46 protein-coding genes and 1 pseudogene (1 of these 47 running past the window's edge) are annotated in these 57,671 nt (G+C 56.7%); 43 read left to right on the top strand and 4 right to left on the bottom strand.

Translation table 11 applies throughout. The annotated features are described in order from the left end of the window. The 42 genes from Q8N04_10995 to Q8N04_10790 all read left to right on the top strand — a co-directional run. On the top strand, nt 1-978 hold the 3' portion of the coding sequence (locus tag Q8N04_10995; GenBank protein ID MDP3091198.1) for a DUF4910 domain-containing protein. 336 nt of this gene lie to the left of the window's left edge; 978 of the gene's 1,314 nt are visible here — the last part of the coding sequence; its start codon lies off the left edge, out of view; its stop codon occupies nt 976-978. Nucleotides 979-1,176: 198 nt separating this feature from the next. Then, nucleotides 1,177-2,151 carry an ATP-grasp fold amidoligase family protein gene (locus Q8N04_10990; GenBank protein ID MDP3091197.1) on the top strand — a complete coding sequence of 325 codons (975 nt, stop codon included), beginning with the start codon at nt 1,177-1,179 and terminating at the stop codon, nt 2,149-2,151. Between the two features lie 164 nt (nt 2,152-2,315). Then, the gene (locus Q8N04_10985) at nt 2,316-3,242 is read left to right on the top strand and encodes an NAD-dependent epimerase/dehydratase family protein (GenBank protein MDP3091196.1); all 927 of its coding nucleotides are present in this window, start codon (nt 2,316-2,318) and stop codon (nt 3,240-3,242) included. 14 nt (nt 3,243-3,256) lie between these two features. Beyond that, on the top strand, nt 3,257-4,246 hold the full coding sequence (locus tag Q8N04_10980; GenBank protein ID MDP3091195.1) for a hypothetical protein: 990 nt from the start codon (nt 3,257-3,259) through the stop codon (nt 4,244-4,246). After that, nucleotides 4,243-5,742, top strand: a complete 1,500-nt coding sequence (locus tag Q8N04_10975; GenBank protein ID MDP3091194.1) for a hypothetical protein — start codon at nt 4,243-4,245, stop codon at nt 5,740-5,742. Before Q8N04_10980 ends, Q8N04_10975 begins: the two co-directional genes overlap by 4 nt. A 14-nt stretch (nt 5,743-5,756) precedes the next feature. Further along, nucleotides 5,757-6,974 (top strand): glycosyltransferase, encoded by a 1,218-nt coding sequence (locus tag Q8N04_10970; GenBank protein MDP3091193.1) that lies wholly within the window; start codon nt 5,757-5,759, stop codon nt 6,972-6,974. Between the two features lie 236 nt (nt 6,975-7,210). Further along, nucleotides 7,211-8,158 carry a hypothetical protein gene (locus tag Q8N04_10965; protein MDP3091192.1) on the top strand — a complete coding sequence of 316 codons (948 nt, stop codon included), beginning with the start codon at nt 7,211-7,213 and terminating at the stop codon, nt 8,156-8,158. Beyond that, nucleotides 8,155-9,462, top strand: a complete 1,308-nt coding sequence (locus Q8N04_10960) for a glycosyltransferase (GenBank protein ID MDP3091191.1) — start codon at nt 8,155-8,157, stop codon at nt 9,460-9,462. The genes Q8N04_10965 and Q8N04_10960 overlap by 4 nt, the downstream gene beginning before the upstream one ends. 121 nt (nt 9,463-9,583) lie before the next feature. Next, on the top strand, nt 9,584-10,123 hold the full coding sequence (locus Q8N04_10955) for a serine acetyltransferase (protein MDP3091190.1): 540 nt from the start codon (nt 9,584-9,586) through the stop codon (nt 10,121-10,123). 63 nt (nt 10,124-10,186) lie between these two features. Further along, nucleotides 10,187-12,181, top strand: a complete 1,995-nt coding sequence (locus Q8N04_10950; protein ID MDP3091189.1) for an HAD-IIIC family phosphatase — start codon at nt 10,187-10,189, stop codon at nt 12,179-12,181. Then, nucleotides 12,168-12,398, top strand: a complete 231-nt coding sequence (locus Q8N04_10945) for an acyl carrier protein (GenBank protein ID MDP3091188.1) — start codon at nt 12,168-12,170, stop codon at nt 12,396-12,398. Before Q8N04_10950 ends, Q8N04_10945 begins: the two co-directional genes overlap by 14 nt. A 128-nt stretch (nt 12,399-12,526) precedes the next feature. Next, a complete protein-coding gene (locus Q8N04_10940) occupies nt 12,527-13,540 on the top strand; it encodes a glycosyltransferase family A protein (GenBank protein ID MDP3091187.1) in 1,014 nt (337 codons plus the stop codon). A gap of 127 nt (nt 13,541-13,667) precedes the next feature. Beyond that, nucleotides 13,668-15,638, top strand: coding sequence for an asparagine synthase (glutamine-hydrolyzing) (asnB, locus tag Q8N04_10935; GenBank protein ID MDP3091186.1), 1,971 nt, complete (start codon nt 13,668-13,670; stop codon nt 15,636-15,638). A 34-nt stretch (nt 15,639-15,672) separates the two neighbouring features. Next, nucleotides 15,673-16,929, top strand: coding sequence for a glycosyltransferase family 4 protein (locus Q8N04_10930; GenBank protein ID MDP3091185.1), 1,257 nt, complete (start codon nt 15,673-15,675; stop codon nt 16,927-16,929). A gap of 416 nt (nt 16,930-17,345) precedes the next feature. Next, entirely contained in the window at nt 17,346-18,416 is a 1,071-nt protein-coding gene (locus tag Q8N04_10925; GenBank protein MDP3091184.1) for an NAD-dependent epimerase/dehydratase family protein, read from the top strand. A gap of 168 nt (nt 18,417-18,584) precedes the next feature. Next, a complete protein-coding gene (locus Q8N04_10920) occupies nt 18,585-19,835 on the top strand; it encodes a glycosyltransferase family 4 protein (protein ID MDP3091183.1) in 1,251 nt (416 codons plus the stop codon). 168 nt (nt 19,836-20,003) lie between these two features. Next, the gene (locus Q8N04_10915; protein ID MDP3091182.1) at nt 20,004-21,461 is read left to right on the top strand and encodes an SGNH/GDSL hydrolase family protein; all 1,458 of its coding nucleotides are present in this window, start codon (nt 20,004-20,006) and stop codon (nt 21,459-21,461) included. Nucleotides 21,462-21,575: 114 nt separating this feature from the next. Continuing rightward, nucleotides 21,576-22,859, top strand: coding sequence for a glycosyltransferase (locus tag Q8N04_10910; protein MDP3091181.1), 1,284 nt, complete (start codon nt 21,576-21,578; stop codon nt 22,857-22,859). A 19-nt stretch (nt 22,860-22,878) separates the two neighbouring features. Next, on the top strand, nt 22,879-24,198 hold the full coding sequence (locus Q8N04_10905) for a glycosyltransferase family 4 protein (protein ID MDP3091180.1): 1,320 nt from the start codon (nt 22,879-22,881) through the stop codon (nt 24,196-24,198). After that, nucleotides 24,195-25,337, top strand: coding sequence for a glycosyltransferase family 4 protein (locus Q8N04_10900; GenBank protein ID MDP3091179.1), 1,143 nt, complete (start codon nt 24,195-24,197; stop codon nt 25,335-25,337). Before Q8N04_10905 ends, Q8N04_10900 begins: the two co-directional genes overlap by 4 nt. Before the next feature lie 65 nt (nt 25,338-25,402). Further along, a complete protein-coding gene (locus Q8N04_10895) occupies nt 25,403-27,250 on the top strand; it encodes a carbamoyltransferase (protein MDP3091178.1) in 1,848 nt (615 codons plus the stop codon). 526 nt (nt 27,251-27,776) lie between these two features. After that, a complete protein-coding gene (locus Q8N04_10890) occupies nt 27,777-28,883 on the top strand; it encodes an SGNH/GDSL hydrolase family protein (GenBank protein MDP3091177.1) in 1,107 nt (368 codons plus the stop codon). 378 nt (nt 28,884-29,261) lie between these two features. Next, on the top strand, nt 29,262-30,266 hold the full coding sequence (locus Q8N04_10885) for an SDR family oxidoreductase (protein ID MDP3091176.1): 1,005 nt from the start codon (nt 29,262-29,264) through the stop codon (nt 30,264-30,266). Between the two features lie 56 nt (nt 30,267-30,322). Continuing rightward, a complete protein-coding gene (locus tag Q8N04_10880) occupies nt 30,323-31,642 on the top strand; it encodes a nucleotide sugar dehydrogenase (GenBank protein ID MDP3091175.1) in 1,320 nt (439 codons plus the stop codon). Nucleotides 31,643-31,681: 39 nt separating this feature from the next. Next, nucleotides 31,682-32,917, top strand: coding sequence for a glycosyltransferase (locus Q8N04_10875; protein ID MDP3091174.1), 1,236 nt, complete (start codon nt 31,682-31,684; stop codon nt 32,915-32,917). Between the two features lie 162 nt (nt 32,918-33,079). After that, the gene (locus Q8N04_10870) at nt 33,080-34,114 is read left to right on the top strand and encodes a FemAB family PEP-CTERM system-associated protein (protein ID MDP3091173.1); all 1,035 of its coding nucleotides are present in this window, start codon (nt 33,080-33,082) and stop codon (nt 34,112-34,114) included. After that, complete coding sequence (locus Q8N04_10865; GenBank protein MDP3091172.1) at nt 34,111-35,385, top strand: DegT/DnrJ/EryC1/StrS family aminotransferase; 1,275 nt, start codon at nt 34,111-34,113, stop codon at nt 35,383-35,385. Before Q8N04_10870 ends, Q8N04_10865 begins: the two co-directional genes overlap by 4 nt. Before the next feature lie 14 nt (nt 35,386-35,399). Further along, entirely contained in the window at nt 35,400-36,548 is a 1,149-nt protein-coding gene (locus Q8N04_10860; GenBank protein ID MDP3091171.1) for a glycosyltransferase family 2 protein, read from the top strand. 31 nt (nt 36,549-36,579) lie between these two features. Continuing rightward, nucleotides 36,580-36,978, top strand: coding sequence for an SxtJ family membrane protein (locus Q8N04_10855; GenBank protein MDP3091170.1), 399 nt, complete (start codon nt 36,580-36,582; stop codon nt 36,976-36,978). A 27-nt stretch (nt 36,979-37,005) separates the two neighbouring features. Then, nucleotides 37,006-37,158, top strand: a complete 153-nt coding sequence (locus tag Q8N04_10850; protein ID MDP3091169.1) for a DUF5989 family protein — start codon at nt 37,006-37,008, stop codon at nt 37,156-37,158. 273 nt (nt 37,159-37,431) lie between these two features. Next, nucleotides 37,432-38,481, top strand: coding sequence for a polysaccharide deacetylase family protein (locus Q8N04_10845; protein MDP3091168.1), 1,050 nt, complete (start codon nt 37,432-37,434; stop codon nt 38,479-38,481). 42 nt (nt 38,482-38,523) lie between these two features. Beyond that, entirely contained in the window at nt 38,524-39,738 is a 1,215-nt protein-coding gene (locus Q8N04_10840; GenBank protein ID MDP3091167.1) for an ATP-grasp domain-containing protein, read from the top strand. A gap of 2 nt (nt 39,739-39,740) precedes the next feature. Further along, a complete protein-coding gene (locus tag Q8N04_10835; GenBank protein MDP3091166.1) occupies nt 39,741-40,385 on the top strand; it encodes a low molecular weight protein-tyrosine-phosphatase in 645 nt (214 codons plus the stop codon). Further along, a complete protein-coding gene (locus Q8N04_10830; protein ID MDP3091165.1) occupies nt 40,382-41,494 on the top strand; it encodes a glycosyltransferase in 1,113 nt (370 codons plus the stop codon). Before Q8N04_10835 ends, Q8N04_10830 begins: the two co-directional genes overlap by 4 nt. Before the next feature lie 109 nt (nt 41,495-41,603). After that, complete coding sequence (locus Q8N04_10825) at nt 41,604-42,929, top strand: O-antigen ligase family protein (protein MDP3091164.1); 1,326 nt, start codon at nt 41,604-41,606, stop codon at nt 42,927-42,929. A 181-nt stretch (nt 42,930-43,110) separates the two neighbouring features. Next, nucleotides 43,111-44,187, top strand: a complete 1,077-nt coding sequence (locus tag Q8N04_10820; GenBank protein MDP3091163.1) for a glycosyltransferase — start codon at nt 43,111-43,113, stop codon at nt 44,185-44,187. 75 nt (nt 44,188-44,262) lie between these two features. Beyond that, a complete protein-coding gene (locus Q8N04_10815; GenBank protein ID MDP3091162.1) occupies nt 44,263-44,622 on the top strand; it encodes a four helix bundle protein in 360 nt (119 codons plus the stop codon). 40 nt (nt 44,623-44,662) lie between these two features. Then, nucleotides 44,663-46,723: a Gfo/Idh/MocA family oxidoreductase gene (locus tag Q8N04_10810; GenBank protein ID MDP3091161.1), complete on the top strand. Its 2,061-nt coding sequence runs from the start codon at nt 44,663-44,665 to the stop codon at nt 46,721-46,723. A gap of 57 nt (nt 46,724-46,780) precedes the next feature. After that, nucleotides 46,781-47,560: an FkbM family methyltransferase gene (locus Q8N04_10805; GenBank protein ID MDP3091160.1), complete on the top strand. Its 780-nt coding sequence runs from the start codon at nt 46,781-46,783 to the stop codon at nt 47,558-47,560. 18 nt (nt 47,561-47,578) lie between these two features. Continuing rightward, nucleotides 47,579-48,811, top strand: coding sequence for a glycosyltransferase family 4 protein (locus Q8N04_10800; GenBank protein MDP3091159.1), 1,233 nt, complete (start codon nt 47,579-47,581; stop codon nt 48,809-48,811). Nucleotides 48,812-48,839: 28 nt separating this feature from the next. Further along, complete coding sequence (gene asnB / locus Q8N04_10795; protein MDP3091158.1) at nt 48,840-50,756, top strand: asparagine synthase (glutamine-hydrolyzing); 1,917 nt, start codon at nt 48,840-48,842, stop codon at nt 50,754-50,756. 59 nt (nt 50,757-50,815) lie between these two features. Continuing rightward, nucleotides 50,816-51,874 carry an acyltransferase gene (locus tag Q8N04_10790; protein ID MDP3091157.1) on the top strand — a complete coding sequence of 353 codons (1,059 nt, stop codon included), beginning with the start codon at nt 50,816-50,818 and terminating at the stop codon, nt 51,872-51,874. Between the two features lie 93 nt (nt 51,875-51,967). Here the strand turns inward: Q8N04_10790 and Q8N04_10785 are convergent, their stop codons facing one another. From Q8N04_10785 to Q8N04_10775, 3 genes are all read right to left on the bottom strand, one after another. Continuing rightward, the gene (locus Q8N04_10785) at nt 51,968-52,894 is read right to left on the bottom strand and encodes a hypothetical protein (protein MDP3091156.1); all 927 of its coding nucleotides are present in this window, start codon (nt 52,892-52,894) and stop codon (nt 51,968-51,970) included. Nucleotides 52,895-53,039: 145 nt separating this feature from the next. Then, entirely contained in the window at nt 53,040-53,999 is a 960-nt protein-coding gene (locus Q8N04_10780) for a hypothetical protein (protein MDP3091155.1), read from the bottom strand. Nucleotides 54,000-54,998: 999 nt separating this feature from the next. Continuing rightward, nucleotides 54,999-55,844 carry a fibronectin type III domain-containing protein gene (locus tag Q8N04_10775; protein ID MDP3091154.1) on the bottom strand — a complete coding sequence of 282 codons (846 nt, stop codon included), beginning with the start codon at nt 55,842-55,844 and terminating at the stop codon, nt 54,999-55,001. 22 nt (nt 55,845-55,866) lie between these two features. Between Q8N04_10775 and Q8N04_10770 the strand changes: the two genes are divergently transcribed. Next, entirely contained in the window at nt 55,867-56,253 is a 387-nt protein-coding gene (locus tag Q8N04_10770; GenBank protein ID MDP3091153.1) for a hypothetical protein, read from the top strand. A gap of 1,277 nt (nt 56,254-57,530) precedes the next feature. Here Q8N04_10770 and Q8N04_10765 read toward each other — a convergent pair. After that, nucleotides 57,531-57,671: pseudogene (locus Q8N04_10765) on the bottom strand (IS630 family transposase).

Raw genomic sequence — 57,671 nt, 5'->3', positions numbered from 1 at the left:
TTGAAGCCGCACCTCCATACACTTCCCGGCCATCCCGACTGGATTCCCTACCGGACGTCATACTACAAGGAGAGCTGGGGGTTCTGTCTCAGTCACAATCAGCTGCTCGGCCTGACGGACGAAGAGTACGACGTTTGCATCGATGCGGCGCTGGCCGAGGGGCATCTCACATACGGAGAAGTACTGTTGCCTGGGCGGAGTCAGGATGAAGTGCTTATTTCCACCCATGTGTGCCATCCCTCGCTGTGCAACGATAATTTGTCCGGAATTGCCGTAGCCACATGGTTGACCGACTGGCTTCGCGCGCAACCGCGGCGGTATTCCTATCGGGTCCTGTTTATTCCGGCAACCATCGGCTCTATCACCTGGTTGAGCCGGCATCAGGATGAGGCGGCGCGCATCAAACACGGGCTGGTGTTGACAGGGATCGGAGATGCCGGGCCCTGTACGTATAAGAAGAGTCGCCGGGGCGACACGGAAATCGACCGGGCGATAGTGCATGCGCTCACCCATTCCGGGCTATCCCACACTGTCGACGAGTTCATTCCCTACGGGTATGATGAGCGACAATACTGCTCGCCTGGGTTCAATCTCCCAGTGGGCTGTCTCAGCAGGACGCCCCATAGCCGATATCCCGAATATCATACGTCTGCCGACAATCTGGAATTCGTCAGACCGCAGACCCTCGCCGAATCGCTGGGTGTGTGTCAGGCTGCGGTAGAGATCCTCGAAGGCAACAAGACCTACCTCAACCGGAATCCGCGCTGCGAACCGCAGTTGGGGAAGCGCGGACTGTATCGTGCGATTGGAGGGCAGGCCGGAGAGAAATCAATGGAGATGGCCATGCTCTGGGTGCTCAATCTCTCCGACGGCCACCACACACTTCTCGATATAGCCGAACGGTCGCATATGTCGTTCGACCGAATAGCTCAAGCGGCGAAGACGTTAGAAGATCATCGATTGCTGGCCGAAGCCTAGAAGGGTGTCGCCATCGCTATTCCGCCGGGGTTGAGGCCTGTCAGCGCAGATCTTCCTCGAGGCAGGCGTTGCGAGCCATTGGGTTGGTGATCTTGCAGGGGCCTCCGCGAAACGGGATCGAAGAGTCGATTATTTCCGAGCGACCCCAGCCAATGCCGATGGGGGACCTGCCAGCGAGTCGTCGGTGGGAAAAAGGGAATGATGGACGCGTTCATAGAACGAGTAAAATCCGCTGTGCGGGGAACGGTCCCCGCCGGCCTTCGGATGGCGGTCTATCAGGGCCGCCAACAGATTCGCCACTGGCCGCATGACGTCGGCCAGTGGCTCTCGGCCTGTCTCCCGGATGCCTATGTGCAAGCCTCGCAATTCAAGCAAGCCCACGGCCGCCGCTTAAACCTCGCCGCGCCCGCCACGTTCAATGAAAAAATCCATTGGTTGATCCGGTATTGCCGCGATCCCGTCATGACGCAGCTCGCGGACAAGTATGCCGTGCGTGACTATGTGGCCGCCCGTCTGGGAGCGTCCTTCCTGAACGACCTCTATGGGGTTTGGGATGATCCAAACGCGATTCCATTCGACACGTTGCCGGAGTCCTATGTGCTGAAGGTAAACCATGGATCGGGACAGAATATCTTTTGTCGGGAGACATCGCGCCTGAACAAGCCCAGGATCAGAGCCCAATTGGCCCAATGGCTGCGGCGTAGCGAGTACTGGCGCTCACGGGAATGGGCCTATAAGGATATTCCTCCACGCATTCTTTGCGAGCGATTGCTCAGCGATGAGCAGGGAAATGTGCCGGCCGACTTTAAGTTCTTTTGTTTTAACGGGGAGCCACGAGTCATCCAGGTCGATACCGACCGCTTTACGAAGCACCAGCGGGATCTGTTTGATATTGAGTGGCGCCCCTTACCATTCAGCTTGGAGTATCCCTCAAGCGGACAAGCGATTCCCCGGCCCGCCACGCTCGATGTGATGTTGTCGGCAGCCAGAACGTTGTCGCAGGGCTTTCCGTTTGTCCGCGTCGATTTCTATGCCATGGGAGAGAGGGTGATTTTCGGAGAAATGACCTGGTATCCCGAGGGAGGACTCGGGCGTTTCCGGCCCGAGTCCGCTGATCGGGAGCTGGGAAACAATCTGATTTTGCCTGCGCGTGAGCAGGGGCGAGTATCATGAGAATCCGGCACCGTTTTGAGTCCCGGCACGGCAGCTGGCGTATCCCCGGCGGATGCCGGGGAACGGGAACCCGTCGGCGCAGTGGTGCGATGAATAGGGGACAGACGCCAGGGATCTGAATCTGAACAGCTGTTTCCTATCACTTGAGCAGGTCTTGATTGAAAATGGTAAATGCGTTCTGGCCACAACAAAAAGTGCTGGTGACCGGCGGGAGCGGGTTTCTCGGAAGCCATCTCTGTCGCCGTTTGGTGGAATGCGGGGCGGAGGTGCATGCCACCTCGCGTATCGAGCGGGCGCCGCATGAATCCGAGCCGCGCTGGCGGCAGGCAGATCTGGCGGATATCGACGTTGCCCGCCGGCTTGTCTCTGAGGTACGGCCGGACATCGTCTATCATCTCGCCGGATCGGTGACGGCGGTGCCGGGCAAAGAATTCGTCCTCCCGACCTTCCACAGCCTCCTGACGAGTACTGTTAACCTGCTGGCTGCCGTCACGGAAATAGGTTGTCGTCGTCTGATCTTGTGCGGATCGTTCATGGAGCCGGATGACAGCCAGGGGCTGGTCACCCCCGCTTCTCCCTATGCCGCGGCCAAGTGGGCGGCGAGCGGGTACGGCCGCATGTTTCAGGCCTTGTACGGGACTCCGACCGTGATCCTCCGCACGTATATGACGTATGGACCGGGGCAGGATCGTAAGAAGCTGATCCCTGCGACCATCGGGTCGCTGTTAAAGGGAGTGCCGCCGCAGCTCGCCAGCGGCCTCTGGCAAGCCGACTGGATTTATGTGGACGATGTGCTCGAAGGATTTCTGGCCGCCGCGCACACCCCCGGCCTTGAAGGGCGCACGCTCGAATTGGGGTCCGGAACATGTGTGTCTGTCCGTACCATCGTCGAAGAGCTGGTCGCGATCATGCAGCCGTCCGTAAAGCCGGTGTTCGGAGCCCTGCCGGATCGGCCCCTGGAGCCGGTGCGTGTTGCCAGCACGATCGAGTCGGAACAGAGGCTTGGGTGGCGGCCGTCGACATCCCTCAATGCCGGCCTGCGACGGACCGTCGAGTGGTACAGCGCCCGTGAGAATGGCATCAACCTGTAGGGAGCCTTGCGGATATGGGCATCAGGGGTTTTCTCAAGCAGTCGCTGTCGAATCTGGCGCACGCCGCCAACTCAACGACGAGCGATGAGTGGTATCATCTGTGGTCGATCGGCATCTATGCCGGCGCATCGCCTGCGGCGCTGGCGCCGGCCCCCGGCGTCAAGAATCCCGTTCTCACACGTGACGATGTGACCGATGTGTGCGCGTTGATGGTGGCCGATCCGTTCATGATCCACGTCGCCGGTACCTGGTACATGTTCTTCGAACTGTATAACCGGCGCAGCCATGGAGAGATCGGCTGTGCAACCAGTCCGGACGGATTCACGTGGACGTATCAGCGGGTCGTGCTGGCCGAGCCGTATCACCTCTCCTATCCCTACGTGTTCGAATGGCAGGGGGAGTACTATATGGTGCCGGAATCGGTGCGGGCTCATGAAGTCCGGTTGTACCGGGCGCGCCGGTTTCCGGATCTATGGGACTGTATCGGAACCGTGCTGAGAGGGCATGGGTACGCCGACTGCTCGTTTCTGCGTGACGACGAACGGTGGTGGATGTGGGCGGAGTCGAGCCAGGGGCGGTGCGACACCTTGCGGCTGTTTTCCGCGACCGACTTATTGGGGCCGTGGGAGGAGCATCCGCGCAGCCCCATCGTCGAGTGGAATCCCCATATCGCGCGGCCGGCCGGCCGTATGGTGAGGGTCGACGGTCGTCCGGTCCGGTTTGCGCAAAATTGTTTTCCGGACTATGGAACGGAAGTGCGCGCGTTTGAGATCACGGAATTGAGCCGGACCACATATGCAGAACGGCCGCTGGGGCAGGGCGCCATTCTGGGTCCGGGTGGAGCCGGATGGAATCAGCAGGGGATGCATCATGTCGATGCGCATCGACTGGACAATGGGCAATGGATTGCCGCGGTCGACGGGTGGACGAAAACCGCGAGTTTGCTTGATAATATACACCCGTCGAAAATGTGGCTTGGGAAACAGGCAAAGGAGCATCAATGACGCATCTGGCACGCGCGGCCGACTGGATTCTGTCCGGGATCGGGACCGGCCTGATTCTGTTCGTCGCCTATCTCGGAGCCACCCACGGGTGGGCTCCGCACTACGTCGGGTTGGCCGTCATCGGGTTGGGTTTGGTTGCAACCCGTTGGCTGAATCCTGCCGCGAAGATCAACCTTGCGCTGGTGGTTCTGTGTTCTCTCTTTTCGTTGTATGCGGGCGAGCTACTTCTAGCCGTGACGGCCTCGGCCCGCGAGAATTTCGAGCGGAATCGCTGGCTCACGTTCCCCAATGACGCCACTCCGGAATCGACTCAAGCGCGACTGAAAGAGAATTCCATCGCGCAGCCCTCGTTCGACCGCCGGGACAAGCTGCAGGTGATTGCAGATCTCGAACGCGAGGGGCGTGCCGCGTATCCGGCAGTCGTGCCCCATGCCGTTCTGACCTGGGACAATCCCGATGCGATGAAGACGCTTCGAGCCTTGTCCCTCGACGGCGAGGAAACCTTGCCCCTCGGCGGTGTCGCCGACGTGCTCACCGTGTTTTGTAACGAGAGCGGAGAGTACGTGACGTACCACAGCGGCGAGCGTGGATTTCACAATCCACCGGGTGTGTGGAATGATGACCGGCCTGCGGTCGTCGCGGTAGGAGATTCGTTCACGCACGGCGCCTGCGTGCCGACGGAGGACAGTTTCGTGGGGGTGATCCGGGCTCGCCATCCGCGGACCATTAATCTCGGCATGGACAGCAACGGCCCGCTTATGATGCTGGCGTCGTTGAAGGAGTACGGGGCTCGCGTCCGGTCGAAAACGGTCTTGTGGTTCTATTATGAAGGGAACGATCTGAAGGATCTGGAGCATGAACGGCATAGCCCGCTTCTCAGGCGATATCTGACGGGAGGATACACCCAGTCGCTGTGGGATCGGCAGGACAAGCTCGATCAGGCGTTGAAGGCCTACATCGAGCAAACCCGGCAGGGGCTGGGCGCGAAAATCGGACTGGAAGAGACGATCAAATTGCATCATGTCCGGCAGATAGTCACGCGCTGGCGCGCGGGACGGCAGGAGGTCGATGCCAGACGCGCGAGCGAGCTGTATTTCTCCGCAGAGGTACCGGATGAAAAGATGCAGCAGTTTCGCGACGTGTTGGTCGAGGCGATGGCCACCGTTCACGGGTGGGGCGGGGAGCTGTACTTTGTGTATCTGCCGCAGTGGGAGCGCTATGCCAAGCCGGAGGCTGCCAACAAGAATCGAGAGCGGGTGCTTCGGCTGGTCACCGATCTGAAGCTGCCGCTGATCGATCTCCATCCGGTCTTCGCCGGTCATCCGGATCCGGTCGGATTGTTTCCGTTCCGGCGCTCGAACCACTACAACGTCGCCGGGCATCGCCTGGTTGGGGAGGCCGTTCTTCGCGCTTTGCAAGGGACTGAAGTGGGTGCTCAGACGATCCCTCCTCGATCATCAGCCGATGTTGCTTTACCTCACATAGTACCGCTCTAGACGAAGAGGTCAGTATGTTTCCCACCCTAAGGCGCCGTCTCACTAAGTTTAAGGCCTATCGACTCGCGAGAGCGATCTATTGGCGGCTGCCGCAGATCGTCAAGGAGGCGGAACAGGGGGATAGCGAGGTCACGTCTCTCCTCCCTGAGGGGGCGCCTCGAGGGACGGTGCTGCTGTCGCACATCCGGGGCGAATTTTTACTCGACCCCGACGGGCCTATTCCCAACACGCATACGAACTTCTGGACGGCTCTCGATATGGCCAAGACATTTTTGGAGCTGGGCTATCGCGTGGATGTCATCAGCTTCGGGAATCACGATTTCCTTCCGAAGACGGGCTATGACGTCATCATCGACACGCGATACAATCTTCAGCGGCTTGCCCCGCTGCTCGGCCGGGATTGCCTGAAGATCCTGCACATCGACACGGCCCACATGCTGTTTCAGAACGCCGCGGAGGCCAGTCGGTTGCTGGATGTGCAGCGGCGGAGAGGGGTCACGCTTCAACCGATCAGATATGAGCGGCCCAATCTCGCTATTGAACATGCCGATTGCGCCACGGTCTGCGCGAATGACTTCACGATCGGGACCTATCGCTACGCGGGCAAGCCGATCTATCGAATCCCGATCCCTGCCGCGCGGCTCTGTCCCTGGCCGGCCGGGAAAGACTTTTCAGCCAGCCGGCGGCACTTCCTCTGGTTTGCCAGTCATGGGATGGTCCACAAGGGGCTGGACCTCGTGCTGGAGGCGTTTGCCGGGATGCCCGAGTATCATCTGACGATCTGCGGTCCGGTCGAACGTGAGCCGGACTTCGTGGCGGCGTACCGTAAGGAGCTGTTCGAGACCCCGAATATTCACCTGCGCGGATGGATCGATATCGACAGCCGGGAGTTCCTTGATCTTGCGGATCGCTGTATCGCGCATGTGTTCACGTCCTGCTCGGAAGGCGGCGCCGCGTGCGTGATCGAGACCATGCATGCGGGGCTCATTCCGATCGTCAACTACGAATCCAGTGTCGATGTGCACGATTTCGGTGGACTCCTCAAGGGCGTATCGGTAGAGGATATTCAAGACGGTGTCCGGATGATCGCCGAGATGCCGGCGTCGATGCTGGAGGAGCGGGCGCGCCGCGCCTGGGAGCATGCCAGGGCGCATCATACCCGTGAACACTTTTCGCGGGTCTACCGGCAGACTATTCGAGAGATCTTACGGGAGCATGGTCGCCCTTGTTAGGCACGGGTTGTGACAGCGTCGTGCTATCTGAGTCTCCAAGAGAGTGAGACGGAGGGCTGTGCGTGGGGGCCGAATGGGTTCGCCGTATCGGTTTTTCGGTCAACGTGCAGGTCTGTCCCGCGTTGTTGCGAACACAGAGTAACGTGTCGGCTGATTCCAGTGGCCGGGAATGTATTTCCATGAAATGATGCTGGACTATGGGTTGCGGGAATGGGGTTGCGGGAATGGAGGTTACAGTGCTGCGGAGAAGCCTCTCAGGGGTATGGCAGCGGTTGCGGGACTTCTATTGCCGCCAGGCTCAAGCTCCTGTTGCCGGCGCGCAGAGGTGGTCGATCGGCATGCTGGCCGGGCCGTCTCCCCTGGATCTCGATCAGGCGGGGATGACCCACCCGGCGCTCACGGCGCAGGACGTTGGGGATTGCCGGGCCGCCTCCGTCAGGGCTCCCTTTATGCTGGAAGTCGCCGGACGCTGGCACATGTTATTTGAAGTGCTCAATCGCGACTCGAAAAAAGGGGAGATCGGGTGGGCGACCAGCGATGACGCCAAGCATTGGACCTATCGCCGGATTGTGCTCGCCAAATCGTACCCTCTGTCGTACCCCTACCTGTTCGAGTGGAACGGCGGTTACTACATGCTTCCCCAGACCATTGAGGCGGGGATGCTGCGCCTCTACAAGGCGTTTGAGTTCCCTGTTCGCTGGGCGCTGGCCGGAATTCTGCTGCGAGGGAAGTTTGCAACCCCTTCGATCGTCCGCCATGGGGGCCAGTGGTGGCTCTTTACGGTGTCCGATGCAGGGGAAACGGGCGAGGCCCTTCGGCTCTACTGGGCGGACGAGTTGCTGGGGTCATGGGGAGAACATCCGCAGAGCCCAATCGGCCTCGCGCATCCCTCTGCCATGAGACTGGCGGGAAGGATCGTGGCGCATGAAGGCCGTTTGGTACGCTTTGCGCAAGTCCGCGAGCCGGGCCATGGACCCGTCGTCCGGGCCTTCTTAATTACGGAGTTGACCCCGACGCGGTACAGCGAGATCCCTTGTAGTCCGGACCCCCTTCGTTCTTCGGAGGGTAGAGGTTGGAACCGATCAAGTCTGTCTCACGTTGATGCCCATTGCATGGGCGATGGGCAATGGATGGCCTGTGTGGACGGGGTGCATAGCCTCGGAGAGGCGGTGAAGGAGTCATGACGTTCTTTCAGTCTCCAATGAACAGAGCGAGTCTGATCTCTGCGGTGAAATCCTCCCGGCTCTATATCCTGGGGAGTGTCATCAAGGCTGCGGCACTGCAGGCCCGGGAGAATCTGGGCCAGGAGATTCTCAATCGAGCCCTGGTGTCTCTCGAACCGAAGGGGCCACCGAAAGGTTATGTGTTGCTCTCCCACGTGGTCAAGGCCTTTTTGTTGCCTCCGGGGCAGCCGATCCCGAGGGATCACCATCACTATTGGGTAGCGCTTCAGATGGCCCAGACGTTTTTAGACCTCGGGTATGGCGTCGATGTCATCAACTTTCACAACAAGACCTTTTGGCCCAGGCGCGACTATGCGCTGATGGTCGATACCCGTTGGAATCTTGAGCGCCTGGCCCCCGTGCTGAATGCCGACTGTATCAAAGTGTTGCATATCGACACGGCGCATCCGCTCTTCCAGAACGCGGCGGAGGCCCGGCGCTTGCTCGAATTGCAGCAGCGCCGGGGTGTGACGCTGAAGCCCTGGAGATTCGAGCAGCCGCATCTCGGGATCGAACATGCAGACTATGCGACGATGAACGGAAACCGGTTCAGCATTGAGACGTTTCGATATGCGGGGAAACGGATCTTTCCTGTGCCGGTCGCGGCGCCGGTGCTGTATCCGTGGCCTGACAGCAAGGATTGGGCGGGCTGTCGCAATCACTTTCTCTGGATCAACAGCGGAGGGCTTGTCCTCAAGGGGTTGGACTTGATTCTGGAAGCCTTCGCCGGGATGCCGGACTGTCATCTGACGGTGTGCGGGCCGATCAAGCATGAAAAGGCCTTCGAGCAGGCCTACTACAAAGAGTTGTACGAGACGCCCAATATTCATACCGAGGGATGGACGGATCTCAGTAGCGCCCGGTTTATGACTTTGGCGGAGCGCTGCGTGGGAATCCTTTCCGCGTCCGCATCGGAAGCCAGAAGCGGGTCCGTGATCGGCGGGATGCATGCGGGATTGATTCCAATCGTCAATTATGAAAGTGGCGTTGATGTGGCTGGCTTTGGAGTGTTGTTGCCGAACTCCTCGGTGCGCGCGATCCAGGCGGCCGTGCGGAGAATCGCGGATTCTCCCGGCGACAGGCTGCAGGCGATGGCCCGGGGCGCCTGGGACTCGGCTCGGACCCACCATACTCGCGAACGGTGGACGGAGGTCTATCGGTCTGCGATCGACACGATCTTCCGGTTGCACGCCGACAAGACCGGGGCCTCCCCCCTCGTGCAAGCACCAGTCACCCCTACGCATCATATTCGGAGCGTGAAGTAGATTCCCGAGCGCAGGGTTGGGACTTCCGGAGAGGCCGCGTGGTGCCGGGTTGGCCTTTTCAGTCGGAGTGTAGGCAGGTGAGGACCAGCAGCGCATCGCGCTCTGGCAGGTAAGCAGGGGCATGATGAAACAATACGATCTTCTGAAAGACTTGTGCCGGCAGATCCATGAGGATTGGATCGCCAATCAGAAAGACTGGACTGAGCCGGGGTTTCGAGCCATTGCCGTGCACCGGCTGGGATTTTGGGGGTGGGAACGAAGCGAGGGGCTGCTGCGTTCGAGCGTGCTGTTGCTCTATCGAGTGCTCTGGCGGTATGTGAGAAATCACTACGGAATCGAGATTCCCCGCAGCATGGTCATCGGACGCCGGTTTCGGATTGCGCATCAAAGCGGAATCGTGCTTCATCCCCATGGCCACATCGGAGATGACTGCATCATCCGTCAAAACGTCACGATCGGCGCGGTGACCTGGGAACGGTTTCAGGACGGGCCCAAGATCGGGCACCGGGTCGATATCGGCGCCGGGGCTGTCATTCTTGGCAAGGTCACCATCGGAGATGGCGCCAAGATCGGCCCCAATACCGTGATTACGACGAATGTTCCGGCCGGGGCGACGGTATTTGTGGAGGCGCCCCGCATGATCCAGATGAGGAAATGCTAGGTCAGGGAGGATCCTCGTAGTACTCTCCCTCAGTGAGGAGGCCGCACGTCTGCGGCGCATATCATGTCTGACCATTCACACGACCGAATACGCGATGCGACCGCGCTTATGGCCCGCGCCGATGAATTGCGGAAGTCCGGCAAGACCGGGGAGGCCATTCCTCTCTACCTCGAAGCGCTCTCCGATCCGCCTCAGGCCGGGCTCTGTTTGAAACTCGCGCGGAGTTACGAGGAGCTGGGCAATATTCCCGAGGCCTGCCGCTGGGCGCTGACGGTGGTCGATGCCGAAGACGATTTCACCTCCTGGCAGACGGCCGGCAGGCTGGTGCAGCGCTATGCGAACCTATCCGGGCCGAAGCTCCGTTCCGCCAAGGTGGCGCTCCTCGGAAGTTATACGACCGCTCAGCTAGGCCAGATGCTGAGTTTGGCGGCAAGCCGACGGGGGATTCGCCTTGAGGTACAGGAAAGCCAGTACGGGCAATATGAGCAGGAGATCATCGATCCGAACAGCCGCCTCTATGCGTTCGATCCGGACTTCGTGGTGCTGGCTGTGCACGAGGGAGATCTGCGGCTCCCGGAGTACAGCGCTGCGCCGCAGGAATCGATTCGCGCGGAAGTGGCGCGCTGGACCGCGCTCTGGCGAACCGTGAGGGAACGTTCCCGGGCGAGGGTCGTTCAGCACAATTTTGCGCTGCCGTGCGACGTGCCGGCGGGCCATCTTGCGGCGCGCCTTCCGGGGTCCCGCTATATGATGGCGCAGGCCGTCAATGCCGGGCTTGGCGAAGCAGCGGGCAATGCGGTATCGATCGTCGACTGCGAGCGGCTCGCATCGTTCGTGGGAAAAGCGCGGTGGTTTGATCCCCGCTTCTGGCATCTGGCGAAACAAGCCGTCGCGCTGCAAGCGGTCCCGGTGCTCGCCCGCCATACGGCGGCGGTCATCGGGGCCGATCTGGGATTGAGCCGGAAATGTCTCGTCCTGGATCTCGACAATACGCTGTGGGGCGGCGTGATCGCCGAAGAAGGGCTGGCCGGCATCAAGTTGGGGAACGGGGTCGACGGCGAAGCGTTTGTCGCCTTTCAGGAGTACATCCTCAAGTTGAAGCACAAGGGTGTGATCCTGGCGGTCTGCTCGAAAAACAATCGCGCCGATGCGCTGCAGCCGTTCGAGCACCATCCGGAGATGCGCTTAAAACGTGACGATATCGCGGTCTTTGTTGCCAACTGGGAACCAAAGCCGCAGAATATCCGCAGAATCGCACAAGAGCTTGGGATAGGGTTGGATGCGCTGGTATTCGTGGATGATAACCCGGTCGAACGTGAAGCGATGAGGCAGTTTGTCCCCGAGGTGGAGGTGGTTCCGCTTCCTGACGACGCCTCGTACTACGTCAGAGCGCTGTCGCAGTGCCTGTCGTTTGAAACCGGTTCGTATACGCAGGAGGATGCCGCGCGGGCCGAACAATACCGGGCCCGGGCGCAAATCCGGGAGCTTGAAGCGACGGCGGGATCCATCGAGGAGTTTTATCACAGCCTGCATATGCAGGCGATCGTGGCCCCCTTCGATGCATTGCATTTGCCCAGAATCGCCCAGCTGATCGGCAAGACCAATCAGTTTAATCTCACCACGAAGCGCCACGGGATGCCGCAGCTGGAGAGTTTTGTCAGCGATCACACGTGCGTGCATCTGTATTTGCGGCTGCGGGATCGCTTCGCCGACCATGGACTGGTGGCGCTGGTTATTGCGCTGCAGGAGGGGACGGTGCTGGACATTGATACCTGGCTGATGAGTTGTCGAGTGATCGGGCGTACCGTCGAGGCGACGATCATGGAGCATGTGTGCCGGCGGGCCGAAGCGCTGGGCTGCACGTCGTTGCGGGGAGCCTATGTGCCCAGCGAGAAGAATGCGATGGCGGAAGATGCCTATGCCAAGCTGGGATTCGATCTGGTGAGCCGGGCCGATGGGCGAGCGACGTGGAGCTACGATTTACCTGCCAGGGGGCCTATCGTCAATCAGTTCATCAAGACCGTGGATACGTGGGAGGTGGCGGATGGAGGTGCATGAACAGCTCGAAGGACTGTTTCGCGAGGTCTTCGACGACGAGAAGCTGGCGCTGACCGATGAGACGACCGCGCGCGACATTCCGAAATGGGATTCGCTGGCGCATATCAATCTCATGTTCAGCATCGAGCAGGCTTTTGGGGTGCGGTTTAAGGGAAATGAACTGGCGGAGATGAAGAATATCGGTGAGCTGAAAGCGTTTCTCCTTAAAGGGCGGTAACGAGTCGATTGCAGCCCGGGTGTGAATCGGTGACTCGCCGGCGGCTGCCCGGTGGACTGGCTGCAGCAGTGTGGAGATGTCTTGTCGGTTGATGTGGGGGAGAGCGTGTAAGTGACGGGAGTAATGGCATGATTCCGCTGGTAACCATCGGCATACCGATCTACAAGCGACTGGAGTTTATCCCTCAGGCTCTCCGCGTCGTTCTTGCCCAGGACTACCCCGAGATCGAGTGCATCGTGTCCGACAACGGCATGAACGGGAGCACGGTGGCCGACCTTGTCGCCCGTCATTATCCGCGGCCGTGCCGGTTCCGCCGGAACCCGGAAACGGTGATCGTCAGTGAGCATTTCAATCAGATTGTTCAGGAAGCCACAGGCAAGTATTTCATCCTGTTCCAAGACGATGACGACATGAGTCCGAATTTCGTGTCCGACCTTGTCGCGCTCCTTGAGCGGCATCCCTCCGCGGCTGTCGCCATCTCCAAACAGGAGGCGGTCGATCCTGGCGGCCGAGTGTTACGCAAATCGGTGGAAGTGGTGCCCGAGATCCTGTCCGGCGAGGACTTTGTCACGGCCTGGTGCCAAGGCTTGTACAAGTTTGAGACCTTTGCGACGATTCTGTCCCGCACTGACGAGATCAAGGCGCGCGGCGGCTATCCGTTTTTTCCGACCGGGAACGGAATCGACGACGCGTTACTCTTGAAGTTATGCCTGGGGCGGGCGGTCGCTTTCAGCACAGGATGCACATTTCGAAAGCGGACCTATGAGACAAGCATGGGATTTTCGTGCAATTACCGGGCTCTGGTTCAGGGAAGCCGGCGATTTTTGAACTTTCTCGATTCCGATTCCGTCCTTCTTCAGTACGCACGCAGCCACCCGGATCAATATCGTGAGGTAAAACGGCTCATTGTGAAGATGATCTGGCAGACTAACTTCGACCGATGGAACACGATGTACCGGGAACGGGAATCGCCCGCCGAATGGGCGCGCTCGGCCTTTGCGATGCCGTTCATTCCAGATTATTACAGACGCGTGCTGGCGACGCTGGGTTACGCGATGAAGGCATCCGCGTTGGACAGGGGAAAGCGCTTGTTCCCGTGGGTGCATCGCATCTATCGTTCGCTCAAACACACCATGAGCTAGGCGCGAGGGCTCGGTCGTTTCGAATCGGGATCGGCGGCCTGTGCTCCGTTCCGGTATTCTGAGTGTCGTGCGGGTTTCCGGTACGGCATGACCACGATGCCCAGGGTTTGAGAGGGGAAGATCACGTATGTGCGGTATTGTCGGTGTCGCGGGTTCGCACCAGGCGGTATGGCTTCAGGAGATGAACGGCATGATCGTTCATCGGGGGCCGGACGATCAAGGGATCTATTCCAGCCCTGCGGGGGACGTGTCTCTTGCCATGCGCCGGCTCAGTATCCTGGATCTCGCGGGCGGCCATCAGCCCATGAGCAGTCAGGACGGGTCTGTTTGGATCGTCTTCAATGGAGAGATCTACAATGCGCCTGAGCTAAGAGCGGATCTCGAGTCCCGCGGCCATACCTTCGTCACGGCCCATTCCGATACGGAAGTGCTGCTCCATCTCTACGAGGAGCGGGGCGAGCGCATGGTCGACGATCTGAACGGCATGTTCGCGTTTGTGATTCACGATCAACGCCGCAACCGGCTGTTCGGCGCCCGCGATCGAATGGGCATCAAGCCGCTCTACTACTCCATCGAGAAGGGTTCGTTTGTTTTCGCCTCCGAGCTCAAGAGCCTCCTGGTCTCGCCGCTGGCGCGGTCGCGGACGGTCAATCTCCAGGCCCTCTCGCATTTCATGCAGGTACTGTATGTGCCCGGGCCTGAGGCCATCATCGACGGCGTATTTCGGGTTCCGCCCGGCCATTCCTTTGTCTACGATCTGAAGCACCATCGATTCACGCTCAGTCAGTACTGGCAGATCGACGGCACTCGCTTTGAAGACCACGATGTCCAGGAGTGGTCGGAACGTGTGCGTTCGGAACTTCGCGCCGCCGTGAGCCGCTGGACGTTGAGCGATGTCCCGATCGCCTGTTCGTTGTCCGGCGGGATCGATTCATCGGCCATCATCGGCTTGCTGGCGGAGCAGGGCTTCCCCCAAGTGCGCACCTATTCGCTTGGGTTTGCGGGCGCGGAGGAGCAGGCCTGGAACGAATTGCATTTGGCGCGCGAAGTGGCTGATCGCTGGGGCACTCTGCATCACGAGCTTATTTTGAATCCCACAGACCTTCTCAACGATCTCGTCGAGATGGTGTGGCATTTGGATGAGCCCTACGGGGGCGGCCTTCCCGCCTGGTACGTCTATCGCGAGATGAGCAAGGATGTGAAGGTCGGGCTCAATGGGATGGGGGGCGACGAGCTGTTTGGAAATTATGAAAAGTTCAGGCGTTTTGAGGATGATCCGGTCCTGCATGCCGCAGTGACCTTTCGTCAGCGTTCCAGGGGCGGCGCCGGGGCGCTTGCGATGTGCGCGAGTCCGCTGGGGGCCGTCAGTCATCGCCTTCCAGCGTCCTGGCCCGTCGTCGGGCGCGGCAGGCTCTTCTCCAAGCTGTCCGGTCTGTTGGAGACCCCGTTTGGGGCGTATTACCGCGCCAATCTGGACTGCGCGTCCGACGGACGGACGGAGCAATTTGTGCGGTGCGACCAAGACGGCCAGCGCTGTCAGAGTACCGCTGAGTATTTGCAGCAGATTTACGACGCCTCGCGCACGCGAGATCTTCGAACAGGCCTTGCGGTGGTGGATTTTCAAACGCAACTGGCTGAAGAGTTTCTCTTCATGACGGACCGTTTTTCCATGGCGCATAGCATTGAAGCGAGAACCCCGTTCCTCGATCACCATCTCGTCGAATTGGTGTTTCGCATTCCTCCCTCGATCCGGACCAAGACCGGCGATCCCAAGTATCTGCTCAAGCGCGCCGTGAGCGATTTGCTCCCTCATGCATTGCTGACGGCGCGAAAACGAGGGTTCACGATCCCCATCGGGTTGTGGTTGCGAGGGGCTCTTCGCCCGCTGGCGGAGCGCTTGCTGGCGCCGGATCGGCTGACGAAGCAAGGCTTGTTGCGACCGGAGTTTTATCACCGCTATGTCGCGCCGCATCTTGAAGGCCGGGCGGATTTTGCCGTCCACGTCTGGGCCGCGCTGATGTTTCAACTCTGGCATCTTGTGTTTATCGAAGAGGCCTGCACGAGGAAACCCTCGTTCACCTGGAAGGATTTGTGCTGATGCGGGTCGCCGGTTTGCGCAGCAAGGGGCGAATATGAAAATCGTCCATGTGACCACGGAGGACATCAGCGGCGGGGCTGCCAGAGCCGCCCATCGGCTGCACACCGGACTCCGTAAAATGGGGCACGATTCGTCCATGTTTGTGGCCAATCGGCGAAGCAAGGATCCGCATGTCACGGCATTCGACGCGTCAATGGATTGGGCGAGCCGTGTCCGGCGACGAATCCGCCGCGAACAGATCACACGCGACTTTGCCCGGTACGCCGCGTCGCGGCCTGCGGGTTTCGAAATCTTCAGCGACGACCGCAGCGAATTTGGAAGCGATGTCGTCGCACATCTGCCGGCTTGCGATGTGCTGAATCTTCATTGGATCGCCAGATACGTCGACTATGAAGCGTGGTTTTCCGCTGTTCCGAAGCGAACTCCCGTGGTCTGGCGGATGGCCGATATGAATCCCATTACCGGAGGGTGCCATGTCGATGAGGGGTGCGGGCGCTTTCTGACCGGGTGCGGGGCTTGTCCTCAGCTCGGATCCACGAACCAGGACGATTTGTCCTCCCAGGTGTGGCGGCGCAAGCAGAAGACGTTTGACGGGGTAGAGGCCCGTCGGTTGCATTTAGTGGCGCTCAATCGGTGGATGAAGGGAAACCTGGCGAATCACCCGTTTCTGCAGAAGTTTCCGGTCACGATCATTCCCAATGGCGTCGATACGGACATGTTTGCCCCGCGCGATCGCCGGTTTGCTCGAGAAATACTCGGCCTTCCGCAGGATGCGACGATTCTGCTCTTCATCGCAGTCATGGCGGAAATGCCGTACAAGGGGTTTCCCATGTTGGCGCAAGCCCTGGCCGGACTCTCCGATGTGAAGAACCTCTGTGTTGTGTCGGTGGGTATCGGGAAGCCCGAGCTCGGGACCCCGATTCCGCACGCGCATTTAGGATATGTAACTGACGATCGGGTTCTTGTGCTCGCATATAATGCTGCCGATGTGTTCGTCGTTCCGTCTTTGTACGACAACTCACCGAACACCGTTCTCGAAGCCATGGCCTGCGGGGTTCCGGTGGTGGCGTTCGAGACCGGAGGGGTGCCGGATATGGTCCAGCACGGCGTGACCGGCTTGCTGGCGCCTCGCTATGACGTGACGGCGCTCAGGGCGTCTATCAAGGAGCTGTTACAGCAGGCCGCCAAGCGGGAATCGATGGGGAGGAAGAGCCGCGAGGTTGCTCTAGAGGATTACACGCTGGCACTCCAGACCAGTCGGTACGCTGCGCTATACAAGTCTCTGCTTTGAGGCAGAGCCCTCAAGGGCGTCGTGTGAGAGGGGCATGGTAAGCAGTCGGAGTACGGCAGGATACGACGCTGAGGACCGCGGGGTAGAGGGGGGATCGCCAGCCCTTTTATTTGAGGCCGTGAGAAATGAAAGCAATCGGAGGGTGAATCCCGCTGATCTGCTAGAATCGGTGGGAGATGTTTCCAATCAGTGACTGTTGTGAGGCTTGGACAGAGGTGAGGAGGGAAGGGGCAGGATCTTTCCCGCAAGAGCGCGATTCTGCTTCATGCGCAAAATGTTTCTTAATGTTTCTTTATACGTAATCGGGTCGTATTCTATCGGGGCAAGTCTCTTGGGGTGAGACTGCTCTGATGTTGGATGCAGGTAGACGGTCAAGGTTCTACCGGTGCTGAGTCACAATCAATGGAGCTCCTATAATGGGAAATGCAAAAAAAATGCTTGTGACGGGGTCCTCGGGCCTCATCGGGTCGGAGGTGTGTACGTATTTTGCTGCCAACGGGTGGACCATCCACGGTGTTGACAATAATGGGCGGAGCGAATTTTTCGGCCCGAGCGGCGATACGCGATGGAATCAACGGCGGCTGCAGGCAGAACTTCCGAACTTCGTCCATCATGAGCTCGATATTCGCGATCGCAAGGGTGTGCTCGATCTCCTTGTCGCGGTGCGTCCCGATGCGATCGTGCATACGGCGGCCCAGCCATCGCATGATCTGGCTGCGAAGATGCCGTTCGAAGACTTTGACACCAATGCCGTCGGGACCATGAATTTGCTGGAGGCCGCCCGCCGGCACGTCCTGGAGGCGCCGTTCGTGCACATGTCTACGAACAAGGTCTATGGAGATGCTCCGAACGAGCTTCCGCTCGTTGAACAGGCCACTCGCTGGGAGTACGGGGATCAGAAGGATCGCGGCGGTATCACGGAGTCGATGCGGATAGACCAGTCCAAGCATTCGCTGTTCGGGGCTTCAAAGGTCGCGGCGGACATCATGGTGCAGGAATACGGCCGATACTTCGGGATGAAGACCTGCTGTTTGCGCGGGGGCTGCCTCACCGGCCCCAATCATTCCGGCGTCGAACTCCATGGCTTTCTCAGCTATCTGATCAAATGCAATATCGAAGGTAAGCGGTACTCCATATATGGATACAAGGGAAAGCAGGTTCGCGACAATATCCATTCGCTCGATGTGGCGAGATTCATCGATGCCTTCATCGCGGCGCCACGGTGCGGAGAAGTGTATAACCTCGGCGGAGGCAGAGGGAACAGTTGTTCGATCCTTGAAGCGTTCGATCTCATTAAGGATATTTCTGGAAAAAGCATGCAGTACGATTACGTGGAGAAGAATCGTGAAGGGGATCATATCTGTTACATCAGCGATCTCAGCAAGATTAAGTCCCACTATCCCGGTTGGGACATCACGAAAGACCTCAGGACAGTGTTCGAAGAAATTCATGCTGCTTGGTCCGGTCGAGGGGTCCGCCAGCATTAAACGTCGTTTGTCAGGCTGCTGAGCCATCAGCCGGCCGGAGCACAGGATGTTTGGCTCCATTGCCCGGCGACGAGGGCGATCAGCCGTGCAGGCAGGTGGCTCCCTATTCGTTTGTTGTCCGCAGTATTGAAAGGAATGCCGCGATTGTCCGGCTCTGGAGGAAGCAATATGAAGGTTCTGGTCATTTCAGCAGCCTATCCGCCTTTCCACGCAGGGGAGGCCACCAATACGTACTTTCTCTGCAAGCAGTTGGCGGATCGGAAGCTGGATGTGCATGTGCTCACGTCGCAGGGGTGCACAGGAACCGGGGAGCCCGGCATCACGGTTCACCCCATCATGGATCGGTGGTCTTGGGCTGAGATTCCACGATTCAAAGCGTTTCTCAAGCGCTGCGCGCCCGATGCGATTTATCTGATGTACCTGGGAGTGATGTACCACTATCATCCGATGATCACCTTTACTCCGACGATCGCGAAAAAGCTGCTTCCCCATGTGCCGTTTGTGACACGGTTCGAGAATGTGCGTGCGTGCTCCGATCCTTCCCGCATGTCATTGGTCTCGCGAGTATTCCGGAAGTATGTGGTTCAGAAATGGGCCGGCAGGGGCGGGGTATCGTATAACTTCGGCACGCTCATGCGCGACAGTGATTCGCTGATTGTCCTCTGTAAAATGCACCAGGTGATCTTGCTTGAAGAACGACCCGACATCGGGGGGAAGACGACGTTGATTCCCCCGCCTCCGAATATGCGGATCTGTGCAGTCGGAGAAGAGGCGTGTCAATCGCAGCGGGCGAAGCTTGGATTCGAGCCGGACGATTTCGTGTTTGCCTTCCTGGGATATATTTATCCGGCTAAGGGCGTGGAGACGCTCTTGCGAGCCTTTCAGATTGTGATGCGTCTGAAGCCTCAGGCTAAGCTCCTGTTTGTCGGGGGGAAGTTCGACCTGAATTACAACGGGGAAGATATTTATGTTGAGCAGATGTATGCCTTGTCCAAGGAGTTAAACGTCGAACCCAAGATCGTCTGGACGGGGAGCTTTAATGCGGATAGCGAGGATGGGTCGCTGTATCTGCGAGCGGCGGATGCCGGCGTGTTCACCTTCGTAAAAGGCGTCCAGTTGAACAATAGTTCCTTCTCGTCCATGGCCTCTCATGGCCTGCCCATGATTGCGACGAGCGGCCCATGGTTGGATGAGGCATTCGTTCATCAGGAAAATGTCCTGCTGTGCGAACCGAACGACCCGAATGCGTTGGCGCAGTCCATGCTGCTGATGATGGAGAACCCGGAATTGCGTGAGCGCCTGCGTAAGGGCGCCCTCACGCTTGCCTCCGAGTGGTTTTCGTGGGGCCGGGCGACGGATCGGACAATCGATCTGCTGCGAGGGCAAGAGCCCTATTGTGAATCGAGGAAAATCGCCTAGGACCTAAGTGTTGGACCGCAGGCGCCGGTGTTATCGCTGTGCTGATAGACCTCCTGCACGTTCGACTCTCCGGAGAGCCGGATTCGCCGCCTCAAATTGACCACAGGGCGTGGGGCCCATTGTGACAAGTGTGTGATGGCGTTCGCTCGTTCAAAGAGAAAAGACGACATGCTAAGACTTATTAAAACTGATTGGCCTACCGTCGATGAGAAGCCTCTGGCGGGGAAGGAGTTCGGTGTAGATGGTTGGCTTTTGGGAGCGCTCTATCTTTCCGAACTCTCGCTGCTGCTCATCCTGCTCACAGCTTACATTGTCTCGCGAAAGCCCACCTTCTTGTCATTTCTGAATAGCCGGCCAGGATATGTGTGCCTAGCCGGGATAGCCGGGCTCCTGGTTTCCGGAATGATCATGCGCCGCCAATGTGCTGGGCCTGCCAAGGCCGACGTGCGGTCGGCTCGGTTGACGGTTGCCATGAACCTGGTCTCAGTCTTCCTGCTCTTCATCATCGGGGAAGGGACGATCCGGGCGCTTTATGTTGAGACGACCATGGGCGACATGTGGGGGAAATCCTACCTGCTGCCGCGGGAATGGAGCAAAGTCGTCGGCCACTTTCAGGGGTCGTTTCGAAGCAAGCTCGGGAAGCCCTCGTACATGCTGTTCAATGAGACTCTTGGTTGGACCATCGGCTCCGGACGGAGTCAGAATGATCAGGGAGTGAGTTACTTCAGCAGCGCTGAGGGACTTAGGAGTGCAAGCCCTGGGACCGCCTTCGCCGATCGGCATCCTACCATCCGGATAGCCCTGATCGGGGACTCCTATACGTTTGGGGATGAGGTGGCCTATGAGGATACCTGGGGGTATCAACTGGAGAAGCTCTTGGGGCCTGATGTTCAGGTGCTCAATTTTGGCGTCAATGCCTATGGCACAGGCCAGGCCTACCTGCGGTATCTGCAAGACGTGCGCGCCTGGCATCCGGATGTGGTGATTTTCGGGTTTGTCGATCATGATTTAGTACGAACGATGTCCGTATATGCTTCGCTCACGTTTCCCACTGCGACCTTTCCATACGCAGCGCCTCGCTTTGTGATGCGGGATCAGCAGCTCACGCTACTGAATGTCCCTTTGCCTCCGCCGGAACAGATTTTTTCGGCGAAATCTATCGATGAATTGCCCTACATTGAATGGGACCGTTCATATGTGAACGGGGAATGGGATCGTCCCGCGTGGACCATTCCCACTCGATCCTATCTGTTCCGATGGCTGGAATCCTGGTACCCGATGGCGGAGGACCTGCGGCCCGACGTGTCGGACGCCGCGATGCGCGAGGTCAACGGGGCAATCTTTCAGGCCTTTGCAAAGCAGGCGAAGGCCGATGGGGCGGTTCCGATTCTGGTGCATTTCCCCAGCTGGATGCAGGACTCGGATATCCTCGATTACACGCCTCTCGGGGTGAAGATCCTGCGCTCTGCGGGGCTTGATTTTCTCGATCCCACCGACTGTCTTACGCCGATTCCTTTTGCTGACCGTGTCATGCCCCGTCGTCACTACGCTCCCAAGGGTAACCTCGCAGTTGCGCAATGTTTTCGCGAACCAGTGGCAGAACAACTCGCCAAGCGGAACAAATGAGCCGAGTCATTGAAAGGGACGTGGCCTCTGCCTTCATGGGCGGGCAAGAAACAGTCGCAGCCGTAGATGGTTATCTGAGCTGCCATTCTGTGAGGTGGGTTTCTGAGTGACGCGATGATTCCTTCCAGCCGCAGCCTTCTCGCCGGAGCCCGACCGGCTCGCGTGGGGATTTTTGATCATGTCTCACTGCGTCTCGGCGGGAGTCAGTTGGTCGTGGCCAGCATGGCGGCTCAATTGTCGCGGATGTATTCGGTCGATGTGATACATAGCGGAAAAGGATACACAGTTGCGGGGTTAGCTGAAGCCTTCGGGCTTGATTTGAGCCGGGTCAACGAGCGGATCGTTCCGGATTCGTTAGGGACGTTCTCACTGCCAGGGCTCACCCCCAGCTATGTGCGGGAAAGACTGGAGCTCGATCGCCGGCTCACGGAGCCGTACGACCTGTTCATTTATTCAGGACACGGCGTTCCGCCTTTTTGTGCGGCCAGGCAGGGGATGGTCTATTGCCACTTTCCTTTTGAATGGCATCCAAGCCTGGAGCTTTCCCGTACGGAGGGATGGGCTGCGCGAAGCGCGTTCAGTCGCTGGGTCAGGACACAGGGCTATTTAGCTCTCTGGCATTGGCGTATGCGAGGCTATCGCACGGTGATCGGCAATTCTCAGTTTACGTCGTCGTGGATCCAGCGGCGGTGGAAGCGGTCGGCCGAGGTGCTCTATCCCCCTGTCGCGGTGAACACGACCTCGCTCCAGAAAGAAAACATCATCGTGTCGCTCGGACGGTTCATCGTGACCGATGGGAAGAATCATGGGCTGCAATTGGAAACGTTCCGGAGGTTTGTGTCCATGAATGGAAGGGATTGGCGCTTGTGCTTGATCGGGTTCTGTACGGATCTGCCGCAAGATCTGGCGTATCTCGAGAAGCTTAAATCCCTTGCCGCAGATCTTCCCGTGAGCTTTGTCGTGAATGCCTCCCGGGAGACCGTATGGACCTATTTGGCGAGGGCCAAGCTCTATTGGCATGCGACGGCTCTTGGCGGTGACTCCAATGTCCCGCCGGAACGGATGGAGCACTTCGGAATTGCGACCGTCGAGGCCATGGGGGCCGGCTGTGTCCCTCTGGTACCGATGAGCGGAGGCCAGCCGGAAATCGTTGAGCATGAGAAGAGCGGCTTCCTGTGCCGGGATGCCGAGTCCCTGCTCCAGTATTCGAATCGTGCAGCCGGCAGCGAATCGTTGTGCCAAAGCATGGGGCAAGCGGCCCGTGAACGGAGCGCAGCGTTTCGACCGGACCTATTCAATCAGCGGTTGAGCCAATTGGCTGCGGGGTTGTTGACGGACCATCTGCCCGCGTCTCCGTCAGGAGAAAAGGGCACCCGGGTAGACGTGACGCCTAGATAAACGGATTGATGGATATGCCATGAAGATCCTGATGGTCAGCAATTTCTATCCTCCGCACTATCGGGGAGGTTACGAGGTCCGATGTAAGCAAGTGGCCGAAACCATGCAGCGGCGTGGGCATGAGATTCGTGTGCTGACGAGTGTCTACGGCATGCCGATGGATTCCTCGGGGAGATTTCCCCGCCCCACGGAGGAAATCGAGGGGGTCCGAGTGGACCGGTGGCTCGATATCTATTCGTATGGGCCGCAGTCTCCCGGTCGGCCTTGGACGCTGATGCAGGCCAGGCGGCAGCTTGCGGATGCCCGCCGCTTTGCGAAGATTGTGTCGGAGTTCAAGCCGGACATTGTGAACTGGTGGAGTATGAACGGGCTCTCAATGAATTTGCTGCCGATGCCTGGAGAACGGCATATCCCCGATATTCATTGGATCGAACACCCGTGGATGATCAACGAGTATGGCGCGGCCGGAGAAAAATCGGCGCCGTTTTGGGAAGGGCTGTGGGACGGGAGTTGGGGGCCGAAGCCGATACAGCCGTTGTTGAGATGGTTGGGGCGAAGATGGGAACGACAGATTGCCTGCGAAGGGATCCCGACCAGGCAGTTCCCGAACCGACCACGTCACATGGTGTTTGTCAGCGAATTCCTTCGGATGCTGTACCGCGATGCCGGCCTCACCTTCCCCTCGTCGGAAATTATTTTTGGAGGCGTGCCGATTGACCGTTTTCTTGCCCCTGTGCGTCGCCATGGCATGGAAGGCCCAATACGACTTCTCTATGCGGGGCAAATTACTCCAGACCGTGGGTTGCATACGGCCGTGGAAGCCTTTGGGCAAATACCCCCGCAGCTCCGGTCCCGCCTGACGCTTTCAGTGGCCGGGGATAATCCCGGCGACTATCTTGACGGCATCCGAAGGCGTGCTCAGGAGTTGGGCTTGACTGAAGCCGTCACCTTTCTTGGGAAGGTTCCGCACGATCGCATGCCGGAAGTCTACAAATCCCATGACATTCTGGTGTTTGTGAGTACCAGGGAGGAAGGCCTTCCCCTTGTGATGGTTGAGGCTATGCTGGCCGGTTGTGTGGTGCTCACGACAGGGAGCGGCGGTGCAATCGAAGTCGCCGCACTTGCCGATTTGCCCCTTATCCCCAAAGCAGACTCTGCTACGCTTGCGCGCCGTCTCACGGAGTTTGCCAGCAATCCTGAGACATTGTACGACATTGCGTTACGCGGGCAGGAGGTTGCCCGCAAGGAATTCAGTTTGGACGTGATGATCCAACGGTGGGAGTCAACGATTGCTGCGATAAAGACCTCTCCGAAAAGTCCGGGCGGAGAGCGCCGATGAATGTGCTGTTAGTCGTCCCATGGGATCAAGAGGTCGGCGGCGTGGCCTCGGTCGTGGGGAATGTGGCTCGCCAGCTGCAGAAGGCCGGGCACCATGTCTGGTTCCTTCATCCCGGGGAAGCACATTCGCTGAAGGCGACCATTACGAAGTGGAACTTTCCGGGATACGAACTCAATCTTCGGAATCCCTTCGTCCCGGAATCCCCAGTCAAATCTGTTTTGGGCTTTGCCTTTTATCTCTTCCATACCCTTCGTCAACTCCACACCGTACTGGTTCGACACAATATCGATATCGTAAACATTCACTACCCCATTGGATCCGGGGTCTACTTCTCATTGCTTCGTCCCTTTTGCCGGTTCAAGCTGGTGATCTCGGTGCATGGCGGCGATCTGTTTCCAAAGGGAGTGCCGGAAACGCGGTATCCAAAGGCGCTTGAAGTCCTGATCAACTCCGCCGATTGGCTTGTCGCTCCCTCCAAGAGCACGCTGGATGCCGCGTTGACAAGGTTCCCCGGACTCCGTGCCACGTCGTCGGCCATTCATAATGCGGTCGACCTTGCGGAGTTTGACGAGGAAGAGCGGGCCGCGCTGCCCGGCGGGCGATTTGTTTTGTGCATTGCTCTGCTTCAGCCCCGGAAGGCGGTCGATGTGCTGATCAAGGCCTTCCGACTCCTCGGGCAGACGCACCCTGAGATGGAATTGTGGCTGGCTGGAGACGGTCCTCTTCGAGGGCAGCTTGAGGATCTCGTGTCGCAGCTGGGTCTGACGCAGAAGGTGAAATTCCTGGGCTCGCAAGACCGAATCGGCGTTAAGAGGTTGTTGCGCCAATGTACGCTGCTGGTCTTGCCCTCCCGCGCTGAACCGTTTGGGATTGCCATATTGGAGGCGTTTTCCAGCAAGAAGCCGGTCGTGGCGTCGGCCGTCGGCGGGATTCCGGAAATTATTGAAGACGGTCATAACGGGATTTTGGTAGAACCCGAGAACCCCCAAGCTCTGTGTGATGCAATCAGCAAGGTCTGGGCCGATCCTGTTCTGGCGGAACGGCTGGCTCGCTCAGGTTATGAAACCGTGAGACAGCATTTCCAATGGGAAGTGGCCTCTGGGCGGTACGAAGCGATATTCGTGAATCTGCTTGGATAAACCAGCCGGCCCACCGTAGCATAGAGGAGCCTATCGGCTCGAGGATGTTCACCGGGAAATAGCATATGACAAATATCATCGGTATCTCAGCGTACTATCATGACAGCGCCGCGTGTCTGGTGCGCGATGGCGAGATTGTCGCTGCGGCACAAGAAGAGCGATTTACCAGAAAGAAGCACGACCCGGGATTTCCGCATCGGGCGATCGACTATTGCCTGCAGGCGGGCGGGATTCGATTCAAGGATGTCGACCGGCTGGTTTTCTACGATAAGCCGCTGGTGAAGTTCGAGCGCCTCTTGGAAACCTATTTGGCGTTCGCCCCGTCTGGCCTCCAGTCGTTTCTTGCCGCGATGCCGGTGTGGATGAAGGAGAAGTTGCTGCTGAAAACGCTGTTGCGGGACGAATTTTTGAAGCATGGGGAGGGAATGGCCAAGAGCGAATTGCCCCAGCTGTTATTTTCCGAGCATCACGAATCCCATGCTGCGTCGGCCTTTTTTGCGTCCCCCTATGACTCGGCCGTGGTGCTGTGCATGGATGGCGTGGGGGAATGGGCGACGACATCAGCCTGGCAAGGGCAGGGAAATACCCTCACGCCATTGTGGGAGATCCCGTTCCCGCATTCCTTGGGCCTGCTGTACTCCGCGTTCACCTACTACACCGGATTCAAGGTCAATTCGGGCGAGTACAAGGTGATGGGGCTCGCGCCGTATGGCGAGCCGAAGTACGTCAAAGCTATCTATGAGCATTTGATCGATGTGAAGCCGGATGGAACATTTCGTCTCAACATGGAGTATTTCAACTACTGTACAGGGCTCACGATGACGAGCCGGAAGTTCGACCATGTGTTCGGCGGTCCCCCGCGCACGCCTGAGGCGAAGTTGGGGCAACGTGAAATGGATTTGGCGCGATCTGTCCAGGAAGTGACGGAAGAGGTCATGCTCCGTTTGGCCCGGACGCTTCATCGCGAGACGGGTGTGGAGAATTTGTGTCTTGCCGGGGGGGTTGCGCTCAACTGTGTGGGAAACGGCCGGGTCTTGCGAGAAGGGCCGCATAAGGGACTCTGGATTCAACCCGCGGCCGGCGATGCGGGCGGCGCCCTCGGAGCAGCCTTATCGGTGTGGCATCAGTTTGAGGGCAAGCCACGCGTTTCGGATAACAAGCACGATAAGATGAAGGGGACGTATCTGGGGCCCGCATTCACCAACGCTGAGATCGAGGCGTTCTTGCGATCAAAAGAAGCGCCGTATATCCGCCTTGATGATTCGGCTTTGTTTGAGCAGGTCGCCAAAGATCTCGCGGCCGAAAAGGTTGTGGGATGGTTGCAGGGCCGCATGGAATTCGGTCCGCGATCCCTTGGTGGACGAAGTATTCTGGGTGATGCCCGCAGTACCAAGATGCAGTCGGTGATGAACCTCAAGATTAAATATCGCGAGTCGTTCAGACCCTTCGCTCCCTCGGTGCTTCGAGAGCGGGTCTCGGACTATTTCGACTTGCACTCCGACAGCCCCTACATGCTGATCGTGGCCCCGGTTATCGAAAAAAGGCGTTGTCCCAAGACGACCGCACAAAAGGATTTATGGGGGATCGATCTCTTGAACGTTCAACGGTCGGATATTCCGTCTGTGACCCATCTGGATTACTCGGCCAGAGTTCAAACGGTCCACGAAGAGACCAACCCTCGCTACTATAATCTGCTGAAGGCTTTCGAAGCGCAGACCGGCTATGCCGTGCTGGTGAATACCTCTTTCAATGTGCGAGGCGAGCCGATTGTGCATACTCCGGAAGATGCCTATCGCTGTTTTATGCGGACTGAGATGGATGTCCTCGTGCTGGAGAACTGTGTGCTGTACAAGACAGATCAGAAGCCGCTTGAAGGGGATTCTGATTGGAAGAATGAGTTTGAACTCGACTAACCTCATTTCATCGCACCTGGATCGTAATTCGACGGCACGCCGTTCACGTTCTGGTGGAAGAGGTCAAGCTCGTGCGTCAGGTGGGGGGCTGTCCAAGTTGTGGATGCACATGCGCGAATCCAGCCGCGGGCACACTGTGCGGAGCGCTGTCTAATTTACTGGATACCTGAGGCGATTAGCTCACACTGGCCCCGGGCATGCCCGGTGATCTGGAAGGGCAGAGGTATGCATAGGCTGTGTCTTGAGGCATGGTAACGAGATGAAACAATGAACCGTGATGAACGAAAATCTGCCGCATTCGTTTGGGTTCAGGAGAAGTACACCTCTAGCGCATTGCTTCTAGTCAACACAGGCGTGTTTCTAATCATTAGTAATGTTGTCTTGGCAGCCATGTTCTTCGTTCTTGACGTGCTTACCCCCCCCCCCCCCACCTTCTTCCGCGGCAGTGCCGGTTGGGTCGCGCTCGGAGTTGCAGACTAAGCTGTTTAAGGCGGATGGGTCGCCTGAAGATACTGGAAAACGTACTGTGTATCAGCGTGACTGGATCGATCTTGCCGCATATGAACACGTTCCAGAATCATATGTGAGCGAGGTCTTGGATGACTTCTTCGATTTAGCCAAGATGGGTTTTACTTATCAACCGTGGGCTCATTTTTCTGAGCCCCTCTTTGCTGGGAAGCGAGTTCACGTTGTTCATGATCAGCTAGGTTTTCCTACTCGGCTCACCATGAATCCTCCAAACGAGCAGGGCCGTCCCGAAATAAGAATCTTTGTACTCGGAGGCAGTACGACATTTGGTTACAATGTGAGCGATGAGCATACATTCCCCACCCATCTTTCGGCGGTATTGAATGAGCGTGCCCGTGCCGAGAATCTTGTGGCGCATATTGAGGTAACAAACTATGGACGTGGGTTTTATTATCCCAGCCAGGAAACCGCGCTTCTCATCGACCTTCTACGAATGGGGCACCGGCCGAATCTGGTCATTTTCATGGACGGTGTCAACTTGGGAGATTTGCAAGACCTGCCTCCGTTCTATTCTCGATTTGAGCGGCGATTTCGAAGTATGCAATTTTCCGGACTGGATCCGGCTAACCAATCCGCTTCTTGGATAAGCGAGAGGCTTGGATGGATTCCGATGGTGAGAGTTACGAAGGCGATTCAGAATAGGATGTCGGCTGCGCCCAAGAAGCCGGAAGAAGAACAAGAGAAAGAGGATTTCGAGACGAGGCACGGCGTAAATATGTTCAGGCAAAATCAGCTCATCTCACGAGCGGTATGCCAAGCGTACAAGATTGAGTGCCTCTTTTTCTTGCAGCCGAATGCCGTGTTCAATTACCCAACGCAACTCTGGCGCCGCTCCTTGCCAAAGTCCTTCATGAAATCTCGTGACTGGCTACAGCTTGTTTATGCGCAGATGCAACAAGACGAGGGTCGAATCTATTTGGGAGATCTCTTCCGCTTGTATGGAGAAGGAAGGAAGGCCATCGTCGATGATTGCCACTATAGCCCTGGGTTTGGCCGATTTTTAGCCGAGCATGTCGCGAAATATGTCAATCTCGGGCGCCTCGTTCCTGGGGCAAGCGGGATTAAAGAGACAGAGGCCACAGGAACTGCTCGAACTTCAAACTAGTATTCGTCTGAGTCCGGCGTGGACTTGGGCGCCTTCACGTCTTGGGCGCGTTGATCTTGTGAAGTATATACTTCACAAGATCAACATCAGATTCCAGGCGGCACTGGAGGCAATGTCGTTGGCCTTGGCGTAATAATCGGGAAGGGGCAGCGGCATGTTCGCGAACTCTACCGTTGTACTCGGGCAGCTCTCATTGAAGGGGTATCTACCAGTCTCTGCGGTGGACTCGGGATTGTACTCAGGAAAAGTGAATACAGTGGTGCATCCTCTGCTACGCGTGTAAATTGGCTCATGTGCGATTGTTTTTTGCAACAGAATCAGTTGCTGACACATGTCGAGAATGAACGATGACGTTTCCAGAAGAAGGAGTGTAGATCCATGCGCATACTGATTACGGGCGGAGCGGGATTTCTCGGGAGTCACTTGAGCGACTTATTGATCGGCAAAGGCCATGAGGTTGTGGCCATGGACAACCTGATTACCGGACGCGTCGAAAATATTGCGCATTTAATGGGGAACCCCAAGTTTAGTTTTATTAAGTACAACATCTGTGACTATATTCACATCGACGGGCAGCTGGATGCGATTCTGCACTTTGCTTCCCCGGCGAGCCCGCAAGACTATCTTGAGATGCCCATTGCGACGCTGAAAGTCGGGGCTTTGGGTACCCATAAAGTGTTGGGCTTGGCCAAGGCGAAAGGGGCGCGGCTGTTGTTGGCCAGTACGTCCGAAGTCTATGGCGACCCCTTGCTCAATCCACAGCCGGAGTCCTACTGGGGGAATGTGAATCCGATCGGGGCGCGCGGTGTGTATGATGAAGCAAAGCGCTTTGCCGAAGCGATGACCATGGCCTACCACCGCTATCATGGTGTGGATACCAGGATTGTGCGTATCTTCAATACCTATGGCCCACGGATGCGTCCGCACGACGGTCGGGTCGTGTCAAACTTTGTCGTTCAAGCGCTTCAAGGCAAAGCGCTGACCATTTTTGGCGATGGCAACCAGACGCGAAGCTTCTGCTATGTCGAGGATCTCGTGCGGGGTATTACGGAGCTCTTGTTGATCGATTCGGATAAGTCTGTGGCTGAGCGGACCGACCGATCAAGCTTCCTGACGAAGTCAGACCAGCCCTTGAAGGAGACAATGCACGATCCAGTGAACATCGGGAATCCACGAGAGTTGACCGTCAAGCAGATTGCAGATCTGGTGCTCAAACTAACGGGTTCAAAGAGCACGATCGAGCATAAGCCCTTGCCGGTGGATGATCCAAAGGTGCGCCGGCCGGATATCCGTCGAGCCAAGGAGTTCCTCGGATGGGAACCGAAGGTGGAGCTGGAGGACGGCTTGCGAAAGACGATCGAGTACTTCCGTCAGGTCATCTGATCGCCCCGTGTCGGCGGAGCGAAACGAACGAGTACGTTTAGCGTGAGGAGAGGGTGATGGCGATGAAAATCAGTGTCTTCGGCCTGGGGTATGTGGGAACCGTTTCGGCGGGCTGTCTTGCCTCCAGTGGGCACACGGTCTGGGGAGTCGATGTCAACGCCGACAAGGTAGCCTCGATCAATTCAGGGGCCGCTCCAATCGTTGAGCCCGACATCTCGGAGTTTATCGCCAAAGCGCAAAAGCAGGGGTTGTTGAAAGCTACGGTGTCATCGGCTGAAGGGATTCAGAATACCGATGTCTCCTTCATTTGTGTGGGGACGCCGAGTCAAGCCAACGGCAGCCTGGATCTCACGCATATGAAGCGGGTCTGCGAGGATATCGGGTTGGCTCTACGCGATAAAAAGACCCCGCATACAGTGGTCTTTCGCAGCACGACGTTGCCGGGAACGACGGAGGACGTCGCCATCCCGATTCTTGAGAAGCATTCAGGCAAGACGGTCGGGAACGGATTATTCGTTTGCTACAATCCCGAGTTTCTTCGGGAGGGCACATCGGTGAAGGACTATTACCACCCTCCGAAAATCGTGATCGGCGAGCGGCAGCCCGGCGAGGGCGATGTGGTTGAAGAAATCTATGCCGGTATCACAGCGCCGACTATTCGGACGTCGATCCGAGCCGCAGAGATGGTGAAGTATTCCGACAATGCCTTTCATGCTTTGAAAGTGACGTTTGCGAACGAGATCGGAAATATCTGCAAGCGACTCGGTATCGATAGCCATGCGGTCATGGACATCTTCTGCCAAGATACAAAGTTGAATCTGTCGAAAGTGTATCTGAAGCCTGGTTTTGCGTTTGGAGGGTCCTGTCTCCCCAAGGATCTTCGCGCGCTCTCCTATCAGGCGAAGCGGACGGATGTCGAGGTGCCGGTCTTGAACGCCATTCTTCAGAGCAATGCGGTTCACATTAAGGGTGTCATTCAGCGGATCGTGGGCCTGGGGAAGAAAAAAGTCGGATTTCTTGGGATGACGTTCAAGCCGGATACCGACGATCTTCGAGAAAGCCCCTTGGTTGAAGTCATCGAGACTCTGCTCGGAAAAGGTTTTCAGGTGAAGATCTATGATAAGAATGTGGCGACCAGCCGCCTGATCGGCGCGAATAAGCGGTTTATCGAAGAGCATATTCCCCATCTGTCTTCATTGCTGGTCGATCAGGCAACAGATCTCGTGGACGCGGCCCAAGTCGTGGTTGTCGGATATGCGTCGGCCGAGTTTCTGCCCGCGTTGAAACGCATGCGGCCAGACCAGCTCATTATCGACTTGGCACGGATCGAAGGTCGGGAAGGTCTGACCGCGTCCTATGACGGTATTTGTTGGTGATGAGGCGAGGACCGTGCGTTGCCCGGCGAGTAGTTTGCGATGAAAATACTAGTATTGGCTCCAGATATTCCCGCGACGTCAAAGATGCCCGGGTCTCCGCGTCTGTTCAATCTCTGCCGGGAACTCTCCCGGCAGCATGAGCTGTATCTACTCACCTATTGTTCCTCCGGCGAGCGGCATCAGTCCTTCCTGAACGATCCAACCGCAGCCAAAGTCTTTTCGACGGTTGAGGTATTGCCTGACCCGCCGGCCATGACCTGGTGGGGGCAGCAGTGGCATCGACTGCATTTGGCCGCCAGCTTTGAAACGCGTTTCCGGTTTCCGGAGTATTACCAGGCCATTCGCAGCAAGGCTCGCGAGATATGCATCCGGAATCGCTGCGATCTGATCTATGTCGACTTGCTCCCCATGGGGCAGTACGTTGACCCGGGACTCGACGTTCCCGCAATTATCGACCTGCATGATTCGATGACGCTGATGGCGAGGAGGATGCTTAAAACGACCCGAGGGGGGCGGCGGCGTCTCGCGATCTACAGCCACTTGATGCGAATACAACAGATCGAGGGGTCGCTTGGGCGGAAGTTCGGTCTTGTCGTCACGAATTCTTCTGTGGATGAGCAAGTAATCCGCGAAGTCTCGCCGGCAAGCAATGCGATGACTATTACGAACGGCGTCGATATGGAATATTTCGCTCCGGACCATTCGAGTGTCGACGCTGACAAGATTGTGTTTACCGGCGTCATGGGGTATGGCCCCAATGAAGATGCGGCTCTATTTTTTGCGCGAGAGATTTTCCCTCTGGTCCTTGAACGACGGCCCAAGGCGGAATTCTGGATCGTCGGCAGTGATCCGACGGACCGGGTCAGGGATCTGGGACGAATTCCCGGCGTACATGTGACAGGAAGAGTGGATGATGTGCGGCCCTATCTCGGTCAGGCTGGGATCTTCGTGTGCCCGTTGAGATATGGGTCCGGAGTCAAGAACAAGATTCTTGCGGCAATGGCGATGCAGAAGCCGATCGTCGCGACATCGCTGAGCATAGACGGATTGGATCTCGCCGACAATCGCGAGGTGCTGCTCGCCGATGAACCGCGGGATTTTGCAGAGAAGGTTGTGGGATTGCTTTCGGATCCAACAACTGTCAGCCGGATCGCGGGCAATGGATTGGCCCGTGTGCAACAGCAGTATTCGTGGGCTGCGATGGGCCAGGCGCTCGAGAAAGCCCTTCAGACTGTCATGGAGTCTCGCAAGGCCTGTGGACGGCAGGCAGTCTAGCAGGCTGCGGAAAAACTCGGTGTATCTGAAAATACGGTTGGAATATTCCGTATGATGTTGGGGCCAGAATAACCTCAGGATGCTCAAAAAGGCTGGCGGACTTTTTCAGCATCCTGCTAGAACCTCCTTCACGTTCCTGAATGCGCGATAAGGCGAGATACCGTGAACATCGGACTCCTTCAGGATGCTTATGACGAAGCCTTGTGGGACCAGTACGTACTGAATCACCCGCGGGCATCGGGCTATCATCTGCTCGCTTGGCGAGGCGTCATTCGGAAAGTATTCGGCCATCCCGCGCCCTACCTGATGGTCAAGGATGAAGAGGGGAAAGTCCGCGGCGTGCTTCCCCTTGTCTTCACAAAGAGTCCGATGTTCGGGCGATTCCTCACGTCCATGGCATTTTTCAACTATGGGGGAGTCTTGGCCGATGATGCGGATGCGGCTTGCGCGCTGCTGAAAGCCGCGGCGGTGACGGCTGAGGAGGTTGGCGCGGCTCATATCGAATTGAGGCAGGAGGAGTCTCTGGCAACGGAGTGGCCCGTCCGATCGAAAAAAGTGTCGATGCGCCTCGCGCTCCCTCCGGACTACGAGACCTTGCTCAAGGCCTTTCCCTCAAAGTTGCGCAGCCAGGTTCGACGGGCACAGAAGGAGGGAATGGAGGTCAGGGTCGGTGGCACGGAGTTGCTGGAGGACTATTATCGAGTCTTTGCTCGATGTATGCGGGACCTTGGTACGCCGGTCTATGAGAAAGGGTTCTTTGAAGCGATCCTCGAGACCTTTCCCAAAGAAGCGCGACTGTGCGTGGTCTCTCTCAATGGAGCTCCGCTTGCTTCAGGGTTCCTGTATGGTTTTCGGAATCGGCTGGAAATCCCCTGGGCTGCGTCAGATAAGCGATTTAGCCGACTGTCTCCCAACATGCTTTTGTATGGAGCGGTCTTGGAGTTTGCCTGTCGCGAGGGATTCAAGGAGTTTGATTTTGGCCGATCCTCAGTCGATAGCGGAACCTATCGGTTCAAAGCGCAATGGGGCGCGCAGCCGCATCAGTTGTACTGGTATTACTGGCTTTCCGAGGGGCGCGCGATTCCGGAATTGAATCCGGATAACCCCAAGTACAAGGCTGCCATTGCAGCGTGGAAATGCCTTCCGGTGCCTGTGGCAAATCTGGTCGGCCCACACCTGGTGAAGTATCTGCCATGACGCCGCAGCGAACCATCCCGCCGACAGCCGCTCCGCTTCCTTTGGGGAATCTCCTGCGCTCCGTCGGTAGCCTCTGGGGCGGCAAGCAATATCGAACGGGTCTGCTCAGTGAGCTGAAGGCTCATTATGCCGTGCGCGCCGCCTTTTTGGTGTCGTCGGGGAAAGCGGCCCTGACGGTCATTCTCAAAGCGCTGGCGGGCGCGAGCAGACGGAAGCGGGTGATCATCCCCGCCTATACGTGCTTTTCTGTCCCGTCCGCGATCGTGAAAGCCGGGCTGGAGGTGGTGCTCTGCGACGTGGATCCGAACACGCTCGATTTCAGATTTGCCGAGCTTGAAGGATTGTTGAACGAAAACGTTCTCTGTGTCGTCTCAACCCATCTGTTTGGCCGTCCCGCGGATACAGGACGCGTGAAACAGTTGTGCGAGGGGAAGGGCATCCTCGTGGTTGAGGATGCCGCGCAGGCGATGGGAGGTCAGGTCGGCGACCGCCTCATTGGAACGATCGGGGATGTGGGGTTCTTTAGCCTGGGCCGCGGAAAGAATATGACGTGCGGCACAGGTGGAATTATTCTGACCAGCTCTGCTCCGATCGCGCAAGCGATCGGAGCGGAATACGCGAGCTTGTCGGAAGCCCCTTGGCTCGAAGTCTTTCGCAATTGGCTAGAGCTTCTGGTGATGCGCATCTTTATCCATCCGGCGTTGTACTGGCTTCCCGCGGGGCTCCCTTTCCTCGGGCTGGGTGAAACCAAGTTTTACACGGACTTTCAGATGTTTCGAATGGATGAGGTTCGGGCGCATCTGCTCAATGGCTGGCAAGGGAGATTAGCGCGCGCCAATCAGGGACGGTCGTCCCGCGCCCGGTGGCTCATTGAAGGGCTGGATGTCGCCCGGAAAGGCGTCAAGCCGATCATGGGAGAGGGCTCGCTCTTTCTCCGGTTGCCCGTGCTAGTGAGAAGTCGAGAAGCCAAAGAGGCGGTCTGTCGGCTAAGTCGCGAGCAGGGGGCAGGACTGAGCCCGAACTATCCGGCTACCATTCAGGAAATACCGGAATTGGCCGGGCAATTGATAGACCGGAGGTACCCCGGCGCGCAGGAGGTCGTGGATCGAATCGTCACTCTGCCCACGCATCAGTTTGTATCGGAGCAGGACCGTCTGAAGATCGACCGTATACTGGCCGTCCAGGGGGAGGTCTCTGCTCCAGGCAGTACTGGGGACGGAGATCCAGCTACTCAAGGCGCCGGGCATCGTCACGTCCCTGTGAGAAGCTAGCGGAATGGCGCCTGATGACACTTTCTAATTGCATGCTCTCGATATTCTGGCTGTCGGTCGCATTCGTATTCTATGCCTATATGGGGTATCCGTTGCTGCTGATGGCGATAGGCGTTCTGCGTAATCGTCCGGTAAGAAAATCCCCGCACCACCCGACGGTTTCCTTGATTATCACGGCCTATAATGAGGAGAAACGGATTCGGGAAAAGTTGGAGAATACGCTTCGGCAAGATTATCCCCGCGAGCGTCTCGATATTGTTGTGGCGTCCGACTGCTCCACAGACGGGACCGATGACCTGGTCCGCTCGTATGGGCCCTCCGGAATTCGATTAGTTCGGTCGAGCGCGAAGGGTGGGAAGGAGGCGGCGCAGAAACTCGCCGTCGAGTCGACGACCGGAGAGATTCTAGTATTTTCCGATACGGCCACGATGCTCGAACCCCAGGCCATCTCCACGATGGTGCGGAACTTCGCGGACCCGACGGTCGGCTGTGTCAGCAGCGTTGATCGGTTTATCGATGTGGATGGAGCGGTGAGCGGGGAGGGTGCCTACGTCCGCTACGAGATGTTTCTCCGGAATCTCGAAACGCGGGTCAATACCTTGGTCGGGCTGAGCGGGTCCTTCTTTGCCGCCCGTCGATCTGTGTGCCAGAACTGGGCGCCGGACCTCCAGAGCGACTTCAACACGTTGCTCAATAGTGTCAGGCTAGGGCTGCGCGGAGTGGCGGATCCGGAGAGCATCGGGTTCTACAAGAATCTGGCCGACCCAAAGAAGGAGTATAATCGCAAGGTTCGCACGATAGTCCGTGGGATTTCCGTGTTTATGAAGAGCTTGGCTCTCCTCAATCCGTTCCGGTATCACCTGTTCGCCTGGCAACTGATCAGCCATAAACTGTGTCGCTGGCTGGTCCCTTTTGCGATGATCGGGGCGTTGGGGGCCAACGTCATGCTCGCGTCATCATCGCTGTTTTATCAAGGAACGTTGCTGGCCCAAGCGGGGTTTTATGCCGTGGCGCTTGCCTATCTTGTCACCACACGCTTGCCGAGTGTCGGGGTGCTGCGGATCCCGTCATTTTTTGTGATGGTGAATGTCTCGATCCTCGACGCCTGGGTCCGCTATTGCCGCGGGGAACGTATCGTGTCGTGGACTCCTTCTAAGCGATAATGTGTTTTGCCTGTACAGAAAGGGATAACCGATGGAAAATGTTGAGGTAACGAACAAAACGCTCCGCCAGTTCGGTCTCATGGTCGGCGGGGTCTTCCTGGTGATCGGGCTGTGGCCGTTTCTCTGGCGGCAGGAAGCCATACGGGAGTGGGCCGTGGTGCTCGGTGCGCTCTTGTCTGTGGCTGGACTCGCCGTGCCGGCAATCTTGAAGCGCCTGTATCAAGGGTGGATGTGGGTCGGGCATGTGATGGGATGGATCAATACCCGCATTATTTTAGGCGTCCTATTTTACGGGATTGTGACGCCGATGGGCCTGGTGATGAAGCTGGCGGGCCGCGATCCCATGTGTCGAGGATTTGACCCCGATGCGCCGACATACCGGGTGATTCGCACCCCTAGACCGGCGGCTCATATGAAGAACATGTTTTGAACGGATCTATTTCCAGGAGGACGACAGATGGGCGATTTTATTCAAGAGTTATGGGCGTTCATGAAAGAGCGGAAAAAATTCTGGCTCCTGCCGATTATTCTCGTGCTCGTTTTGCTCGGCAGTCTGATTGTCTTGACCCAGGGGTCGGCCGTCGCGCCCTTTATCTATACGCTGTTCTAACAGGATCCGGGGAAAGTCCGCCAGCGGCGTTCTCGCATCGCTTAGAGGCTCAACGTACAGCGCAGAGTACGATTCGCCTCTTCGCTCGCTGCGGCCTTGCTGGACGGCCTTTTTGCGCATCTTGTGGGCTATTCCGACGCCGACACGGCGAATGAGTTGGCCGCGGTGTGTGGTGCAGCAATCGATTTTTTCCGCAGCCTGCTAAGTCTGATGGTCTGCCAAGCATGCGAAGTTATGTGCAGGACGATCTGATGGCGCATTTGGGGTGATGGTGTGATCGCTCGACTCAAGGCCGTAACCTGGAGGGTATTAGGCGGACTCTATTCTGTTTCCGGGCTTTCACAGTTCCGACATCAGGGGCGCGTGATCGTGCTGACCTATCACCGGGTTGTGTCTCACGAGGTAGTGGAACGTCAGCACATTCAGCCCGGCATGTACATGCTGGAGGAGTCCTTCGCCGCTCACATCGCCTATCTTCGGGAGCGATTTACGATTCTCTCCTTGGATGAGCTGCTGGACCTGTGGCGGACAAATCAGTTCAAGCGCGACCGGTCTTACTGCGTCATTACTTTTGATGATGGATGGCGGGATAATTATCAGTTCGCCTTTCCTATCCTGAGAAGGTATGCGGTCCCGGCGACGATCTTTCTTGCGACAGATTTTATCGGAACACCTCGATGGTTTTGGCCGGATCGGATGATGTTGGTTTTGGCGCAGGCCGGATCCCAGAGGAGCGGCCCGACGACCCGTGATGAGGTCTCAGCGGTCTTGGCCGATACGGTCGGAGTCCGTCAGTCCGCTGACGATGGGGGCTTCATGTTCGTAAAGTCAGGTCTGCCGATTGACGCCGGTGCGATCATAGAACTCTGTAAAGACAGAGCGGTCGATGACATTGAAGCTCTCATAGACCGTCTCGGTCGTGTCCTTGGTATGGACCGTCCTTCGGAGCGGGTCCTGCTTGATTGGACCGAGGTGCGCGAGATGGCCGCTCAGGGTGTGTCATTCGGATCGCATTCCTGCTCGCACAGGATTCTGACGAACATTCCGTTGTCGGAAGTCAGCCGCGAGTTGACCGAGTCACGAAATGCGATGCTTCAACAAGGGGTCACGCCGTCTTCGGCATTCTGTTATCCCAATGGAAATTTTAATCCGGATATTCAAAAGCTGGTCAGAGAGAGCGGGTATCGCGCCGCGGTGGGTTGTGAGATAGGGCTGGAGGGTGATCGCCCAGGCGATCCGTACGCGCTGAAAAGGGTCAGCCTGCATGAGGACAGCAGTTCATCAGCTCCGCTGCTCGCATTGGCGCTATCCGGTATTCGATAGGCCGATGGCAGAGCAGCATGTTCGTAGAGGACCGAAATCGTAATGGGGTCGAAGCCTTGCGTGCTAGTGACGGATGGTCAGGAGCGTGCCGCCCTCGCTGTCACCCGAAGCTTGGGGCAAGCAGGCATTCCGGTGGTGGTTGGAGCCGAAACGCTGAAGTCCTTAGCTGGAGCTTCGAAGTACTGTCATCAGGCCTGGCAGTATCCGTCGCCGCTGGAAGATCCTTCCCGGTTTGTGTCCAGTGTGATCGATGCGGTCGGCCGGTTGGGCGTGACCGCTATTATGCCGGTGACGGATGCTACGACTCAGGTGCTCGCAGCCAGGCGAGAGCAATTTCCTGCTGCTGTCTTGAATGCCATCCCGCAGTTGGAAAGTTATGAACTGGTATCCGACAAATACCGGTTGATGAAAGTCGCCCAGGAGCTGGGCGTGCCGATTCCCACTACGGTCTATGTCCCGGACGGAGATCTCGCGTCCGTGCTCGACCAGGTGACATCATTCCCTGTCGTGGTGAAGCCGGGACGATCGCTTCTGATGACCGACCATGGATGGGGCAAGACCAGCGTCCATTTTGTGTCATCTGTGGATGAGTTGATTGATCTGTATCGGAGGATCCCTTATTTGAAAAATCCCTCGCTCATTCAGCAGCGGGTTGAGGGGGAGGGCCAGGGAATATTCGGGCTGTTCGATCATGGAAGACCCTGCGCACTCTTTGCGCATCGGCGAATCAGAGAAAAGCCGCCGGCCGGAGGAGTGAGCGTGTTGAGAGAGAGCATCGAGCTTCCCAAGCCCATGACCGACTACGCGGTCAAGTTATTGGAACAGGTGAAATGGCATGGCGTGGCGATGGTCGAGTTCAAGGTCGATCAAACCTCCAAGATTCCGAGACTGATGGAGATCAACGGGCGGTTCTGGGGGTCTTTGCAGTTGGCGATCGATGCGGGTCTTAACATTCCCTATCTCCTCTATCAGGTTGCGAGTGGGCAGTCTGTGGCGATTCCGGACAACTCCTATCGCATCGGTACCCAGTCCCGATGGTTCCTGGGAGATCTGGACCATCTGCTCATGCGTCTGACCAAAACGAACGCCACGCTTCATCTCGGCCCGCACGCGCCGTCACGGTGGCGTTGCGCGGCGGAATTCGCGAAGCTGTTTCAGCGGAATCTGCATTATGAAGTGGAATCGCTGAGCGATCCTCGCCCGGCATTGGTGGAGTATCGTGCCTGGATTAGCCAGTTAGCGGGAGGAGCTCGATGAATATGGGTGACACGCCAAGTGTGGGAGCGCATTGCTGGACCTTTCTGCGGGCGCTCCGTGCGACGGGGGGATATATCATCGGCAAGCTGAACTTCGTTCGCCATCGCTATGAGCGGTGGACGGAAGTCCGATTGCCGGACTCCGTTCAATCTGTGCTCTTTGTCTGCAAGGGCAATATCTGCCGGAGCCCCTTAGGGGAGGTGTGTTTTCGCGCGCTTGCCATGCAGGCGGGACGATCGCTCACAATCCGTTCGGCCGGACTTGAAACAACTCCCGGGAAGCCGGCCCATCTCAAAGCGCAGGCCACAGCGCTCGAGCACGGGCTGTCGCTTGAGAAGCATACGACGACCCAAGTGCACGCGGAATTGCTCGAGAAGTCAGACCTGATCATTGTCATGGAGGTAGCTCAAAAAGATCGGATTCATAGTCTGTACCCAAAAACGATCGGGAAGGTGGTGTTGTTGGGACGTTTTGATTCTACAGGTCCTCTTGAAATTGCAGATCCCTATAGCGGGACCAGTGAAGATTTCCGTTCCTGTTATCAGCAAGTAAAGCGATGCTGTCAGGCCCTGGCAGCCCGATTGGATATGAGAACGGGCGATCAGAAGACACGCCAGTTATTTCCAGATACCCAAGTAATTAAATGACTGCCGGTAAACACAAGACGACGGTTCTGCATCTGTCGACCAGCAGTGGGCCCGGTGGTGCTGAGAGAGTGATCAGCAGTCTTGCGGCAGCCCTCAACCAACAAAACTGTCGCGTTATTGTTGGGCTTTTCCGTCCAGGATGGCTCCAGGACGAGTGTGAACGTCTGGGAGTTGAGACAAAACTATTGCCACTTCCAGGCGGTCTTCAGATCGGCTGGTTCCGGGACTGCCTGCGTCTGGTTCGCGAGGAACAGGTAGCAATAATTCATGCTCATGAGTTCAGTGCCGTTCTGTTTGGATGGATCGTGGCGAGAATTTCAAAGGTGCCGTTTGTGGGAACTGTTCACGGGAAAAATTATTATTGGGAGAAGTTTCGCAGACGCCTGGCATATCGAATAGTCAGTCGGTATGGTCGGCTTGTCGTAGTGTCGGAGGATCTTAAGCGATTCGTTTCTCTGCGGGTCGGTATTCCGGAGTCGCGACTGCACGTGATCTATAATGGGGTAGAGTCGCCGGCGGTTGAGAACGATGCCTCTTCGCAGGCATGCAGAGCGGAGTTGGCTCTTCCGGCAGGTGTTCCTGTGATCGGGACAGTTGGGAGCTTGTATCCGGTCAAAGGACATCGTCATCTGCTTGATGCCCTGCCGGCCATACTCAAGCGACATCCGGGGACCGTTCTCCTCATTGCCGGGCGTGGTGAATTGGAGATGACGCTCAAAGAGCAAGCAACGCGGCTTGGCGTTGATGGGCAGGTCCGTTTCCTGGGGATGAGGAATGATGTTCAGCGGCTCTTGTCAGTCATGGACGTCTTTGTGTTGCCGTCATTGTCCGAGGGGCTCTCGATGGCGCTGCTAGAAGCCATGGTGTCTGGGAAAGCTGCGGTGGCCACGAAAGTTGGTGGAAACCCCGAGCTGATTGACCATGGCAAGACGGGTTTTCTGATTCTGCCGGAGAACTCAAGTGATCTTGCGGATCAGCTCATGGCTTTATTAGATAATCCTGAATTGACTAGAGCGTTTGGCCGGGCTGGTGCCGAGCTGGTACATCGCCGGTTCAGTAAGGCCGAGATGATTTCCAGGTATCAGACTCTATATGCAAGTCTCTTGTAGCCGTTCTTGTCCGGCGCGAATTGAATGCGTAGACGTTTCAATTTGCAAGTTTCCGTGGTGATCAATGCTGCCAGATCTTAAGTCTGTTCGAACCCAGGGACGAACGCCGATGCCTGCTTTACGTTCGAGTGGAGCTTCGGAGAGCAAGGCGGGGTTCTATCTCGTCATGGCGTACCTTCTGTTTGAGTTTGGCCGCCCTCAGGAGTTGATTCCCGGACTCAAACTTATCCCCATCGCCCTAGGAATTAATCTGTTGCTGTTCCTCAACGTGTTGATGTCGGGGAAGCTGGATTTTTCCAGGCTCCAGACAAAGCTGTGGATCGTGCTTTTTGGAGTCATGGCGATCCATGTGCCGATCGCGGTCAATAATTTTCACGCCTTGATGACGTTCAAAGACATGGTGCTCTTATTTTTCACCTATCTTGGCATTACAACTTTCGTGAATTCGACGGAGAGGATGCTGACGGTGATGAAGTTTTGGGTGGGTGTCCACGGCTTCTTGGCCATCATGGGGATTGCAAAAGGAGGAGTCGGTATTGGGGCCTGGATGGGCGACGAAAACGATTTTTGTATGGTCATGAATATGGCGGTGCCGTTTGCCTACTTTCTGCTGTTCTCTGCAACCGGGTTCTCGTTGCGGATGAAGTACCTGGCGCTCCTGGGAACGTATATTCTCGCCGCAATGGCAACGGTATCGCGCGGAGGGTTTATCGGGTTGGCATCGGTCGGAGTCTATTGCTGGTATCGTTCTCCCAAAAAAATGAATGCGCTGATTGTGGTTGCCGTCGCCGTAGTTTTTATGGCGTTACTGGCACCTGAAAAGTATTGGGATGAGATCACTTCATCAACTAGTGAAGAGACGATGAACGAAGGTACCGGAGGAGAAAGGCTCTATACCTGGGGGATTGGTATGGAAATGTTCTTCTATAATCCTATTATTGGCATCGGGCAGAGCAACTTCCCATGGACCTTTGATAAATATCAGGGAAGCCGAACCTTCCATGAAAAATCTATCGCAGGCCGGCAGGCTCATTCTGCATGGATTACCTTGATCTCGGAGTTGGGCCTCGCTGGAATAGTCCTTATCGGAGGAATCATCTTACAGAGTTTCAGGGACCTGCGATGGGTCGCACGCAAACTCGCTCTTCCGGTTGTGCGGACGGCAGGTCGCCAGCCAGCCCAAGCTCGTGAAGACATTCGTGTCTATCTTGCTCGGGCTATGGAGGGAAGTCTGATCGGATTCATCGTGAGCGGTGTGTTCATTTCCATTTTATGGTATCCGAGCTTATGGATCATGGTGGCATTAGTGGTCGCACTCAGAAATATTTCTGAGATACAGGGGGCTGCAGCAATGCCTGCTGGAACTCATCCGCTGCAGCCATGGGGGGCTCGGATCCCGCGCTTTGGTGGAGGGCTTGTTTCCACTCGCTCATAGGTTCTCCGGCGCTTCCATATAGGGAGGCTGATTGCGAGTGAAGGAGAGCGGGACATGGAATATCTCCATGCCCTAGTGATCGCAAGGAGTGCGGCAGGTGTTCCCACCATCGAGTGAATTCCCCCCTACACCTATTTCTATCTGTCATGTTGCCACAGGTGATCTTTGGGCAGGAGCGGAGGTGCAGCTCAAGGTCCTGTTGTCAAGATTGGTGGGCAGGGCCGACATTCAACTGTCGGCGATCTTATTCAACGAAGGTAGATTGGCGACAGAGATTGAGGCGCTAGGCATTTGCGTCAAGGTGTTTCCTGAGAATCGATGGAGCAGCGGCAAGATCTTTTGTGAGCTGGTTCGCGAATTCAAACAGTCACGGGCTGGGATCGTTCATACTCACAAGTACAAAGACATGATTCTGGCAGCGCCGGCTAGTAAGTTGTGCGGGATTCCACATGTTGTACGAACGGTCCATGGCCTCAGCGAACCGTTTAAAGGTTTGCAGGCGTTTAAGATGAATGTTTATGAATTGGTGGAGCGCACAGTATATCGATGCTGTGTCGACGCCATCATCGGCGTCTCATCTCAGATTGAGAGCAGGTATAAGACGGATGAAGCGGCCCCCCTTGTTACGTGCATTCGAAACGGGATCGATCTGGAGCAGAATCCCATTCAGGCAGACCGATGGTTGACACGCAAAGAGTTGGGGGTTGATGTGGAGACCTGCCTGATCGGCACAGTTGGCCGGCTCACGCCGGTGAAAGGTCTCTCGTACCTGCTTCAATCTGTTTCCATTCTCCTGCGCCAGCGGGCGAATGTGAGGTTGCTGATCGTGGGGGATGGGGTGATTCGCAAGGATCTGGAGGCGCAGGCGCGCGACTTGGGAATTAGCGAAACCGTTGTCTTTTTAGGACATCGAGAGGATACTCAAGAACTACTGCAGGCCTTGGATATTTTCGTCCTCCCCTCGTTGAGCGAGGGTATTCCCATGGCCTTGCTTGAGGCGATGGCGGCGTCCCGGGCTGTCGTGGCCAGCCGGGTGGGAGGGATTCCTGAAATCGTTGAGGACGGAGTCGAGGGAATTCTCGTTGAACCGATGGATGTACCCCGACTTGCGGAGAGTTGCGTGAAATTGATCGATTCCCCGGAGATCGCCATGAAAATGGGAGAGCAGGCTCGAAAGAGAGTAGTGCGGGAGTTTTCTGCGACGGCCATGGCGGATCGGGTCGCAGGACTCTATAAAGAATTGGTGATGTCTCGATGAGAGCGATGAAGAGATACAGCTTGTGTAACTGCTCAGGTAGATAGGCTGAAGGCTGAAGGATTTTAGTGATACATCGTGCGTGATCATACAAAACTTCGGGCATTTGAGTTGGCTGATGAATTAGCCATATTGGTGTATCGAGTAACCGCAGGGTTTCCGAAAGAGGAGTTGTTTGGACTGACTTCTCAACTACGGCTGGCATCAGTGTCAGTTCCTTCTAACATCGTGGAGGGGTGTGCTCGTGACAGTGAGGCAGAGTATCTCAGATTTCTCAATATCGCCTTCGGGTCATTGCGGGAACTACACTATCAATTAAATTTGTCGAAGCGGTTGGGCTTCTTGCCCAACGAGGATTCATCTCTACTTGAACCCACAGTCGTAGAAACCGAGAAGGTTTTGAATGGCTTGATTCGTGCCTTGCGAGATAATTTATAGCCTTCGGCCTTCAGCCTGAACACCTGAGTAGGTACAGCTTGTGACAAACTCTGACCCAACAGCCTCACGAACGAGTTCCCTTCGCATAGCGCTGTTCGGCGCCGGACGCCATGCTCAGCATCATGCCCGTGCTATTGTGAGATGCGCGGGCGCCAGGCTGGTTGCGGTGGCCGATCCTTCTGATGCGGCCCAGGCGGCGATGCGGAGCATTGTCCCTGGGGTCAAGAGTTATGGCACCCCTGAAGAACTATTGGCCGCTGAACGACCTGATGTGGTGCATATCTGTACCCCGCCGGCCTCCCATGGGCCGCTGGCGCTGGCCGCCCTGAGGGCTGGCAGCCATATCTACGTGGAGAAACCATTTACGGAGCGAGTCGAGGATGCGCAACAAATCCTGGATGAAGCCCGGGCAAAGAACCTCCTGGTCTGCGCCGGTCATCAGTTGCTCTACGAGTCGCCGACAGCGGTCCTGACCCAATACCTGCCTTCCATCGGCCGGGTCGTGCATGTCGAGAGTTATTTTTCCTTTCGTACGGTCCGACATGCTCCCGGTGGACGCACCGTGCTCCGTGCAGATCATCAATTGCTCGATATCCTGCCCCATCCGGTCTATCTGCTGCTGCGGGTTCTCGAGCAGTCGGGGGAGGGGCGCATCGAGCTGGTCTCGCTCGAAGTGAGCCAAGCCGGGACCGTGCATGCACTCATCCGGCGCGGTGGCGTGACCGGGACCTTGGTCGTGACACTCGAAGGGCGTCCAGTTGAGAGCTATCTGCGGGTGATCGGGAAAAACGGCTCACTCTTCGCCGATTATGTCCGGAGCACCACGCAGCGGGCGATCGGTCCAGGCTCGTCGGGCGTCGATAAGCTCTTGGCTCCCTATCGACAGGCCTGGCAGCTCCTGACCGGGACCACGTCGGCAATGGCGCGCCGGTTTCTCAAGAGCCAGCGCAGTTACCCAGGGCTGGCCGAACTCTTCGGCGCCTTCTACGAGTCTGTGCGGACAAGCACCCCTTCTCCGCTCTCTCCTGAAAGTCTGCTTGAAACCGTTCGCATCTGTGAGCGGGTGGCCGAGGCGCTCAAGGTCGGAGAGGCAAAGGCGTTGGCGTTGGCAGCCACGAGGCCTGTCGAGAGCCGGGGCGTGCTGGTGACGGGGGGAACCGGGTTTCTCGGGAAGGAGATTGTCCGTGCTTTGCTAGGGCGCGGTCGCTCCGTTCGCGTGGTGGCGCGTCGCGAGCCTTCGCCTTGGGAACGGATTGCCGGCGCTGAATATGTCGTGGCGGATGTGGCAACAGGCGCCGGCGCGCATTTGTTCAAAGGAGTCGATACGGTCATTCACGCAGCAGCAGAGACTGCCGGTGGGTGGCCGGAACACCAGCGAAATTCGCTCGATGCCACTTCGCACATGGTCAGGGGCGCGGCTGCCGCCGGCATCGCGCATTTTATCCATGTGAGCAGTCTGGCGGTGTTGGCCCAGGGGCAGGGAGGACCGATCGGCGACCATCATCCCTTGGAGCCGAACAGCAAGGGGTCGGGGCCCTATGTGTGGGGCAAGCTCGAATCGGAACGGCGTGCCGTTGATTTGGGAGAGGAACTTGGCTTGTCGGTCAAGGTGATTCGTCCTGGCGCCTTGGTGGACTATCGGGATTTCGATCCTCCAGGCCGTCTCGGCAAGCGGCTGGGAAATTTCTTTGTGGCCGTTGGGTCCCCGCGCGACAGGCTGGGCATCGTGGATGTGGGATTTGCCGGCCGGTTCCTGGCATGGATGACTGATAGGTGGGAGAGTGTGCCGAGTCCGTTGAATCTGCTCGACCCTGTCTCTCCGACCAAACGCGAGTTGTTGGATCATCTTCGCAAAGCCAATCCGGATCTCACAGTGATCTGGCTCCCGACCTTCGTCCTTGTGCCGCTCTCGTGGGTGGCGGCTGTGTTGCAAAAACTTCTTCGTCCCGGTAAGCCCTCGATCAATGTAGCTAAGGTATTCAGCGTGCAGGCCTATGATACATCGTCCATTGCCATGCTTGCCGTCAACATTGAGGGGCTCGGAATGAAGGATGGGGCCTCCGAATGCAGTACTCGGTCCTCTTCGCCTAATAGTAACTGAGTGCCTTTTTTGATCTTTCACAGCCACCACCCTAACCCTGGTTCTTGAGGTTCTGTCATGTCCACTTTAAAGAGGCTTGCCGTAACACTGCTGCCCCATTCCGTATTGGCCTGGGGCAAGAAGCATTACTATGCTTACGTTGTTCCACGATTTTGGGAAGCTGAGATCGAGCCGATCGCTTCTTTTGTTCACGCCGGGGATTCCGTGATCGACTTAGGAGCTAATATTGGATGGTACAGCGCAGTTCTTTCAAGGTTAGTGGGGGAGAGCGGGAAGGTCTATGCAGTAGAGCCAATTCCTGAAACCTTTTCTCTGCTCTCTTCAGTCATCAAGAGGCTGGGGTTGACCAATGTGGAGCTCTTCAATTGCGCAGTCTCGGAGAAGGATGGTACTGCGGTAATGGAGCTTCCAAAGCATGAATATGGGGGGACGAACTATTATATGGCTCGGATTGTTTCGGGGAAGTCTGCTGAGCCACGGGTTGACAGGGTTGAAGTGCCTCTCAGGTCGGTAGATTCACTGTTTCCCGAACGATTGTCAGAAAGGGTGACTTTCGTAAAGTGCGATGTGGAGGGGCATGAGCTGGCTGTGTTGAAAGGGGCCTCACAGTTCTTCGCAAGAGTAAAACCTGCACTGATGATTGAGGTTACTGGAACTGCGGCGATGCAGGATGCTCCCGATAACGAATTTTTCTCAATTATGGCTCGATACGGCTATGTGCCGTACTCATATGATGGGAAAAAGCTTCGAAGGCGAGTCAAGGGGCATTGGAGCGTCAACTATTTCTTCTTGCAGGATGTGCATTTGCCGCAAGTCGCTCACCTTCTTTCTGAATGAGTTTGCGAGGATGTGCTAATGAAAGTTCTTTGGCTCGGGCACAATATTGGCTATCCCCCGAAAGGTGGTGCGCTTCAGCGAAACTACAATCTTATTCGCGAGGTGGCGAGCCAGTGTGAGTTGCACCTGTTGGCCTTCGATCAACCGGTGACTCGGCCGGTACATATTACTCCGGAAGATTGCGTCGCTGCGCTCTCTAAATTTTGCGCATCGGTCGATTGGGTTCCCCTCCGACAGTCGTCCCTTTTGCGCTCACGATACGGGCTCGCGATTCAGGGGCTGGTGTCACGAGAACCTTATGATTTTCTCTGGCTAAAGTCAGAGGAAATGGCGAGGAAGCTGACGAGGGCGGTGAAAGAGTTTGCGCCGGATGTAATACATTTCGATGCGTTGGGTTTGGCGCAGTACCATCATTTGGCAGGCCACGCCGGGACTATTCTCACTCACCATGATGTTGAGTCAAGCAAGATTGGTGTTCGGGCAAAGAAGGCAGCGAATCCGCTCTTGCGAAGATACTTTGAATTAGAATCCTTGAAGCTCGCATCTGCTGAGCAGGAGTGGTGCCCGCGATTTGGTGCCAATGTTGTCGTGTCTGAAGATGAAGGAGCCGTGCTATCGAGGGTTTGCCCTGGTCTTGGGATCCGGGTGGTGCCGAATGGAGTGGATACCAGCTATTTTACCCCACGGCGTGATCCCGGCGGGAACTCAATCCTGTTTTGCGGCAGCATGGACATGCATCCGAACCAGGAAGCCATGGAGTATTTTCTTCAGAAGATTTGGCCACGACTTAGTGCTCATTCGCCCGATGTCAATCTCTGTGTGGCTGGAAGAAATCCGCCTGAATGGCTTGTTCAACTTGGACGATCAGACGCTCGTATTCACATTACCGGATTCGTGGATGATGTTAGATCGTATTTTCAGAAGGCAGCGGTATGCATATGTCCGATCCTCAGCGGTGGAGGGACCCGGCTTAAAATCCTGGATAGTCTTGCGATGGGAGTGCCTGTGGTCGCAACATCTTTTGCTGCTTCCGGTCTTTCGCTGAGGCATAACGAACACTTGCTGCTAGCTGATTCTGAGGACGAATTTGCCAGGGCCATATTGGAATTGCTTGGTGACCAGGCATTGAGGGTACGTTTGTCGCGAGCCGGGGCCGATCGTGTTCATGAGGTCTATTCGTGGGCTGTTGTAGCCAAAGCTTTGATTGAGGCCTACGAATTTGCCTCTAGAAATCAAGCGATAGCCGGATAAGACTTCCGAAGGGGAGAATACATCTGATATGTGCGGCATTGTCGGCAGTGTTCATGCAGAGCTCGGACGGATCGATCAGCAATTGGTCCGTCGGATGTGCGCGCTGATCCGGCGGCGCGGTCCTGACGACGACGGTTTCTTCTTCGACGGGCAGGTCGGGTTAGGCATGCGCCGACTGGCGATCATCGACGTCAACAGCGGCCGCCAGCCGGTCTTTAACGAAGATCGCACGGTGGCGGTTGTCTTCAACGGAGAGATTTACAATTACAAAGAGCTTCGCGAGGGGCTCCTAAAGCGCGGGCATGTCCTGACCAGTCATTCGGATACGGAATGTATTGTCCATTTATATGAAGACTTCGGTGAAGATTATGTCACGCATTTGCGTGGCATGTTTGCGATTGCTCTTTGGGATCTGCGCCAAAAAAAGCTCTTGCTTGCCAGAGATCGCTTCGGGATCAAGCCGCTGTATTATTGGCAGGACGGGCGAGATCTCTATTTCGGGTCTGAGCTGAAGTGCCTGCTCGCAGTCGATCGCTACGAACGGCAGATGGATCCCCAGTCTGTCTCAGACTTCTTCACTTTTAAGTACGTGCCAGGGCCGCATACGATCTATCGGGGCATCGCAGAGTTGCCTCCAGGACATACCGCGGTATGGAGGAACGGGGAGCTGACGACGCGGCGATACTGGCAGCTCAAGTTTTCTACAGATCACAATAAATCGGTCGACTATTATCGTGAAGGTCTGCTGCATCATCTGGAAGAAGCGGTGCGTTTGCACCTGGTGAGCGAGGTGCCGCTCGGTTCATTTTTGAGCGGAGGCGTCGATTCCAGTGCCATCGTTGCGTTGATGGCCAAGATCTGTCCGGGAAATGTGAAGACGTTTACCGTGGGGTTTGGAGAGGGGCAGCCAGGAGCCGACGAGCGCCCCTATGCGAGAACGGTTGCTGATCTGTTTAAGACGGACCATTCAGAGTGCGTTTACGACAATCCCCAGACGCAAGTCGAGTCAATTCTTCCCTTGATGCTTGAGGCGTTTGATGAGCCGTTTGCGGACTCCTCGATGATTCCCAACTACCTCGTGTGTCAGGCGGCCAGGCAGTGGGTGACGGTAGCAATGTCCGGGATCGGAGGGGATGAGCTCTTTGCCGGGTATGAGCGATATCGCGGTGCCCTTGCAGCGAACTCCTACCAGCGATTGCCCGGCGTGCTCAGGCATAGTCTCCGAGCGCTGATTCATTCGCTCCCACAGTGGGATATGGCTGGGCTCTGGATTGATCGGATGAAGCGATTTGTGGATGGCGCGTCTCTGCCCTTGCCAGAGCGGTACCAGCAGTACCTCTCGGCGTTTACGGAGCCGGACAAGGCAGGTCTTTTCAGTCAAGATTTCTTGAGTGAGCTGAGAAAAGCCAACGTAACTACTGCAGAGCTTGCGATGCATAAGGTCGAACAATGCCGGGATCCGCTCGAATGGATTCTTCTCACGGACATGGAGACCTATTTGCCCGATGACGAGTTGCGTAAGGCGGACCGCTTGAGCATGTGGCATTCGTTGGAAGTGCGAGTGCCTTTTCTTGACCACAAGCTTGTCGAATTCGTCTCGACAATTCCCTCGGGACTGAAGTTGAAGGGGTGGGAGAAGAAGCATATTCTCATCAAGTCGTTAGAAGGTGTGCTGCCTCGTTCAATTCTCAATCGAAGGAAGCAAGGGTTCTCGATCCCACTGGATAAGTGGCTGCGCGGGCCCTTGCGTGACCTCCTTGGGGAGCATCTGTCGCCGTCGTCCCTTAAGGGAATAGGGCTGTTCAATGGTGTGACGGTTCGTCGCATGCTTGAAGAGCATGATCGAGGCGAGAGAAACTTTGAAACGCAGCTATGGGCCATATTAGTTTTCGTACTCTGGTTTAAGACCTACATGAATAGGAGTCCTTCAGCTACTAACGTGTGAAGGAGTTCTATGCACGATCTTCTGCGACTACGAATCCGACCTGAAAAGGCCTGAGGCCTATGCCGCCCTCTAAAAGCAGAATCCAGTTTTTGGATTCCCTCCGCGCAATAGCTATTGTCATGGTCATAGGGCAGCATGCGTTGGGCTACAGCCAGCTTTCCCCCGGGGTTCAATCGACGATCGTATACTGGTTTCAGGTCGCGGTCCCGATCTTCTTTCTAGTCGATGGATATCTTTTTGCTCATAGGCTCGAGCACACTGGAAAGTTAGATTATCGGGATTATATGCAGCAGAGTGCGAGACGTTTGGTTGTGCCGTGGCTACTTTTCAGCTTGCTGTATCTCATGGCAAGGCTGGCATATGAGTACTTCGGTCATCCCCCGGATCAAATTGTTCTGGGGCGAGATCTAATATATCTGCTGGGCGCTATCTGGGTGGGTGCTCCTGCGGTACAGCTGTATTTCCTGCTTTCCCTCTTTTTTGTTCGATCGCTTTCTTTCCTCACGAAATATGTCCAAGGTCTGTCGCCGATGGTCACTCTCGTTGCGGCGTTTGGCTTAAGTGTACTTTGGAGTCACACGAATGGCATGACGGTAGCTGGATTCCAGATCAAGGCCAACTGGGGTGGTGGACAGGATCCACTTTTGCACGCGGTCTGGGGGCTGCAATATTATCTTCTGGGTTGTGCGCTATACGCCTCCAATCCATGGCTATCCAGGCACGCAAAAGTCTTGGCAGTTACCGTCCTGGCCATCTTGGTAGTTCTCTACTACGGAGAATATAGTTCGCCATCCCTGACTCAGTACTCCTATTTGTGTGGTTTCTACTTGTTGCTTTTGGCAATTGGGGATCGCAGCAGGGCTCTGGGTGGGATTGGATGCTCTACGATGGGCATCTACCTGGTACACCAGCCGGTGGTGTTAAAAGGAATGTCCGTTGCCTCCGCTTTAGTTTTTGATAATACGGGCTTGTGGTGCTACCTGCTCGTGGTTATTGGGACTTTGGTGTGTTCCATCTGGATTACCCGATTGCTAATGAAGGTGCCACATGCTCACCGTCTGTTCGGCGAACCCCGAACCGTTGCAGCTGCGCTACCAGGTGGGCTGGAGCGGTTTTAGTGGGCATCAAATTAGCGCACGGACATCTGTCACCCGAACTGCCAGAAGATTTCTTTTCCCCCAATCTAAGAGGGTTTGAGGGCCTATAGATGCTCATCTGGCAGTGAATCCACTTGGCGTCGCTGGGGGCGTCGTATCCGATGGTGGAAGCGGCACGCCGCTGAAACCGACCCGCGTTGTGGTGACGGTGAGGTTATCAATGTACATTGAGCCTAGGCCATCCTGTCGGTAGAGCTTAGTGCGGTACCATCGGGCATCTGACGGCATTCGCCCACCAGGAGTGGTATCAACAAACTCCCGATTCGTGTGGCTGGCCGCAAGAAACGCCGTACTGCCGGGCGGCGTGATATAGAGTTGATAGGCGCCATCAGCTTGTCCTGGCGTATTCAGTTTGAAACGGGCCTCGTAGCCTACCCACTGGCCGTCCGGCTGCTCGTAGGATTGCACGTTCTGCCACATATTCTCGGTATCATAGGGGATGGCTGTGCCGGTCCCAGGCCCGTTGGGTCCCTTGTGATCCTTAATGCCTTGTGCGGAGAGGGTGAGTTGTCGGCCTCCGTAGAAATAGTGAAACACCCAGCCGTTCACTTGGCCGTTCGATAGGGACTTCATGTACTGATAGATGCCCTTTGTTGCCACCCCGCCGACGCCATTGCCTCCTGCCGTTTTGAAGCCTGGTGCCATGTAGGAGTACCAGGTAATCCAAACCTCGCGCTGGGTTTGATCGGTGTAGTCCCATTCTGCACTGCCGCCCCCTTGCGGTGGGTTGTCGTACTGCGAGCCGGTGTAGTTGTAACGAAGAGCCTGTGCTCCCCCAGCGACGGGCGAGGGGACCAGATTAAACGGCCCACCGGAATTTGGGAAGCAACAATAGCTTTGGCCAGGCCAACGTGCCGCGATGGAGGCCGCGCTGCCCTCAAAGTCCTCTGAGATCAATGTGGTGGCATACACAGGCGAAGTTCCAAGAACCCAAGACGCGGCAACTACTCCTAAGTAACGAAACATCTTAATTGAGGTCATCAGCTGTCCTCCTTTCAATTGCATGGGAGTAAGTTCTGTCTCGCATATAGTTCGCACGGCTATAACCCGCCATTCGTTTCCCGCATGTAGGTTAGGCGATGATAATGAGCTGCTAGAACGCAGCACCTTCCGCCTTTTCCATCATTCATTGGGCAGCCAGTCCATGTGGCATTGCCGGAGGGGGAGCATCGCCGAATCCGTTGCCTCCGTTGCAGCCAATTCTGGTATTCCCGACTGCAAGGTCGTCGGTGTAACGCAATCCAGAATTGTACTGTGTGTAATGCGTTATACGATCAAATTTCGAATCTGGTCCGTTGCCGTTTACGAGCGCTGGGCCTCTCGCCAAGATGTCGTAGTGGCCCATTGATAAGACTCCGTTCACGAACATCTCGATAATCCCGTCGTCTCGTCCAGGCGTGTTTAGTTTCACATGATATTCGACGCAATACCACGTGTTGTCCTGGAGTTGTACCGCTGCGTGGTTGGGGTAGTAGTTGCAGCTATCATAGGGGCCAAATCTTGTGCTTGGGCAGGGTCCATAGTGATTCTGGAGGCTAAAGCCTTGCGCGCGGTCGCCGTAGAAATTGATGAAGAACCCGGAGATGCGGTTTCCCGGACCTGTGCCCTTAATGTAATGGTATTTCCCTCCTGCTCCAGATGCCACTTTTTCAACAGGGGAGATAGGGAGCTCATTCGCATTGGCATACCTAAATGATGTGCCAGGCGGATTTGCTCCAGTGCGATACCAGTTCCTGATCCAAATATCATCGGTAGGCGGGAACCCTCTGTCGTAATATGTCCCGCCTTGAATTTCAGGATTGGTCGGGTGGTATTCGGACAGCAGGCTGTTTGATCCTGAAACGCTTTGCTTGTTGGAAATGTGGGCATTGCATCCTTGAGGGTAGCTGGCAGGAGGACCGCAGGCTGAGACGTCCCAGGTATCGTTAAGAACGCCGTCATCGAAGTTGTCTTCCCAGAAAATTGTGCCTCCGGCAGTTGACGGGAGCATCATGAAAGATATTGCCATTCCCATGATCGTTGGGAACCAGATGCAGTGCAGCATCTGGTTTGAGGCAGGCATCTGGTTGATTGCTCCGTTTCTCATCGTGCGCGCTCTCACTATCGGAAAATCAATCCTTGAGGAGTCGGTGGTGGCACAAGCGTCGGTTGCGCCGGGGTGGGAGCTTGGACTGGCGGTGTTTGAACTGGAGGCGTGGTCGGCTGAACCGGGGGCGGTGTTTGAGTTACTGGGGTGGGACTGCTGCTTTGTGGCGGGTTCCCCGAGCATCCAATGCGCTGGCCTCCAAACGCTAATTTGTCTATATATAAGTCGCCCTCTCCGTGCTGGACATAGAGGCGATTAAATGTAAGATTTTCGGTGAGGCTATGTCGTCCGCTTGCAACTGCATCTCGCATTTGGACATCATACCGAGCAATGCCCTGTACGCCATCAATCCAGGCTTCCACTACTCCATTCAGCACGCCAGGGCTGCTTATCTTGAGATGCGTTTCAATGCAAACCCATCTGTTTTGTGGGATTGTCGGGCCATAGATATTTAGTGTGTCCGTGCCTCCTTTGATGCCTTGCACTTGAACACTTAGGGAGGCCTTTCCAAAGAGCATGATCCACCAGAAGCTCGGATAGCAGCATTCTGAACCCTGTAACATTAGTTTTGTCCCTGCGGCTTCATCCACGACGAAGTTGTCAAGGTAGAGATAGTAGCGTGACCAGAGATTGTCCGTGGCTGTTCCGAAGTAGCGATCCGTGAAGGTGCCTCCTTGGATGCCTTTGCCCAAAAAATGTTCCTTCAGCGAGTAGGATCCGCTATACACAGGATTACTGGAGTACGACATTCCTCCGACCAGGGGGTACCCTGTATTCCCAGGCTCCAACTCATCATCCCAATACACAGTCGCATTGGACCACGATGGTGCTAGCACAAGGCAGCTTAGGGCTAAGAGGGCGACTCTCACGGCAATTGTAAATCGGGTACTACGAACACTTTCCATGCTCATGTGGCATTCCTTTACTTGTTAAACTTGTCCGAGCACTCCAGAGACATGGAAAGTTCTACCACACCTAACCTGGCTCTCAGAACGGTTATTAATAGACACTCTTACTTGTTTCGTTTGAAGAAGGGCTTTCGTTTCCTGCCTGGTCATAGGCTGTGATCACGAAAAAGTACGTGAATCCTTTCGCCAGACCGCTTGATACGTATTGGGTTGATCCTGCCGGTATCGTGGCAATGGGTGCGCCATATCCTCCTGAAGAGGTTGCACGATACACCTTATACCCTGCGAGATCGGATTCGCTATTGGGATTCCAGGACAGTGTAACCGTTCCGGTCGTCGGTTGTGTAGCTGCCGCTATGGTCAGTGTCACCGGTACCGTTCGCGGGGTATTTGTAGCCCCGGATGCAGATACGGTAATGATGCCGCTATAGCTTCCCACAGCGAGCCCCGCGATATTGACGCCCGCCACGACTGAGTTCCCCGATTGGGTTGCAGTCAGCCAGTTAGCGTTATCTGTGACGGTCCAGGTCAGGGTTCCCGTACCGGTATTGGTAATGGCGATGTTCTGTGTCGAGGGGTTGTTCCCGCCGGCGGTGGCATTAAACGCAAGATTTGTGGGGCTCATGCCGATGGTTGGTTGAGCCGGCGCAGCGGTTACCGTGAAGGTGACTGGAACGGTGGCCGCTGCGGCCCCGGTCGCGTAGAGCGTGACCGCGCCGGTATAGGTGCCTGCAGCTAGACCTCCGGTGATCGGGCTAATCGTCACCGTGCCATTTCCCGTACCGGTGGTTGGGGAATGCGATAGCCACGTCGCACTATTGCTGACCGTCCAGATGAGGGTTCCCCCACCAGTGTTTCTCACAGCCAGTGACTGTGGCGTCGGGTTTCCACCTCCCTGCTGCGCAGTAAAGGTCAAGCTTGCGGGAGTGACCCCTATTGCCGGAGGAACAGCGGCTGCTGTGATGGTGAGCGAGACGGTTACGGTCTGCGGTGTGTTTGTCGCTCCCGAAGCGGCAATCGTAATGGGAGTGCTGATAGTGCCAACGGATAAACCAGTCGTATTGACCGCGACTGATATCGTTCCGGATCCGGTTCCTGAGGCAGGGCTTAGGCTGAGCCAGCTCGCATTTTCAGTTGCCGTCCAGTTTAACGTTCCACTCCCGGAGTTGGAAACGGAGATCGTCTTGTTGGCCGGATTGCTTCCTCCCTGGACAGCCGAGAACGACAAGGTTGTCGCGCTTAAGCCGATGGTGGGAGTGGGAGCCGCGGTGACGTCAAAGCTCACCGTGACCATCTGTGGGGAATTGCCCGCACCGACTCCGACGATGGTGATCAGGCCACTATGAGTTCCAACCGATAGACCGGCGGGATTCACCCGTACACTGACCGAGCCGAGATTGGTCCCCGAGGCCGAGGAGCTGTTATTCAATGTCAGCCAGGCGCTATTGGATGATGCGGTCCACGTCAGCGTGCCCGGTCCCGTATTGGTCACGGTGAGAGACTGAGCTGCCGGACTGGATCCGTTCTGAACGGCGGAAAATGATAAGACGCTTGGATTGCGAGTGAGTGTGGGGCTAACCACTGTCGGGTCAGGGTCTTCCTCTTGGTAGGCCACGATTTGCGCCGCCCCTGGTAGCTCAGACAGAAGTCGCTGCATTCGGCCGGGAAGGCTTGGTCCACGGGCTCCGGACGGAGCTGCCGCGGCGACTCTGGTCGATGGCTGTGCGTTTCCCATCAGTGCGGAGGGGGATGCTGCCGCAGCGGCTAGCGGCGCAGGCTGCATGGGTGCGAGCGGCCCAGCAATCGGGGCCGCGAAGCTGACTGGAGAAGACGGCCTATCTGCTACTACCTCCTTGGTCGAGGTTGTTCCCGGCTCCGGGGACGCCGTCTTTGCAGGGAGTGCGTTGATGGCTGGTGCCACTGACGCTTGATTCAGGGTTGCCGCGCTAATCGCCCCGGCCTGGCTGCTGCCCGAGGGGGTCGGCCGGCGGACCAGGCGATGCGACTTTCGTGATCCTGCCGATGAAGATTTTGCGGTAGGGGACAGCGCCTTCGTCGACGCCCCCTGCGTTTGCAATGGGGCGCTCTCTTGGGTCATAGCGGCGGCATGGGAGATCGTCGGTATCTCATAGGCCATTGATATCGAGATGCCCAAGCTGATGCCGAGTAGTACCCGTTTCAATATCTTGGCGCTCAAAGATTCCATTGAAGAGTGCATGGTAAGGGGCCTCCGTGTTGCTCGACCGCCCTGCAAGTCAGCCATCTACCTCACGGTGGATGAATGGTAACCGTGTGGAGCTAGAGCAAGATAGATGCCTTGTATAGGTGCTTCGAGAATTGTATAGGCATTAGTGGAGGTGGCGCCTTTTCAAACAGTTAGCAATCAGCGTTGAGGAGGGCGCTGAGCTGTGTGTTGTACCTATGGGGGCGAAAGCGTAGGGGGGAGAGAACATGCTGGAGCTTTTCAGGGGGGAGGATCTTTGCTCTCCAGATGACGCTGGGGCTCCTCAATAGCTAGTGTCAGTTCGATGACTTCTTTGCCTGGTTATTCCTGAGCCAGGGAGTCGATGATTCTGTGATGGTGTGCGGGCTTCCTTCCCTCCTGGGTTGTCCCCCGCTATCTCTAGTGTCCTGTCTCCGAAGTTCGCTGACAAAATCGGGCCACGCTGGCCAGGATTTCGTCGGCGGTCTTCGTCCATGTGAAGGGTTTGGGGGGGGTGTATTGGTGACCGTGATGTAGTGCCGGATGGCGGCCTTGAGGGCT

This window comes from Nitrospira sp., assembly GCA_030692565.1.
Lineage (GTDB): Bacteria > Nitrospirota > Nitrospiria > Nitrospirales > Nitrospiraceae > Nitrospira_D.
This window is presented reverse-complemented; position numbering and strand designations above follow the sequence as displayed.

Coding starts and splice junctions, on each gene's coding strand:
- Q8N04_10990 (MDP3091197.1), top strand. CDS start 1,177: ATGATGGACGCGTTCATAGAACGAGTAAAATCCGCTGTGCGGGGAACG.
- Q8N04_10985 (MDP3091196.1), top strand. CDS start 2,316: ATGGTAAATGCGTTCTGGCCACAACAAAAAGTGCTGGTGACCGGCGGG.
- Q8N04_10980 (MDP3091195.1), top strand. CDS start 3,257: ATGGGCATCAGGGGTTTTCTCAAGCAGTCGCTGTCGAATCTGGCGCAC.
- Q8N04_10975 (MDP3091194.1), top strand. CDS start 4,243: ATGACGCATCTGGCACGCGCGGCCGACTGGATTCTGTCCGGGATCGGG.
- Q8N04_10970 (MDP3091193.1), top strand. CDS start 5,757: ATGTTTCCCACCCTAAGGCGCCGTCTCACTAAGTTTAAGGCCTATCGA.
- Q8N04_10960 (MDP3091191.1), top strand. CDS start 8,155: ATGACGTTCTTTCAGTCTCCAATGAACAGAGCGAGTCTGATCTCTGCG.
- Q8N04_10955 (MDP3091190.1), top strand. CDS start 9,584: ATGATGAAACAATACGATCTTCTGAAAGACTTGTGCCGGCAGATCCAT.
- Q8N04_10950 (MDP3091189.1), top strand. CDS start 10,187: ATGTCTGACCATTCACACGACCGAATACGCGATGCGACCGCGCTTATG.
- Q8N04_10945 (MDP3091188.1), top strand. CDS start 12,168: ATGGAGGTGCATGAACAGCTCGAAGGACTGTTTCGCGAGGTCTTCGAC.
- Q8N04_10940 (MDP3091187.1), top strand. CDS start 12,527: ATGATTCCGCTGGTAACCATCGGCATACCGATCTACAAGCGACTGGAG.
- asnB (MDP3091186.1), top strand. CDS start 13,668: ATGTGCGGTATTGTCGGTGTCGCGGGTTCGCACCAGGCGGTATGGCTT.
- Q8N04_10930 (MDP3091185.1), top strand. CDS start 15,673: ATGAAAATCGTCCATGTGACCACGGAGGACATCAGCGGCGGGGCTGCC.
- Q8N04_10925 (MDP3091184.1), top strand. CDS start 17,346: ATGGGAAATGCAAAAAAAATGCTTGTGACGGGGTCCTCGGGCCTCATC.
- Q8N04_10920 (MDP3091183.1), top strand. CDS start 18,585: ATGAAGGTTCTGGTCATTTCAGCAGCCTATCCGCCTTTCCACGCAGGG.
- Q8N04_10915 (MDP3091182.1), top strand. CDS start 20,004: ATGCTAAGACTTATTAAAACTGATTGGCCTACCGTCGATGAGAAGCCT.
- Q8N04_10910 (MDP3091181.1), top strand. CDS start 21,576: ATGATTCCTTCCAGCCGCAGCCTTCTCGCCGGAGCCCGACCGGCTCGC.
- Q8N04_10905 (MDP3091180.1), top strand. CDS start 22,879: ATGAAGATCCTGATGGTCAGCAATTTCTATCCTCCGCACTATCGGGGA.
- Q8N04_10900 (MDP3091179.1), top strand. CDS start 24,195: ATGAATGTGCTGTTAGTCGTCCCATGGGATCAAGAGGTCGGCGGCGTG.
- Q8N04_10895 (MDP3091178.1), top strand. CDS start 25,403: ATGACAAATATCATCGGTATCTCAGCGTACTATCATGACAGCGCCGCG.
- Q8N04_10885 (MDP3091176.1), top strand. CDS start 29,262: ATGCGCATACTGATTACGGGCGGAGCGGGATTTCTCGGGAGTCACTTG.
- Q8N04_10880 (MDP3091175.1), top strand. CDS start 30,323: ATGGCGATGAAAATCAGTGTCTTCGGCCTGGGGTATGTGGGAACCGTT.
- Q8N04_10875 (MDP3091174.1), top strand. CDS start 31,682: ATGAAAATACTAGTATTGGCTCCAGATATTCCCGCGACGTCAAAGATG.
- Q8N04_10865 (MDP3091172.1), top strand. CDS start 34,111: ATGACGCCGCAGCGAACCATCCCGCCGACAGCCGCTCCGCTTCCTTTG.
- Q8N04_10860 (MDP3091171.1), top strand. CDS start 35,400: ATGACACTTTCTAATTGCATGCTCTCGATATTCTGGCTGTCGGTCGCA.
- Q8N04_10855 (MDP3091170.1), top strand. CDS start 36,580: ATGGAAAATGTTGAGGTAACGAACAAAACGCTCCGCCAGTTCGGTCTC.
- Q8N04_10850 (MDP3091169.1), top strand. CDS start 37,006: ATGGGCGATTTTATTCAAGAGTTATGGGCGTTCATGAAAGAGCGGAAA.
- Q8N04_10840 (MDP3091167.1), top strand. CDS start 38,524: ATGGGGTCGAAGCCTTGCGTGCTAGTGACGGATGGTCAGGAGCGTGCC.
- Q8N04_10835 (MDP3091166.1), top strand. CDS start 39,741: ATGGGTGACACGCCAAGTGTGGGAGCGCATTGCTGGACCTTTCTGCGG.
- Q8N04_10830 (MDP3091165.1), top strand. CDS start 40,382: ATGACTGCCGGTAAACACAAGACGACGGTTCTGCATCTGTCGACCAGC.
- Q8N04_10825 (MDP3091164.1), top strand. CDS start 41,604: ATGCCTGCTTTACGTTCGAGTGGAGCTTCGGAGAGCAAGGCGGGGTTC.
- Q8N04_10805 (MDP3091160.1), top strand. CDS start 46,781: ATGTCCACTTTAAAGAGGCTTGCCGTAACACTGCTGCCCCATTCCGTA.
- Q8N04_10800 (MDP3091159.1), top strand. CDS start 47,579: ATGAAAGTTCTTTGGCTCGGGCACAATATTGGCTATCCCCCGAAAGGT.
- asnB (MDP3091158.1), top strand. CDS start 48,840: ATGTGCGGCATTGTCGGCAGTGTTCATGCAGAGCTCGGACGGATCGAT.
- Q8N04_10790 (MDP3091157.1), top strand. CDS start 50,816: ATGCCGCCCTCTAAAAGCAGAATCCAGTTTTTGGATTCCCTCCGCGCA.
- Q8N04_10785 (MDP3091156.1), bottom strand. CDS start 52,894: ATGACCTCAATTAAGATGTTTCGTTACTTAGGAGTAGTTGCCGCGTCT.
- Q8N04_10780 (MDP3091155.1), bottom strand. CDS start 53,999: ATGAGAAACGGAGCAATCAACCAGATGCCTGCCTCAAACCAGATGCTG.